Source organism: Streptomyces sp. NPDC043680 (assembly GCF_056436685.1).
The window spans coordinates 510,405-563,142 of sequence record NZ_JBWKCE010000005.1 but is presented as its reverse complement, the minus strand read 5'-3'; the positions used below and the strand labels follow the sequence as shown (position 1 = coordinate 563,142).

Sequence of the window (52,738 nt, the reverse complement as noted above, 5' to 3'; positions counted from 1 at the left end):
CACCCCGGGGCAGCGGTAGGGCGGGGCGGTCCGCAAGGAGACTCGTCACGATCGCCGTCGTCTCCCCAGCCCCAGGTTTCCCTTCCCGAGCCGCTCAAGGGCTTGTCATCTCGCCCCATCAACCCCAGACGGGCCGCGGACGCCAAGCCGAGACCGGCTGTGTAGCGATCTGTCGCGCCTCTGCCGGCTACGGACGGCCGTCGGGCGCCAACGGAGACAGGCCCTGTGGGATCTGTGGCGGCCTATGAGCAACCCCAGACGGTCGTCGGCCGCCAAACCAAGATCAGCTGTGTAGCGATCTGTGGCGGCCTATTCCCAGCCCCAGACAGGCTGCGGACGCTATGCCGAGACCGGCTGTGTAGCGATCTGAGGCGATGGTGGCCCTTCCGGTCCCGGCTGCCCATCTGATTGGCGTCGGCTGCGGCTTGACCCGGCTGGGCTGGGAAAGGGGACCGGTCGACCCCGAATGGGGACATGGCAACTGGAAGCCTGCTCGGGCATCGCTGATGGGCCCGTATGTCTGTCTGTCCCCCCGGCCATCCTTCGGGGGCTTCCCGGCAGTCTGTTGTCTTTCCGGGGCGGGCCGGGCAGTCAAGGGTGGCCGAAGGCCATCGCGAAGCGACGCGACGACGAGGAACGAGGAGGAGCGCCCTTGACGGCCCGGACCGACACGGAAGGACAGTGGACTGACGGGACGCCCCCGGACGTTCTCTGATGCCGGGTGCGGGCATCCCGACCCCCGAAGCCCCCGCCCCGCCCTTCCGGCGCCGCATGCGGGGATCCCGTCCCACCCCCACCCCGCCCCACCCGTCGGTTCAGGCCGTTTCTCGGGGTGGGGACGTGAGGTCGATGAGGCGGCAGACCGTTTCGATGTCGATCTTGACTTGGGCGATGGACGCGCGGCCCGAGAGCCAGGTGATCAGTGCCGAGTGCCAGGTGTGTTCGATCACCCGGACCGCCGAGAGCTGTTCCGCCGTGGGCGGGCCGTCCAGGCCCATGGCGTCCAGGATGATGGCCGTGGTCAGGCGCGACACCGTGTCCACCTCGGGGCTCACGCTGCGGTCCGCGAAGGTCAGGGCGCGGACCATCGCGTCGGCGAGGTGGGGTTCGCGCTGCAGCGCGCGGAACGCGCGCATCAGCGTTTCCGCGACCCGGGCCGCCGGGTCCTCCGCCGCCGGGGGCCGCTTGCGCAGGGTGGTGTGCATGTGCTGGAGCTGGTCCTGCATGGTGGCGACGAGCAGGTGCACCTTGGACGGGAAGTAGCGGTACAGGGTGCCCAGGGCGACGCCGGCCGCCTCGGCGACCTCCCGCATCTGGACGGCGTCGAAACCGCCCCGCCCGGCCAGCTGGGCGCTGGCGTGCAGGATCCGGCGCCGCCGCGCCTCCTGGCGCTCCGTCAGGGGAGGGGACGTCGGCGTGGTGACGGCCTTCGCTTCCGCTGTCATGTGCCCCGTTCCATGCGTTCCGTGTCGTGGCGGTGCTGCTTCCCGGGCCGCTCCGAGCTTGATCCCGGCCCAGCATGGCAGGCGCCGCGGCCGTGGCGCGAATCACCTGCTCCACCTCTTACGGTGTAGTTTCCGGCCGGTAGATTCAATGGTCATCAACGGATCAAGTCTGAAACTTGTTCTACATTATCCGAGCGGTTACGCTCCGGCGAAAAGTGCAGGGAGAAGGGGGCCGAGAGTGACCGCTGAGGCCATGGTGACGAGCCCTTTCGCGGGGGCCGCCACCGACGGCGACCGCCCGCTGCGCATCGCGCTCCTCACGTATAAGGGGAACCCGTTCTGCGGCGGCCAGGGCGTGTACGTCCGGCACCTCTCGCGCGAGCTCGTCCGGCTTGGGCACTCCGTCGAGGTCATCGGTGCGCAGCCGTACCCCGTCCTCGACACCGGCGCCACGCTCACCGAGCTGCCGAGTCTGGACCTCTACCGCCAGCCCGATCCGTTCCGCACCCCGAAGCGCGACGAGTACCGGGACTGGATCGACGCCCTTGAGGTCGCCACGATGTGGACCGGAGGGTTCCCCGAGCCGCTGACCTTCTCGCTGCGGGCCCGCCGGCACCTGGCGGCCCGCGCGGGCCAGTTCGACGTGGTCCACGACAACCAGACCCTCGGCTACGGACTGCTCGCCGACCTGGGCGCCCCGCTGGTCACCACCATCCACCACCCCATCACCGTCGACCGCCGCCTCGACCTCGACGCCGCGAAGGACCGCAAGAAGCGGGCCTCCGTCCGGCGTTGGTACGCCTTCACGCGCATGCAGGGGCGGGTCGCCCGCCGGCTGCCGTCGGTGCTGACGGTCTCCGGGTCCTCCAAGCAGGAGATCGCCGAGCACCTGGGCGTGCGCGACGAGCGCATCCACGTCGTGCACATCGGCGCCGACACGGACCTGTGGTCGCCGGACCCGTCCGTCGCCGAGGTGCCGGGGCGGATCGTGACAACCTCCAGCGCCGACGTCCCGCTGAAGGGGCTCGTGCACCTCGTCGAGGCGCTCGCGAAGCTGCGGACCGAGCAGCCCGACGCCCACCTGGTCGTTGTCGGCAAGCGCGCCGAGGAGGGACCGGTGGCCAAGGCCATCGAGTCGTACGGGCTCCAGGACGCGGTCCGCTTCGTCAAGGGCATCACCGACGCCGAGCTCGTCGACCTCGTGCGCAGCGCCCAGGTCGCCTGTGTGCCCTCGCTGTACGAGGGGTTCTCGCTGCCCGCCGCCGAGGCCATGGCCACCGGTACGCCGCTGGTCGCCACCACCGGCGGCGCCATCCCCGAGGTCTCCGGGCCCGACGGGGAGACCTGCCTCGCGGTGCCGCCGGGCGATGCCGGGGCGCTGGCCGCTGCGCTGGGCCGGATGCTGGGCGACCCGCTGCTGCGGGCCCGCCTGGGCGCCGCCGGGCGGGAGCGGGTGCTGGCCCGCTTCACGTGGGCCAGAGCCGCCGAGGGCACCGCCGCGCACTACCGCGCGGCGATCGCGCAGCAGGCGGCCGCCCGCAGCCGCCGCGTGCGGTGACGCTCCGCTCCGACCACCCCCCCTTTCTTCCACCCCCCGTACTCCCCCTCCACCCCCGCGACTGCGAAGGCAGGACCCCGTGCTGACCGTCGATTTCTCCCGGTTCCCGCTCGCCGCAGGCGACCGCGTACTCGACCTGGGCTGCGGCGCAGGCCGGCACGCCTTCGAGTGCTACCGGCGCGGCGCCCAGGTCGTCGCGGTCGACCGCAACGGCGAGGAGATCCGCGAGGTCGCCAAGTGGTTCGCCGCGATGAAGGAGGCCGGCGAGGCCCCGGCCGGCGCCACCGCCACCGCCATGGAGGGTGACGCGCTGGCCCTGCCCTTCCCCGACGAGTCCTTCGACGTGGTCATCATCTCCGAGGTGATGGAGCACATCCACGACGACAAGGGCGTGCTCGCGGAGATGGTCCGCGTCCTCAAGCCCGGCGGCCGCATCGCGATCACCGTGCCGCGCTACGGCCCGGAGAAGATCTGCTGGGCGCTGAGCGACGCGTACCACGAGGTCGAGGGCGGCCACATCCGCATCTACAAGGCGGACGAGCTGCTCGGCAAGATGAGGGCCGCGGGCCTGCGCCCGTACGGCACGCACCACGCGCACGGGCTGCACTCGCCGTACTGGTGGCTCAAGTGCGCCTTCGGCGTCGACAACGACAAGGCGCTGCCGGTGCGCGCGTACCACAAGCTGCTGGTCTGGGACATCATGAAGAAGCCCCTCGCCACGCGGCTGGCGGAGCAGGCGCTCAACCCGGTCATCGGCAAGAGCTTCGTGGCGTACGCGACCAAGCCGCACCTTCCCGTCGGCGCGGCGCAGTGAGTTCGCCCGGGCGCACGGAACGCCTGATCCTGGACGGCGTCCTGACCGCCGAGGAGGCCGCCGCGACGGTGGCCGGGATCCTCGCGGCGCAGCGTTCCGACGGAGCCATACCGTGGTTCCGGGGCCACCACCTGGACCCGTGGGACCACACCGAGGCCGCGATGGCGCTGGACGCGGCCGGCGAGCACGAGGCGGCGGAGCGGGCGTACGACTGGCTGGCCCGGCACCAGAACCCGGACGGCTCCTGGTACGCGGCGTACGCCGACCGGCCGGAGGGGGTGGACACCGCCGAGCCGCAGGACGCGAGCCGGGAGAGCAACTTCGTCGCGTACATCGCGGTCGGGGTCTGGCACCACTACCTGGCCACCGGTGACGATCCGTTCCTGGACCGCATGTGGCCGACCGTCTACGCGGCGATCGAGTTCGTCCTCGCCCTGCAGCAGCCCGGCGGCGAGATCGGCTGGAAGCGGGAGGCGGACGGCACCGCGGTCACGGACGCCCTGCTGACCGGTTCCTCGTCGATCCACCAGGCCCTGCGGTGTGCGCTGGCGATCGCCGAGCACCGCGAGGAGCCGCAGCCGGACTGGGAGCTGGCGGCGGGCGCGCTGGGGCACGCGATACGGCGGCACCCGGAGCGCTTCCTGGACAAGTCCCGGTACTCGATGGACTGGTACTACCCGGTGCTGGGCGGGGCGCTGTCGGGCGCGGAGGCGAAGGCGCGGATCGACGGGCGGTGGGAGGAGTTCGTGGTTCCCGGGCTCGGGGTGCGGTGCGTGCTGCCGAACCCGTGGGTGACGGGCGGCGAGTCCTGCGAGCTGGCGCTCGCGCTGTGGGCGGTGGGGGAGTCGGACCGGGCGCTGGACGTGCTGCGGTCGATCACGCACCTGCGGGCCGAGAACGGCATGTACTGGACGGGGTACGTCTTCGAGGACAAGGCGGTGTGGCCCGTGGAGCAGACGACGTGGACCGCCGGTTCGCTGCTGCTGGCCGTGGCCGCGCTGGGCGGGGACGAGGCCACCGGGGCGGTGTTCGGGGCGCAGGCCCTGCCGTCCGGGCTGGAGCCGGACTGCTGCGCCGTGCCGGGGGCGTAGGGCCGGCCTTCCGGATCATGCTCGGGCAGGCCGCCGGGGACGGCGGCCTGCCCGCGTTCCGTGGTGGTCAGCGGCGGTGGAGCCAGCCGGCCACCACGTGTCCGACGAACAGGTAGACCACGGCCGCCAGGCCGTAGCCGACGACCACCTGGACCCATTCGGTGCTGAAGGTGAACAGGTCGTAGGACCAGGTCGCCAGCCAGGTCGCGGCGTCGTGGACGAAGTCCACCAGGCCGTTGGACCGGTTGGCGTCCAGCAGGTACAGCACGATCCACAGGACGATCACGAAGGCCAGTACGTCCGCGACCAAGGCGACGCCCCGGGCGGCCTGGCCGCTTCCTCTGGCGTGTACTCGGGTGTGTGTGCGCATGTCACGCGTCTTGCCGCGCCGGTGCCCCGCAAACCCGAACGGGTCCCCCAAGTGGCGCAGTTTCGGGCTGGGGGTGAGGCTGCGATGGACACCTCACTCCCCGGAGGAAACCGTGTCCATACCCAGAACCGTACGTGTCCGTCGCGCCCTCACGGCGCTGCTCCTGTCCACCGCGCTGGTCGCCGGTGCCACCGGCTGCGGCGGCGGCTCCGGCGACCGGAGCAGCCGCGAGGACGTCTCCCGGTCCGTGACCGCGTCCGAGGAGGCCGTTGCCCTCCGGATCGCGGCCGAGGAGGCCGAAGCCCGGGCGGCCGAGCCCACGCCGAGCACGTCCGCCGAGCGGCAGAAGTTCGCCAAGACGCGGTTCGTCGCCAACGCGGGCCTCGCGGCCGGGGCGACGTACCAGTGGATCATCAAGCCGTACAAGGCGGGCAAGTTCAAGAAGGGGGCGAAAGGCCGTACCTTCGCGCTCATCAAGGCGGGCCTCGCAGGGGCCTTCGCCTACAACCGGCTGAAGGCGGCCGCCGCCAACGCCAAGGCCGATCCGCTGCTCTCGAAGGCGGTGGCCCCGCTGACGGCGGGCATCGAATCGCTGAAGGGCCTCGGCAGCAAACTGCGCAAGGGTGACGCGAACGACGCGGACATCACCTCCTTCGACGACGTCATCAGCGGCGTCAAGGACGCGGGCAAGAGCGCGGGCGCCGAGGTGACCGACAAGGTGCCGAGCGCCTCCCAGCTGGGCGGATAGCCCGGGCGGCCTGTTCAATGGTCGCGTGAGCGAGTTCGGAGTCATGTGTGCGGCCGCCGCCTTGGCGGCCGGGGCCGGGTGGTTCGTGCGCCGTCGACACGGGCGGCGCACGGCCACCGGGCCCGTTTCCGGGATCCCGTGCATGGTGCGGCAGCCGGCCGGGGAGGGCCGCTGGCGGGCCGGGCGGGTGCACGAGGGCCCCGGCGGGGCCCGGTGGGTCCCGGGGCGCGGCGCGCCGGTGCCGCTGCCGCAGGGCAGGGCCACGGGGGTGCGGGCGCCGTCGGTGCGGGAGGGGATGTCCATCAATCCCGGCTCGCGGATCGTGACCTGTGTGTACGGGGACGGCGCGAGCATGGAGATCGCGGTCATGCCGCTGGACCTGCGGGAGTTGCTGGCGGCCGTACCGCAGGAGGAGCGGGAAGGCGCCGTAACCCCGTACGACCCGGAGCCCTAGGCGTTGAGCTCCGCCAGGATGCGCAGGGTGTGCGGGTCGGGGGCGGTGACGAGCAGGTCCGTGACCGGGCCCTTGCGCCAGAGCTCCAGGCGTTCGGCGATGCGTTCGCGGGGGCCTACCAGGGAGATCTCGTCGGCGAAGGCGTCCGGGACGGCGAGGACGGCCTCCTCCTTGCGGCCGGCGAGGAACAGTTCCTGGATGCGGCGCGCCTCCTCCTCGTAACCCATGCGGGCCATCAGGTCGGCGTGGAAGTTGCGGGCGGCGTGGCCCATGCCGCCGATGTAGAAGCCGAGCATCGCCTTGACCGGGAGCAGGCCCTCGGCGACGTCGTCGCAGACCTTGGCCCGGGCCATCGGGGCGATCATGAAACCTTCGGGGAGGCCGGTCAGGGCGGCCCGGTAGACGTCGGTGCGCATCGGTGACCAGTACAGGGGGAGCCAGCCGTCGGCGATGCGGGTGGTCTGGGCGATGTTCTTCGGCCCTTCGGCGCCGAGCAGGAGGGGCAGGTCCGCGCGCAGCGGGTGGGTGATGGGCTTGAGCGGTTTGCCGATGCCGGTGCCGTCCTCACCGCGGTAGGGGTGGCTGTGGAAGCGGCCGTCGAGCGTCACGGGGGCTTCGCGGCGCAGTACTTGGCGGATGACGTCGACGTACTCACGGGTGGCGGTGAGCGGGCTCGCGGGGAACGGGCGCCCGTACCAACCCTCCACCACCTGTGGGCCGGACAGCCCGAGGCCCAGCATCATGCGGCCGCCCGAGAGATGGTCGAGGGTGAGGGCGTGCATGGCGGTGGCGGTGGGGGTGCGGGCGGCCATCTGCGCGATGGCGGTGCCCAGGCGGATCCGCGAGGTGTGCGCGGCGATCCAGGTGAGCGGGGTGAAGGCGTCGGAGCCCCAGGCCTCGGCGGTCCACACGGAGTCGTAGCCGAGGCGTTCCGCCTCGGTGGCGAGGTCGAGGTGGCCGGGGTGGGGGCCGCGGCCCCAGTAGCCGAGTGCGAGTCCGAGGCGCATGGGCGGTCCCCTCTGTGATGCCGTGGAGCCGTACCTGACGAGTCGTCAGGTGACTGTAGGGCACCGGCTTCCGTGCGGGAAGGGCGAACGGCGGGGGGAAGGCGAACGGCCCCCGCCTCGCAGGGAGGCGGGGGCCGTGCGGGCGCGGGCGGGGTCAGCCGCGCTGGATGCCCGAGGTGTCGTTCAGGACGCCGCGGCGGCCGTCCTGGGTCTGGGCGATCAGCGTGGACGGACCGCGCTGGTCGACGGCCAGGTACCAGGTGCCCGGGGCGAGTTCGGCGATCGGGGTCGGGGAGCCGTCCTCACCGAAGAGGGGGCGGGCCACCGGCACCGCGAACCAGAACGGGGTGAAGTCCGCCGCCGGGGCGGGCGCTGCGTCCTGCGGGCCCGGAGCCGGGGTGCCGCCGCCGTACGGCGGGGTCGGCTGCGGGGTGGTGCCGTACGGCTGGGGCTGCTGGCCGCCCGGGTAGCCGTAGCCGGTGCCGGGCTGGCCCCCGTACGGCGTGGCGGCGGGCTTCGGCTCGGGCACCAGCTGGCCGGCGAGCGCCGGGACCTTCGCGCCGGCGACGGCCACCCCGGCCAGCGCGAGGGTGGCGAGGAACGCGAGGATGCAGCCGGCGCCGAGGTCGGCGCCGCTCGGGCTGGTGATCATCGACCACAGCGCCGACCAGGCGGCCGCCACCGCGAGCACCGTCCCCCACGCCGACAGCGGCAGCCCCGCGAGTTTGGGGCCCTCCGGCTTGAACCGGGCCGCGATCAGCAGACCGGCAGCGATGAAGCCGAGCAGGAAGATCGTGGGAAGCGCCAGACGGTAGACGTCGGTGTCCCACGCGCTCGGCATGTCGATGCCGGTCGCGGAGTAGAAATCGAGGAACGAGGCGATGAACAGCAGCGCCGCTGCTCCGATCACCACGCCGTCGCCTCGAGTGAGGGAGCGGATGTTCACGTCTCAGGTGTCCTTCTCGGTCTCGGTCGTCTCGTGGTGCCGCGGTCGCACGTGCAGGAGCGGGGCGGGCGGGACCATGGTACGGAGGTTCCCCGCGGCCGAGATGATCGGGGCGGCAGGCTGTCCCAGGGGGACTACCCGCCCAAGAAGCCTACGATGCCGTCCGCGATGCCCTGGGCCGCCTTCTGCCTCCACTCCGGACTCGTCAGCAGCGCCGCGTCCTTGGAGTCACGCATGTTGCCGCATTCGACGAACACCTTGGGCCGGGTCGAGAGATTGAGTCCGCCGAGGTCGTCGCGGACGACCAATCCGGTACCGCCGCCGAGGTAGTTGGCGGGTGAGGTTCCGGTGGTCCGGGCGAAGTTCGCGGCGATCCGCTCGCCGAGCACCCGGGACGGTCCGACGATCTCCGCGGTGTCCGCGGCGCCGGCCTTGACCTTGGCGGGGAGGATGACGTGGTAGCCGCGGCTGCCCTCGGAGACCCCGTCCGCGTGGACGGAGACCACGGCATCGGCCTTCGCCTCGTTGCCGATGCGGGCCCGTTCGGTGATGCAGGGGCCCCAGGGGCGCTCGCCGTCGTGGGTGAACACCACCTTGAGGCCCTTGGCCTCCAGGACGGTGCGCAGCCTGCGCGACACGTCGAGGGTGAACTCGGCTTCTTTGTAGCCGGCGTTGGTGGTGGTGCCGGTGGCGTCGCACTCCTTGCGGTTGGTGCCGATGTCCACCAGCTGGTTGATTTCCTTGCTGTGCTGGAAGTTGCCGGTGTTGTGGCCGGGATCGATGACCACGGTCCGGCCGGCGAGCTGGTTCTTGGCGGAGGAGCTCGGCATGGTGCTCGGGCCGTCCGTGGGGGTGGCGGCGGGCATCACGATCCGGGGCGGCCGCGCGTCGTCCGCGCCCGCTCCGGTGGTGACCTGGACGAGGACCCAGCCTGCGAGCAGGGTCGGAGCGAGCACGGCGGTCCCGACGGCGAACGCGGAGCGGCGTGCGAACCATCGCCGATCCGGGCTGGCCGGGGCGGCGGGCGCGGGCGGTGGGGGGCTGTCGTCGTAGCGCACGCCGCGATGCTATGCCGAGTGCTCCGCGCGGGCGCGGACAGTGGGCCATCCGGGGGCGTGGTGTGCTAATCCGCCCATACGCCCGCCCCAACGCGGCTAGAGCCCCGGGCCGGTGCGGCGCAGGACCCGCAGCGAGTCGGTCACGGAGACCTCCTCGAAGGCCCCGGAGGCCAGCGCGCGCAGGTAGATGCGGTACGGGGCCTGCCCGCCGTCGGCCGGGTCGGGGAACACGTCGTGGATGACGAGCGTGCCGCCCTCGGCGAGGTGCGGGACCCAGCCCTCGTAGTCGCCGGTGGCGTGCTCGTCGGTGTGGCCGCCGTCGATGAAGACGAAGCCGAGCGCGCCGCCCCAGGCCGCGGCGACCTGCGGGGAGCGGCCCACGATCGCGATGACGTGCTCCTCCAGCCCCGCCTTGTGCAGGGTGCGGCGGAAGGTGGGCAGGGTGTCCATAAGGCCGACCTCGGGGTCCACGACGGACGGGTCGTGGTACTCCCAGCCGGGCTGCTGCTCCTCGCTGCCCCGGTGGTGGTCGACGGTGAGCGCGGCGACCCCGGCCTCGCGGGCGGCGTCGGCCAGCAGGAGCGTGGAGCGCCCGCAGTACGTGCCGACCTCCAGCAGCGGCAGCCCGAGGCGCCCCGCCCCGGCGGCGGCCTCGTACAGCGCGAGCCCCTCGCGTACGGGCATGAACCCCTTGGCGGCCTCGAAGGCGGCGAGTGTCTCCGGCTTGGGGGTGGCCATGGTGCCTCCGGCATGCAGGTGGGGTGGGTGGGCGTGCGGTGTGGGGTGCGCCGCGTGCGGCCATGCTGCCTTACCGGCTGGTACGGCCCGTGCCCGGGGTGGCAGCGGACGCGCCGGCGTCCGACCGGGTCGGGCGGCGGCGACCCCGGGCATGGCGCCCCCGATGATCCCCGCACCGTGTCGCGTAGCCCGTTAGGAGATTCGGGTCACCGGACCGCGGCGGTGTGCCTACGCTCGGCAACGGACCAAACGGACGCCGTACGGCTCGGACTTGGGGTGATCGTTCGTGGGCACCATCCGTGATCTCGATCCCAGCGCCTCCCCGCTGGACTACTACGGCTCGGAGCTGCGCCGCCTTCGGGAGGACGCCGGGCTGAAACAGGCAGAGCTCGGGAAGATCGTCTTCTGTACGGGCTCGCTGATCGGCCAGATCGAGACGACGAGGAGAGTCCCGACCCGGGACTTCTCGGAGCGGGTGGACGCGGCGCTCGGGACGGACGGGACGTTCTCCCGGCTGGTGGGACTGGTGCTGCGCAGCCAGTTGCCGACGTGGTTCCAGGCGTACGCGGAGATGGAGGCGCGGGCCGCGTACATCTCCACGTTCCAGGCGCAGCTGGTGTACGGGCTGCTGCAGACCGAGGCGTACATGCGGGCCGTCCTGGGGGTGCGGACCGAGGGCAAGCTCGATGTGAAGGTGGCCGCCCGGATGGACCGGCAGCGGATACTGGACCGCGAGCACCCGCCCCTGATGTGGGTGGTGATGAGCGAGGCCGTACTGCACCAGGAGGTCGGCGGCCGGGAGGTCATGCGGGAGCAACTCGCCCACTTGCTGGCCCTGCGGAGCCGGCAGTGGGTCCAGGTGCAGATCCTGCCGTTCGAGGCGGGCGCCCATACCGGGCTGATGGGATCGTTCAACCTGCTTCGGTTCGACGACGATCCGGACATCCTCTACACCGAGGACTTCATCCAGGGCCATATGACGGCCAATCCGCAGGCCCTCAGGGAGGGTTCACTCCGTTACGATCACCTCCAGGCCGCCGCCCTCTCCGTGGAGGACTCGGCGGCGCGGATCGCCCGCGTAATGGAGGAGCGTTATGGACACCATCCAGCACATGACGGGCACGGTGTGGCGTAAGTCCTCGTACAGCGGTGACACCGGCGGTGATTGCGTCGAGTGCGCTCCGCTCGGCGCCCTCGCCTGGCGCAAGGCTTCCTACAGCTCCGACACCGGCGGCCAGTGCGTCGAGGTCGCCGCCCAGCCCTGCCTGGTCGCCATGCGGGATTCGAAGAACCCCGACGGGCCCGTCTTCACCGTCAGCCCCGCCGCGTTCTCCGCGTTCGTGAGGACCGTCTAAGGGTGCAGCGCCCAGGGCCCTCCGATCCCGAGCGCGTCGGGCCGTTCAGGACGGTCGGCGTCCTCGGGGAGGGCGGCATGGGCCGCGTGCTGCTGGGGGCCGGGCCGGACGGGCGGCTCGTCGCCGTCAAGCAGGTGCACGAGCAGTTCGCCCACGACGACGGGTTCCGCGCCCGGTTCCGGCGCGAGGTGGAGGCCTCGCGCCGGGTGTCCGGTGCCTACACCGCGGCCGTGATCGACGCGGACGCGGACGCTCCGACACCCTGGCTCGCCTCCGTGTTCGTGGCCGGGCCGTCGCTGGGGGCCGCCGTGGAGACGGTCGGGGTGCTGGACGAGGGGCTCCTGCGCCGCCTCGCGGCGGGGCTCGCCTCGGCGCTGGCGGAGATCCATGGCAGGGGGCTGGTCCACCGGGACCTCAAGCCGGACAACGTGCTGCTCGCCGAGGACGGTGTACGGGTCGTCGACTTCGGCATCGCGCGAGCCGTTGAGGGCCGGGGCAGCACCGGTGTCACCCGGGCCGGTTGGATCGTGGGCTCGCCCGCGTACATGTCCCCGGAGCAGGCCGAGAGCAGGGAGCCCACCCGGGCCGGCGACGTGTTCTCGCTGGGCTCGGTGCTGGTGATGGCGGCGACGGGCCGCAGCCCGTTCGCCGCGGCGTCCACCCTCCAGACCCTGCACGACGTGGTGCGTGCCGAACCCGATCTCGGTGGCGTCCCGGCCGGGCTGCGGCCCCTGGTCGGGCGCTGCCTGGCCAAGGACCCGGCGGCCCGGCCGACCCCCGCACAGGTGCTGGAGCTGCTCGGTCCGCTCCCGCCGACCGGCCGGCCGTGGCCGCGCGGGGTGTACGGGATGATCGCCGCGCAGCGCAGGGACATCGACCGGCTGCTCGGCGGCGAAGCCCCCGCGCCGGAGCCGGAGCCGGAGCCGGAGCGGCCTCGCGAGCCGGGGCCCGAGCCGGGACCGGGGCCCGAGCCGGAGCGGCCTCGCGAGCCGGGCGCGGAGCCGCAGCCGCCGGACCCCGACCCGCCGACGGCCCGGCGCTCGTGGCGTCGGGCCGGGTGGGCTGCCGCGGCCGTGGTGGTGGCCGGGCTCGTGGGCATCACCGCGACTTCGTGGCCCGACGGCGGAGGCGGGTCCCCGTCCGCGAAGGGGCGGGCATCCGGGTCCGCGAGCCCGTCGGCGTCCGCGTCCGCCGCCTTCTACGGGTACACGGGGCTGCGCGGCTGCGGGGAGATGGCGGGGTGGCTGCCGCCCGGGCGGACCGTGGCGGAGGACCGCCACGAGAAGACGGCGTACGACGCACAGACGGTCTGCACCTGGCACGCCTCCGGGCCGTCCGCGCCGCCGTCCGAGGTGGTCCGGTGGGACCTGCTGCTGAGCGGCTGGGGCTTGGAGAACGCGATCGCCGAGCAGCAGCGCCGCTTCCGTGCCGAGTGGGGCGGCAACAGGCGGGAGACCGGGCTGGGTGCCGGCGACGAGGCCTACTGGGTGGACGGCGGATCCTCCACCGCCTGCGCTCTCGCCGTCCGCGACCACAACCTCACCGTCCACGTGAATGTCGCGGCCGACCGGCATCCGGGGGCGTCCTGCGAACAGGACGCCAAGGACCTCGCCCGGACGGCGCTGGCTGCGGCCTGGCAGCGCTGAGCCGTACTCGGCCGCCGTCCTACGCGGAGGCCGGGACCGCCAGGGGGGCCGGCGCCAGGTCCGGGTGGAGGAGCAGCCGGGCCGCGTGGTCGACGAGGTGGTGCAGCGACCGGCGGTACGTGTCGTCGCCGCCGAGCTCGTCGAGGAGGCGGTGGGCCGAGGTGCGGAAGGCGTCGAGGTCGGTGCCGTAGCGGTGGAGGACGTCGGGCGCGAGCAGGAGACGGGCCAGCTCCGACCGGGCCTGTCTGGAATGCCGTGCGGCGGCGCAGCGCCCGAGGAGGTGTTCCCGGCGGCGCGGTGTGGGTGCCTGTTCGAGGGCGCAGCTGAGCAGGTAGGTCACGGTGCCGTTGGCGAGGTCTTCGTTGCGGCCGGTGAGGATGTCCTCCTGGTCGTTGAAGAGCTGCCACAGAATTCCGAAGAGATGTCCGAACTCCCGCCACTGCTCCACGCTTTCCTCGGCCGCTCCGGAAAGGATCGCGGCCATGGCCGTGACCATCGCGTAGGGGCCGCCGGATTTGCCGCGATAGGCGGTGACGACGGTGTCGCGGGTGGCGTGTTCGGCGATCCCGTTGATGTCGTTCAGCTGGCCCTCGGTCCCGACGGCCCAGCCGGTGGCGATCTCGGCGGTCAGCCGGAGGCGTACGGAGTCCGGCACCGGCAGCGCCTGGACGATGCGGATCGGGAGCACGGTTCCGCTGATCACGGAGGCGAGCAGGCCCTCGCTCTGGCTGAAGCCGGGGGAGGCGGCGGTGCCGTGGCCGTCGGCCAGGTCGTCGAGGTAGCAGGCGGAGGTCCACCACAGCAGGTGGACGGCGGACAGCGGGAGGGCCGGTTCGGGGCGCCCCGTCTCGGTGGCGTGCACCAGCATCGGGAGGACCGCCAGCGGGTGCCGCATTTTCTGGTGGTGCAGGAGTTTGGTGACGGCGCTTTCCGTGGCGCCGGGCCCGTGTGTGGTGACGGGGGCGTGTGAGGGTAATGCGCCGAGCTGGGCCAGGGCGGCCCTGACCTCCTTCTCGATGCGTTGGGCGAATTCCTCGTTCACGTCGAGATAGGTCAGACATTTCACGGGTGATTTCCCTTCCGTCGGGGGTGGGGGCGGGGGTGGGGGCGGCGCCCAGATTCGATCATTTGGACTGGAGGGGATCCAGAGCGATTTCCAGCCAGCCCTTGGAGGTTCGGCCTCGGTCCGGTTCGGCGGGGCCGCGCATCTGACCTTCCGTCAGAATGGAACGTGTTCTAGTCTGACCGGCGACCGACCGGACCGGGCGACGAGGCGGCAGGATCCGTATGGGCATCGGAATCACGCAGGAACAGCGGGAGTTGGCCCAGGCCGTGCGCGGCTGGGCGGCGCGGGCCATGCCCCCCGAGGAGGTGCGCAAACTGCTCGACACCCCGCCCCGGACCGGAACGCGGCCCGTGTACTGGGACGGACTGGCCGCCGCCGGGCTGCTCGCCCCCCACCTGGAGGGCGGAAGCCTGCTGGACCTCGCCGTCGTGGCGGAGGAGGCGGCCCGGGCCGGGCTGCCCGGGCCGTTCCTGCCCAGCGCGCTCGCCTCCGTCCTGCTCCACCGGGCCGGGGCCGGGGACCTGGCCGCCGCACTGGCCGAGGGCGCCCGCATCGGGGCCGTCGCGCTCGGGCCCGGGGACCTGACGGCCGTCGCCGTCGAGGGCGGCGGGTACCTGCTCGACGGAACCGCGCCGCCGGTGCTCGGCGCCGGGGAGGCCGACCTCGTGCTGCTCGCCGCCGAGGCCGCGCACGGCACGTACTGGTTCGCCGTGGACGCCGCCGCGCTGGGGATCCGTACGCACGAGAGCGCCGACCCGACCCGGCCCACCGCCGAGGTACGGGCGCGCGGGACCGCCGTCGCGCCCGGCCGGCTCCTCGACCTGGACGCGGCCCTGGTCCGGGACCTGGCCTGCGCGCTGTTCGCCGCCGATGCCTGCGGCACCGCCGCCTGGGCGCTGCACACCGCCACCGAGTACGCGAAGGTGCGCGAGCAGTTCGGCCGGCCCATCGGGCAGTTCCAGGCGGTCAAGCACCTGTGCGCCGACATGCTGCTCCGCCTGGAACAGGCAAGGGCCCTGACCTGGGACGCCGCCCAGGCGATGGAGGAGCCCGCGCCGGTGCGCTCGCTGACGGCCGCACTGGCCGCCGCCACCGCGCTCGACGCCGCCTACTCGTGCGCCAAGGACTGCATCCAGGTGCTCGGCGGGATCGGCTTCACCTGGGAGCACGACGCCCACCGCTACCTGCGCCGGGCGCTCGTCGCCCGGCAGCTGCTCGGCCCCGGCGACGCGCACCGCTCCCGGGCCGTGCGGCTCGCGGCGGCCGGAGCCCGGCGGGAGCTGCGGCTCGAACTGCCCGCGGAGGCCGAGACGTACCGGGCCGGGGCCCGCGCCGCCGTGGCGGAGGCCCGCGGTCTCGACCCGGCCGCCGCCCGGCGGCTCCTCGCGCCCACCGGCTACGCCGCGCCGTACCTTCCGGCACCCTACGGGCTCGGCGCCGGGCCCGTGGAGCAGCTCGTCGTCCAGCAGGAGCTGGCGGCGGCCGGGGTCAGGCTCGCCGACCTCGGGATCGCCACCTGGGTGGTGCCCTCGCTCCTCGTCTACGGGACGGCGGAGCAGAAGGAGCGCTACCTGCTGCCGACCCTGCGCGGGGACACGACCTGGTGCCAGCTCTTCTCGGAGCCGGACGCGGGCTCGGACCTGGCCTCGCTGCGGACCAGGGCCGCGCGGACCGGCGAGGACGGGTCCTGGCGGATCAACGGGCAGAAGGTCTGGACGAGTTCCGCGCAGAGCGCCGACTTCGGGATCCTGCTCGCCCGCACGGACCCCGACGCCCCCAAGCACAAGGGGCTCGGGTACTTCGTCGTCGACATGCGGACCCCCGGGATCGAGGTCCGGCCGCTGAAGGAGATCACCGGCGAGGCCCTCTTCAACGAGGTGTACCTCGACGACGTGCTGCTGCCGGCGGGCGCCCTGGTCGGCGCCGCCGACGGCGGCTGGAAGGTGGCCCGCAACACCCTCGGGAACGAACGCGTCCACATGGCCGACCAGATGAGCTTCAGCACCGGACTGGAGGCGCTGATCACGCGGTCCGCGGAGCTCGACGGCGCCTACCGGGCGCGCATCGGGGCGCTCGCCGCCGAGGCGCACGCCCTCGCCTGCATCGGACTGCGCACCACGCTCCAGCAGGTGTCCGGGCTGGAACCGGGCGCCGGGGCCTCCGTACGCAAGCTCGTCCAGACCCCGCACCAGCAGCGCACCGCCGAGCTCGCCCTCGAACTGCTGGGCCCGGCGGGCGCGGTACGGGAGGGGGCGGGGGAGCAGGCGGTACACGGATTGCTCATGTCCCGCTGCCTGACCATCGCCGGAGGCACCACGCAGGTGCAGCTCAACGTCGTCGCCGAGCGGATCCTCGGCCTTCCCAGGGACTGACCGACCGGAGGAGCAGGAGTTGTCTCGCATGAAGTCGTACATCGTGGGCGTCGGCATGACGAAGTTCGAGAAGCCGGAATCGAGGGACTGGCAGTACTGGGACATGGCCGAGGAGGCCGGGGCCGCGGCGCTCGCGGACGCGGGCGTGGGCTACGACCTGGTCGAGCAGGTGCCGGTGGGGTACTGCTTCCAGGCCTCCACCGCCGGGCAGCGGGCGGTGTACGAGCTGGGGCTGAGCGGGGTCCCCGTCTACAACGTGAACAACAACTGCGCGACCGGGTCGACGGCGCTGATGCTGGCGCGGCAGTTCGTCGAGGGCGGGATCAGCGACTGCGTGCTCGCGCTGGGCTTCGAGAAGATGAAGCGCGGCGCGCTGGGCGGCGGGGCGGACGCGGGCGCGGACTTCAAGACCTCGCCGGTGGCCCGGCACTACGGGATCATGGCGGCGCGGCACGGCTTCGAGATGTCCCCGCCGACCGCGCAGATCTTCGGGAACGCGGCGCGCGAGCACATGGAGCGGTACGGGACCACCGCCGCGCAGCTCGCGGCGGTGGGGGCCAAGAACCACCGGCACTCGGCGAACAACCCGAACGCGCAGTTCCAGGACGTGTACGGGGTCGAGGAGGTCCTCGCCGCGAAGACCATCCACGACCCGCTGACGAAGCTCCAGTGCTCGCCGACGTCGGACGGCGCGGCGGCGGCGGTGGTGGTCTCGGAGCGGTTCCTCGTCCGGCACGGGCTGCACGCGAAGGCGGTCGAGATCGTGGCCCAGGCGATGACCACGGACACGGAGGCGTCGTTCGCGTCGGGGTCCTGCATCGACGTGGTCGGCAAGCCGATGACGGCGGCGGCGGCGCGGACCGTGTACGAGGCGTCGGGGCTCGGCATCGAGGACGTGGACGTCATCGAGCTGCACGACTGCTTCTCCATCAACGAGCTGCTGACGTACGAGGCGCTCGGCATGTGCGGGGAGGGCTCCGCCGGGAAGCTGGTGGAGAGCGGGGCGACGACGTACGGGGGGCGGTGGGTGGTCAACCCGTCCGGCGGACTGATCTCGAAGGGGCACCCGCTGGGGGCGACGGGGCTGGCGCAGGCCGCGGAGCTGGTGTGGCAGCTGCGGGGCGAGGCGGGGCCTCGCCAGGTGCCGGGGGCGGGGGTGGGCCTCGCCCACAACATCGGGCTGGGCGGGGCGGCGGTGGTGACGCTCCTGCGGCGGTGACGGTGCCCGGCTTCCGGCGGCCGGCCGCCGGGGCGCTGCCGCGCGGGGGGCTCGGCCCGGGGGCGGGGCTTCGCCGGGGTGGTCCCGTTCCGCGGGACTGGCCTCGGGGGCCGGGGCGGGCTTCGGCGGGCTGTGGTGTCGTTGCGCGGAGTCTCGGGGGCTGGGGCGGGCTCGCCGACCGTGGTGTCGCTGCGCTGGAGCGTGTGTGGCGGGGCGGGCTTCGCGGGCTGTGGTGTCGTTGCTCGGGAGCGTGTGGTGGTGGGGCGGTGCCACTCCGGAAGTTCGTCTCGGCTCGCGGACTCGGCGGTGACCGCTCATCCTCGACTCACCACCGCAGTGTCCCCACCCCACCCGCCGATGCCAGGGCCAAGCCACTGCCCCCACCCCTTTGAGGCACCGGCCTGCAAAATCCAGCCTCGCCGGCGTTTGAGGCGCGGGGGTTCGGGGGCTGGCCACCGCAACGGCGCCGCGCAGGCGATCGGACCTCCCCGCCCCCGGCGTCGGCCGGCGGTGGGTCAGGTGAGGGAGGGGTCGATGACCGTTTCGCCTCGGGAGGCTCGGCGGATGGCGTCGGCCAGGTCTTCCAGGGGGCCGTCCCGCAGGACCAACCCCGCCGCGCCGGCGGCGAGCACCGCGTCCCGCAGCCCCGGGTGCGCCGAACCCGTCAGCACCAGCACCCTGCACTCCGGATCGTCCGCCAGGAGGCCCGGCACCGACCCGGGGTCCTCCACCAGGGCCACCGCCGGGCGGGCCAGTGCCGAGGCCACCACCTCGATGTCGGGCTGGAGCCCCAGCCGGAGCGCCAGCGCCGCGTTCGGCGGGGACAGCAGCACCCGCAGGGACCTGGCGGGGCGGTGGTACACGGGCATTTCGTCCACTCCACCAGCCTAGGCCCGGCGCGTCGAGGAGGCGCTCTGACGCGCAGTCAGGAGTCTTCCCAAGTACCGGGGGGTGCGTTATACATGGCCTCACCGGTTCTAGAACGCGTTCTAGAACCGGCCCGTATGCGACCTCGGTGCGGCCGACGGTGCGGACGGCCGCGCCGAGGTCTTCCACGAACAAGGAGCAGCATCTTCATGCCGATCGATGCCGCCAAGGCCCTCGCCGCCGACCCCCGCCGGGGGGACATCGCCTGGGACCACAAGGACATCCAGCTCTACCACCTCGGCCTCGGCGCAGGCCGTCCCGCCACCGACCCCGACGAGCTGCGCTACACCCTGGAGTCCAAGCTCCACGTGCTCCCCAGCTTCGCGACCGTCGCCGGAGCCGGCATGGCCATGCTGGGCGGCCTCTCCGCACCCGGGATCGACGTGAACCTCGCCGCCGTCCTGCACGGCGGCCACTCCATCGAGCTGCACCGGCCCATCCCCGTCAAGGGGCGGGCCACCACCACATCCAAGGTCGCCGCCGTCTACGACAAGGGCAAGGCGGCGGTGATCGTCCTCCGCTCGGAGGTCGAGGACGCCGACGGCCCGCTCTGGACCAGCGACGCGCAGATCTTCGTACGGGGAGAAGGCGGCTTCGGCGGCGACCGGGGGCCCTCCGAGCGGATGGGGCTGCCCGAGCGGGCCCCCGACCGGACCGAGGACCGGCCCATCCGCGAGGAGCAGGCGCTGCTGTACCGGCTCTCGGGGGACTGGAACCCGCTGCACGCCGACCCCGAGTTCGCCAAGCTGGCCGGCTTCGACCGGCCCATCCTGCACGGCCTGTGCTCGTACGGGATGACCCTCAAGGCCGTCGTCGACACCGTCCTGGACGGTGACGTCTCCCGGGTCCGCGCCTACCGCACGCGCTTCGCCGGGATCGTCTTCCCCGGGGAGACCCTGCGGATCCGGATGTGGCAGGAGCCCGGCCGCGTACAGGTCTCGGTGACCGCCGTCGAACGCCACGAGGCGCCGGTCCTCGCCGACACCGTCGTCGAACACGCGTAACACGACCTCAAGGAGCCGCACCGTGCGCGCAGCACTGCAGAGCGAGATCGGCCAGGACAAGCTGGAAGTCGTCGACGACATGGAGACCGCGGGCTTCGGCCCCGGCAAGGTCCGGATCCGCATCAGGGCGACGGGCCTGTGCCACTCCGACCTGTCCGCGATGAACGGCGTGCTGCCGCAGCCCGCCCCGTTCATCCCCGGCCACGAGGGGGCGGGCGAGATCACCGACGTCGGCGACGGGGTCACCGGACACGCGATCGGCGACCGGGTCCTCGTCTGCTGGCTGCCGCCCTGCGGGCACTGCCCCGCCTGCAAGCGCGGGCAGGGGCACCTGTGCCTGGAGTCCTTCGGCAACGTGGCCACGCCCAACTTCCGGCGCGCGGGCGGCGACATCTTCGGCTTCGCCGGCACCGGCACGTTCTCGGAGGAGATGGTGGTGCCCGCCGCGTGCGCCATCCCGATCCCCGACGACCTGCCGTACGACATCGCCGCGCTGATCGGCTGCGGAGTGACCACCGGCCTCGGCGCGGCGATCAACACCGCCAAGGTGGAGGCCGGGTCCTCGGTGGCGGTCATCGGCTGCGGCGGCGTCGGGATCTCCGTCATCCAGGGTGCGAAGGTGCAGGGCGCGGCGCAGATCATCGCCGTGGACCCGGTGGCCTCGCGGCGCGAGGCGGCGCTGCGGTTCGGGGCGACGGAGGCGGTGGCCCCCGAGGCCTTTTCCGACGCCAAGAACCGGATCACGGCCGGGGAGGGCTTCGACTACGTCTTCGAGGTCGTCGGCAAGTCCTCGACGACGCAGACCGCGTACGAGATGACCCGGCGCGGCGGCTCGGTCGTCGTGGTCGGCGCGGGGGCGCTCGACGACACCTACTCGGTCAACATGTTCTCGCTGTTCTTCGACGAGAAGAAGATCCTGCCGTCGATGTACGGGGGCGGGGACGTGCTGCGCTCGTACGAGCGCACCATCGCGCTGTGGCGGGCCGGCCGGGTGGACCTGGCGGGCCTGATCACCCACCGCGTGCAGCTCGCCGAGATCAACGACGCCCTCGACCAGATGCGCACGGGTGTCGCCCTGCGCACCTGCATCGAACTCTGAGAGGAATCCGGTAGATGTCACTGCCACTTGAGGGTCTCAGCGCCATCGTCACCGGCGCGGGCCGGGGACTCGGCCGGGCCGAGGCGATCGAGCTGGCGCGGCTCGGCGCGAGCGTCGTCGTCAACGACTTCGGCCAGAGCGGCCGCGACGGCTCCGGCGAGGCGTCGGCCGCCCCGGCGGAGGAGGTGGCCGCGGAGATCCGCGCGGCGGGCGGGCGGGCGGTGGCGCACCTCGGGGACGTCGCCGACTTCGAGCAGGCACGCGAGCTGGTCGAGCTGGCGGTGGGCAGCTTCGGGAAGCTCGACGTCCTGGTCAACAATGCGGGCATCCTGCGGGACCGGATGATCTTCTCGATGTCGGAGGAGGAATGGGACTCGGTGATACGGGTCCACCTCAAGGGCCACTTCAACACCACCCACTTCGCCTCCGCGCACTGGCGCGAGCGGTCGAAGGCGGCGGGCGGCCCCGTCTACGGCCGGATCATCAACACCTCCTCCGAGGCCTTCCTCGGCGGCAGTGCCGGCCAGCCGAACTACGCCGCCGCCAAGGGCGGCATCGTGGGGCTGACGACCTCGACGGCGCTGGCCCTGGCCAAGTACGGGGTGACGGCCAACGCCATCTGCCCGCGCGCCCGGACCCGCATGACGGAGGACGTCTTCGCCGGCTTCCAGGTCCCGGAGGAGGGCAAGCTCGACCCGCTGGCACCCGAGCACGTCTCGCCGCTCGTCGGCTACCTGGCCTCACCGGCCTCGGCGAGGGCCAACGGGCAGCTGTTCGTCGTGCACGGCGGGATCGTGGTCGTGATGGAACGCCCCAAGGTGGCGGCGAAGTTCGACACCTCGAAGGAGGCCTTCTCCTACGAGGAGCTGGACGAGCTCCTCACCCCGCACTACGCCGCCCGCCCGGCGAACGAGACCTTCGCGGCGGCCGAGGTCCTCGGCCTCAAGCACGACTGACCCACCCTGCGGCAGACCTGCGGACCCGGCCCGGCACCGCAAGCACCGGGCCGGATCCGCGGACTCAGGCGCTCAGCAGCGACCCGAGCGGTCCGTGCAGATCGGCGGGGCCCCGGTAGTGCACCCCGGTCATCCCCAGCGCGACGGCGGCCTCGACGTTCTCCGCCCGGTCGTCCACGAACAGGCACCGCCCCGCCGGCGCGCCCGCACGCGCCGCCGCGATCTCGTAGATCTCCCGGTCCGGCTTGGCCACCCCCACCCGGGCGCTGCTGACGACGTGGTCCGCCAGGTCCGCGAGCCCGAGCGAGGCCAGGTCGTCCTCCAGCTCCAGCGTCGCGTTCGTCACCAGGACCAGGGCGACCCCCGCTGCCCGGACCCGGCGCAGCAGCGAGACCACCTCCTCGTCCGCCGAGAACGGGCAGTCGGCGAACGCCGTCGCCAACTCCCGGGCCTGCTGCGCCGGCAGCCCCGCCTCGGCGTGCAGTCCCGCCGCGATGGAGTCCGTCCACTGCCCGCGGGTGATCCGGCCCAGCAGCAGCGGTCCGTCCCGCTCCGGGGCGAACGCCAGCCGGGTGGTGGTGCCTTCCGGTACTCCTGCTTCGCGTTCCAGCGCGGTGAGCGCCGTCGCGTCGTAGAAGCGGATCACGTTGTCGAGGTCGCACAGCACGGCATCGAAGCACCGCCGGGTGCCCGTACGGGTGGAAGTCGTCACCCGACCGAGCATGGCACGGTGAGAGTGGGGCCGTGATCAGCAGTGACGAGGCGGGTGGGCTGCCCTGGAATCCGCAGCGGCAGCGCAGCGCCAACGAGCGGCTGCTGTGGGAGCGGCTGCGCGTCGGCGGGGCCGCCTCTCGCGGGCGCAGCTCGCGCGGGACACCGGGCTCTCCAAGCCGACCGTCTCCAGCGCCCTCGCCACCCTCGAACAGGCGGGCCTGGTCCGGGAGGCCGGTACGCACGCCCCCAGCGGGGCCGGGCCGCAGTGCTCTACGCCCCCGACCCGACGGCCGGCTACGCCCTCGGGGTCGACATCGGCCGCAGCCGGCTGCGGGTGGCGCTCGCCGACCTCGACGGCACCGTCGTGGCCCGCTCCGACGTACGCAACCAGGCCCGCACCGCCAACAGCATGGCCGACCTCGCCGTGACCGCCGCGCGCCGGCTCGTCGCCGACTCCGCGCTCGACCCGCGCAAGGTCACCCGGGCGGTGGTCGGCACCCCCGGCGTCTACGACCCGGAGGCCCGCCGAGTGCGCCACGCCCGGCAGTTGCCCGGCTGGAGCCGTCCCGGGCTGTTCGACCGGATCGGCGACGGGCTCGGGGTGGCCGTCGCCACGCGGTCGCGGCCGGCGCGGTCGTCCGGGCCGCCCGTGCCCACGGGATGACCGGGCCGCTGACCGCCAAGGACGTCTTCGACGCCGCCCGCACCGGCGACCCGGCCGCCACCCGGGCCGTCGAGATCGAGGTCGAGCGCCTCGCCCACGCCATCGCCACGGTGTCCGCCCTCCTCGACCCCGACCTCGTCGTCCTCGGCGGCGGCGTCGGCCACAGCGCCGACCTGCTGCTGCCCACCGTCCGCCGGACGCTGCGCACCCTCGGCCCGCTGCGGCCGAAGGTGGTGCCCGGCGGGCTCGGGGAGGACGCGGTGCTGCTCGGCGCGGTCACGACGGCGCTGGACGCGGCCCGCGACCTCGCCTGCGAACGCCGCTGACGGAGCCTTGCCCCGGCCGCTGCCGGCTACGACACCCCTACAGCGGCGCCTGCTGCAGCGGCACCGGCCGGGGCGCGGCCGGCGGCGGATCCAGCCGCACCGGCGGCGTGGCCACCGGCAGCGTCAGCCCGGTGATCCCGCAGGGCACCTCCGCCGTGGCGTACGGGAGGTGCAGGCGGCCCTGCGTGCTCCACAGGCCGGTGCCGAGCCAGCCGGCGGGCGCGCCGAGGCGGAACAGGTGCCGGTCGGCGGGGCGCCACAGCCCGATCCCGCCGTCCTCCAGCCGGAGCGCGACCCCGCAGGTCTCCGGCATCAGGGCCTGCCCGGGCTGGACCGCGAACGGTGTCCCCGCCTCCCCCCGCAAGCACTCCGGGAACCGGACCGGCAGCGAGCTCCCCAACACGCCCCAGCCCAGCCGCGGTTCGCCCGCGGCCGGAGCGTCCGAGCGGATCAGCAGCAGCCCGCTGTCGGGGTCGGCCAGCAGCAGCCGGTCCTCGCTGCCCTCCGCGATCTGGAGCAGCGGGGAGACCTCGCCGCCGCGCCCCAGGTCCACCGCCACGGCCTTGGCGGTGCCGTCCAGGCTGCGGTCCAGGGCCAGCATCCGCCCGGTGCGGTCCAGCCAGACGCCGCCCGAGCACCGGCCGGGCACGCGGGCGACCGGCCCGAAGGCGCCCCCGGCCACCTGCCAGACCGTGCTCTCCGTGTCGGACGCGGCCAGGGCGAAGGCGCCGTACCCGTCGGGGGAGGGCGGTAGCAGGGACACCCGTACGCCCTCCGCGCCGTCCGCGCCCGATCGGGGGTTCACCGCGCCCAGCACCAGCTCCCCGGTCCGCGGCCCCGCGCCCGGGCCGCCCGTCGGGTAGAGCAGGGCGAACGCGTGCCGCTCGGCGACCCGCCGGTGGATCAGCACCCGTCCGTCGACCAGCGCCAGCACCTCGCTGTCCGCCTCCTCCGGCTGCGCGAGCGGCAGCGGCACCGCATACGGCTCGGGCCCGGCCAAGGTCCAGCGCTCCGGGTAGCGCGCCTCGCCGTCCCCGGCCAGCCGGGCCGCGTAGGACCCGTCCGCGGCGATGGTGAACGGGGCCCTCGTCGTGATCTCGATGGCACAGACAGTCATCCGTGCGTCACCTCCGGTGAGGAAGCTAGTTTTCGCACTTCCACCCGAACAACACGACCACCTGCGCTTCACACGTACGGGTGGCCGCCGCGTGGTTCTCCGGTGTCGGCGAGGGCGGTTGTGCTGCGCGGTGCCCGCGCGGCGCGAGGGGGCGCACGGTCCGGTGGGCGCCCGGCCGGGGCGGATCCGGCGGGGACCCTCGTGCTCCCGTACGGACGGTAGCCTTGGCCTGTGCCCCGTCTCTCTGAAGTCATCGCCGCGCTGGACGCTCTCTGGCCCCCCTCGCGGGCCGAGGAGTGGGACGCGGTCGGAACGGTCTGCGGCGACCCCGACGCCGAGGTCTCCCGCGTCCTGTTCGCCGTCGACCCCGTGCAGGAGATCGTCGACGAGGCGGTGAAGCTGGGCGCCGACCTCGTCGTCACCCACCACCCCCTCTATCTGCGCGGCACCACCACCGTCGAGGCCGGCACCTTCAAGGGCCGTGTCGTGCACACGCTGATCAAGAACGACATCGCGCTGCACGTCGCCCACACCAACGCCGACACCGCCGACCCCGGCGTCTCCGACGCCCTCGCCGGCGCCCTGGACCTGCGGGTCACCGGCCCGCTCGTGCCCGACCCCACCGACCCCGAGGGCCGCCGCGGCCTCGGCCGGATCTGCGAGCTCGACCACCCCGAGACCCTGCGGGAGTTCGCTGCCCGCGCCGCCGCCCGGCTGCCGCGGACCGCGCAGGGCATCCGCGCCGCAGGCGACCCCGAGGCCACCATCCGCCGCGTCGCCGTCAGCGGCGGCTCCGGTGACAGCCTCTTCGCGCAGGTCAGGGCCGCGGGCGTGGACGCCTTCCTGACCGCCGACCTGCGCCACCACCCGGTGTCCGAGGCCCGCGAGCAGAGCCCGCTCGCCCTCGTCGACGCCGCCCACTGGGCCACCGAGTGGCCCTGGTGCGAGCAGGCCGCGGCCCAGCTCGACGCCGTCTCCGAGCGCCACGGCTGGGGTCTGCGGACCCACGTGTCGCGCACGGTCACCGACCCCTGGACGGCGCACGCGCCCTCCGAACCGTCCCCTTCTACCGATGGAGCCCCCAACTGAACGCCGAGCCCGCCGACCAGATCCGACTCCTCGATGTCCAGGCCCTGGACGTCCGGCTGTCTCAGCTCGCCCACAAGCGCAAGTCGCTGCCCGAGCACGCCGAGGTCGACTCCCTGACCAAGGACCTGACGCAGCAGCGCGACCTGCTCGTGGCGGCCCAGACGCAGGCGAGCGACGCCGCCCGCGAGCAGACCAAGGCGGAGCAGGACGTCGACCAGGTCCGCCAGCGCGCGGCGCGCGACCAGCAGAGGCTGGACTCCGGCGCGGGCATCTCGGCCCGGGACCTGGCGAACCTGCAGAGCGAGGTCGTCTCCCTCGCCAAGCGCCAGAGCGACCTGGAGGACGTCGTCCTGGAGGTCATGGAGCGCCTGGAGGCCGCGCAGGGGCGGGTCACCGAGCTCACCGGGCGGGTCTCCGGCCTCGAAGCCGAGCTGACCGACGCCACCGCGCGCCGCGACGCGGCCACCGGAGAGCTCGACGCCGAGGCCGCCAAGGTCACCAAGGACCGCGAGGTCATCGTCGCCTCCATGCCGGCGGACCTGATGGCCCTGTACGAGAAGATCCGCGTCAAGCAGGGCGGTGTGGGCGCCGCGCGCCTGTACCAGCGCCGCTGCGAGGGCTGCCGCCTGGAGCTGGACATGGCCGAGGTCAACGAGATCAAGGCAGCGGCCCCGAACCAGGTCGTCCGCCACGACAACTGCGGCCGCATCCTGGTCCGTACGGCCGACTCGGGCATCTGATGCCGCGGTTCGTCGTGGAGGCCGACGGCGGTTCCCGGGGCAACCCGGGGCCCGCCGGCTACGGCGCGGTCGTCCTCGACCCGGCCACCGGCGAGACGTTGGCCGAGCGCGCCGAGTTCATCGGTGTCGCGACGAACAACGTGGCGGAGTACAAGGGCCTGATCGCGGGCTTGACGGCCGCGCGCGAGCTGGACCCGGACGCGCGGGTCGAGGTCCGGATGGACTCCAAGCTCGTCGTCGAGCAGATGTCGGGCCGCTGGAAGATCAAGCACCCGGACATGAAGCCCCTCGCGGCGCGGGCCGCGACGATCCTGCCGCCCGCGCACGTGACGTACCAGTGGATCCCGCGCGAGCAGAACAAGCATGCGGACCGGCTGGCCAACGAGGCGATGGACGCGGGACGGCTCGGCAGGCAGTGGGAGCCCTCGGCCTCGACGGCGGCCCTGGACACATCGGCGGCGCGGGCCCTGGCCGCCCCGCCCCCGGCGGGCCCGCCCGGAGACGCCGCGGCGGGCGCTGCGGCCGTCCGCGCGGCCCTCGCCTCCGCGTCCGGTACGCAGGCCCCCGCACCGGCGGTCCAGCCGGCGGCCGCCACCCTGCCCGCGGAGGCGGGCCCCGGCGGTCCCGGACGCATCCCCTCCCCGGCACCCGGCACCGGGCAGACCCCGCTCTCCACGCCGGGCTGGGGCCCCGACATGGGGGCGCCGGCGACCTTCGTGTTGCTGCGTCACGGCGAGACGGCCCTGACCCCGCAGAAGCGCTTCTCCGGCAGCGGTGGCAGCGACCCGGAGCTGTCCCCGGCCGGCCGGCGCCAGGCCGCGGCGGTGGCCGAAGCCCTCGCCGCGCGCGGCACCGTCCAGACGGTGATCAGCTCCCCGCTGCGGCGCTGCCGGGAGACCGCACAGGCCGTCGCCGACCGCCTCGGGCTGGCGGTGACCGTCGAGCAGGGGCTGCGCGAGGTGGACTTCGGCGCGTGGGAGGGCCTGACCTTCGCCGAGGTGCAGGAGCGCTTCCCCGACGACCTCCAGGCATGGCTGGACTCCCCGAAGGCGGCCCCCACGGGCGGCGGCGAGAGCTTCGCGGCGGCGACCCGGCGGATCTCGGCCACCCGCGACCGGCTGCTCGCCGCGCACGCGGGCCGTACGGTGCTGCTGGTCACGCACGTGACACCGGTCAAGATCATGGTCCGCCTGGCGCTGGGCGCCCCGCCGGAGTCGCTGTTCCGCATGGAGCTGTCGGCGGCCTCGCTGTCGGCGGTGGCGTACTACGCGGACGGCAACGCGTCGGTGCGGCTGCTGAACGACACCTCGCACCTGCGCTGACCGCGGGCCGCGCACGCGGACACGGACACGGCGAAGGGCCCGCACCCCGGTGGGTGCGGGCCCTTCCCGTACGTCGAGTGCAGAACAACCGGAGCTGTACGCCGGGTTCTGTCGCCCGGTGACCTCGCGGTCGCCGGGGAGACGGCCATCCATCTAGGACCGGTGTTGCCACCGGCCTCGTGCGGTCTACCCGCGGACTCGGGCGGGCAGCCCTCGATCGTCCGCGCAGGGCCCGCCGTCCGAAAACGGCCGACCCCTCTTGACCTTGCTCCAGGTGGGGTTTACCTAGCCGCCTGAGTCACCCCAGGCGCTGGTGGTCTCTTACACCACCGTTTCACCCTTACCGGGGACCGAAGCCCCCGGCGGTCTGTTTTCTGTGGCACTGTCCCGCGGGTCACCCCGGGTGGGCGTTACCCACCACCCTGCCCTGTGGAGCCCGGACGTTCCTCGGCGGGATCCGGGGACCCCGTCGCGGCCGTCCGCTCCGGTTGTTCTGCAAGGAACCATGCTACCCGCGCCGACTGCCGCCCTTCACCCCGGGCGCGGCGGCAGGCCTTCCCCGCGGGACGGGCATGGCCGCGCTGCGGCGGTCCGTCCCCCCCGTGACGGGTTGCCGCAGCGCGGCGGCTGGGGGAGGGGGTCAGAGCCAGCCGCGTTGGGCTGCGCGCAGGCCCGCCTCGAAGCGGCTGCGGGCGCCGAGCCGTTCCATCAGGGCGGCCATGGACCGGCGGACCGTGCTCAGCGAGACGCCCAGCTGGTGGCCCGCGGCCTCGTCGGTCAGGCCCTGGCTGAGCAGCCTCAGCAGCTCCCGCTCCGGCGGGGTCAGGCCGGTGCACGCGTCGCGCGGCCGGTCACAGCCGAGCGGGAGCGCGGCCTCCCACACCTGCTCGAAGAGCGCGGTCAGGGCGGCCACCGCTCCGGCGAGCCGCAGGACGACGGCCCCGGCGCGGGTGTCGGCGGGGTCGAGCGGCACCAGCGCGTGGGCACGGTCCACCAGGATCATGCGCAGCGGGAGGGTGGGTACGGTCCGTACGCCGCCGCCGTTGTCGGTGAGCCAGCGGGCGTAGCCGAGGGTCGGCCGGTTGCCGCGGACGCTGTCGAGGCAGACCGTGCGCACGTCGACTCCGCGGGCCAGCAGCCGGGCGTCGTTCTCCCGGGCCGCGTCGATGGCGGCCTGCGACTGGCCGCCGCCCGGCATGAAGGTGCAGATCTCCGCTTCGGCCTGCTCGGCGATGAGTTCGAGGCGGGCTTGGACGGCGTCGATGCCCACGAGCCGTTCACCGCCGGCCGCGAGGCCGCCGGCGGTGTCCGGGGCGGCCCCGGAGTCGGGAGTCGGTCCCTGGCGCAGCTCGGAGATCATCCGGGAGACGGCCGCGTGGCTTTCGGTGATCTCCCGTTGGCGCCGGTCGAGTTCCTCCTGGTGGCGGCGGAGCATGAGCTGTACGCCCAGCTCCGGGCTGACCGCCCGCCAGGTGCCGGGAACGGCCCGCGACCGGCGCAGCAGCGAGGCCTGCGCGAGCCGGTCCAGGGCCTCCCGTACGCGGGATTCCTCGCAGCCGAGATGGGTGGCGATCTGCTCTACGCCCCAGCCTTCCGGCCGGGTGGCCATGAGCCGGTAGACGGCCTCGGTGGCCGGATCGAGCCCGAGGGTCGCGAACAAGGCGGATCCTCCGTGGGTGACGAGTGGTGCGCAGAAGCGTGGCAAGCCCACGCACCCGTGTCTTGTCAAAAACGGCACACCCCTGGGCCGTTTCCTTCGGATCACCTCGTTGACCATTCGGCCCTGTTCTGGTCGGCCTTGGCCTTCTGGGCCTTGATCGCCGCCTGGTCCGGGGGGCTGTGCGGCTTCCAACTCGTGGAGTTTGCGCTCGGCGTCGTCCAGGGCCTTCCGCCCGCGACGTGTCTCCTCTTTGGCCTTTGCGAGGCCGGCCTTGGCCTCGTCGCAGATCGGCGGCAGTGAGCTCGCGGGACCGTGGTGCGGCGGCCTTCCGGGAGCGGTCGGTCCGGTAGCGGTGGCCCGCCGGAGTCGGGGGTCCGCTCCGAGCCGTCTTCATCTCGTCGGCCGGACGATCCGAAGGAACGGCCCTAGCCCGACAGCACCACGCTGGTGATCCGGCCCGGCATCCGGTCCAGGGCCGAGCCGGGCGGCAGTCCGCCGCGCAGTTTCACGAACCGTGACGGCGGCAGTCCGGTCATCGCCTTCACCTCACGGCTCAGGTGCGCCTGGTCGTGGTAGCCGCAGGCGGCCGCCACCCGAGCCGGGGCCACCCCGGAGGACAGCAGCCGCAAGGCGTGCTGGAGCCGGAACACCCGTGCCACGGCCTTCGGTGACAGGCCCACCTGGTCGCGGAACCGGGCGCGCAGGGTGCGGGCGCTCCATCCGGTCTCCTCGGCGATCCGGGCCAGGGAGCCGCTGCCCGCCCACAGCCGGGACAGCGCCCCGCGGACCTCGGGCGCGGCGGCCGGGCCCCCGTCCAGGCGGGCGCAGAACACCTCGTCGAGGAGGGTGAAACGATCCTCCCAGGAGCCGAGCGCCTGCAGCCGGTCGGTCAGGTGCCGGCCCGCCGGACCGATCACCTCCGTCAGGTCCACGTGCGCGTCCTCGAAGTGCGCCATGGGGATGCCGAAGAGCCGGTAGGCGCCGAGCGGGCTCATGTTCACTTCCAGCCCGCTCACCGACCCCGCGTGCACCCCGATCGTCGGAACGGTGCGTGGTCCGCTGATCATGGCCCGGGAGGCGGCCCGCAGCCGGGTCGGTGCCAGCACCTCCGTACGGGTCACCCACAGGCCCTCCGTGAAGACGAACACCACCGTCACGTAGCCGGTGGGCAGTTCCAGGCGGCGCCGTGGCGCGCTGAACTCCGTGTGGAAGCCGGTGTAGTTGATGATGAAGGGCCGCAGTGCCGCGGCCGGCCGGCGGCGTGCCGAGCGGGGTCCCACCGCCGGCGCAGCCTGTGCGTGAACATCGACGGACCCCATCCCCGGGCCCTCCCCCTGCTGTTGCGCGGCCGGTCGTGCCGCGGTGCGCAGATGATGACAGGCCCGCCGCCGAGGTGACCAGGGCCGCCCGCCGTGACACCAAGCACTCAGGACCACTTGCTCTCACCCGGAAGTCCTTCCGGGCGGGGCCGACCGCCCGCGATGCTTCTGCTGCAGCCGGAGAACAGCGGCTGAAACCGACTCGCACCGACAGGGAGGGCCGCCTCGTGTTCTTCGGTTTCTTCGGCCTCATCTGGGACTGACCGCGACCATGCACCTCGCGATGGCGGCGGTGGAACTGACGGCAGGTCCGCTCGCCCCGCACCGGCATCTCGACCGGCACGTACTGGTCGACGTGCTGTGGGCGTGCACCGAACCGGCCGACCAGCCGCAGCACGTGAGCGTGCTGACCTCTCCGGGACGGGCCGACCTCGTCCTCTACGCCCTCGCCGACTCGGCGGCGGCAGCCCGGTCGGCGGCGCTGCGCAGCGCCCGGCGCGCCCTGGCCACCTCCCCGCTGCTGTCCGGATGGACGGCGCGGGAGATCCGTCTCGACCTCCTCGACCCCTTCGGCACACCCGACTTGGAGAAACCAGAGTGAAGGGCATACCCGCCGCCACCCGCCGGAGCCTGCGCCTGCCGGCCGCGGCCGCCGGCCTGCTCACGGCCGTACTGCTCGTACCGGCCCTGAGTACCTCCCAGGCGTACGCCGTCGATTCGGTGCGCTGGGAGCAGACCAACCTGGCCGGTCTCGGCTACCTCCCCGCGAGCGGGATCGACGGCGTCCAGGGCCCCGCCACCCGGGCGGCGCTCAAGGAGTTCCAGCAGGACAACGGCCTCGCCGAGGACGGTGCCTACGGGGACCGCAGCGAACTCGCCCTGCACCGGCAGGTCGAGGCGGTGCAGCGGAAGGCCGGGGTCGCGGCGGACGGTCTCTACGGGGACGGCACCAAGGCCGCGGTCAAACGCTGGCAGGGCGGCCACGGAAAGGGCGCCGACGGGATGGCCGGCCCGGCCACCATGGCGGCCATGGGGGTCTCGCGCACCGTCCACCAGGTCGCACAGAGCCAGTTCGGGGCGCACGGCTGGACGGTGTCCGCACAGTTCGGCTGCCTCAAGAGCCTGTGGACCGGCGAAAGCAACTGGAAGGTGTACGCCACCAACCCGAGCAGCGGCGCGTACGGGATCCCGCAGTCCCTGCCCGGCAACAAGATGGCCGCCGCGGGCTCGGACTGGGCCAACAATCCGGTCACCCAGATCAAGTGGGGCCTGGGGTACATCGACGACCGGTACGGCACGCCGTGCAAGGCGTACGAGACCTGGAAGTCCCGTTCACCGCACTGGTACTAGACCCCGCTCCACCCTTCAAGCGTTTTATCCCCATAAGGAAGGACACCGTCATGCGCACCACGCTGCGTCGCACCACCCTCGCCGCCGGATCCCTGGCCGCGGCCGCGGTGATCGCCCTGCCCGGCAACGCCTTCGCCGTCTCGAAGCTGTCCCAGTCCGCGGCCGCCTCGGCGCTGCGGGGCGCCGGAGTCACCTGGTCCTCCAGCGGCAACTGCACCACCCGCTCGAACAGCAGGTGCACCTCCTTCGAGCAGATCAACCAGGCGACGGTGGACGGGCTGAGGACGCTGAAGAGCGCCAGCGGCTGCGCGATCAACGTCACCGGCGGCACGGAGGTCGGCCACGCCCCGGGCACCTACAGCCACTACAACGGCTACAAGGCGGACATCAACCCGAACACCTGCATCACGAACTACATCCACTCCAGTTTCACGAAGATCGCCCCGCGCGGCGACGGGGCGCAGCGCTGGCGCTCCTCGGCGGGCAACGTCTACGCCCGCGAGAGCAACCACTTCGACATCACCTACTGCGGCGGCTCCCAGGCCTGCACGAACGCGGCCAGCTCCTGACGCCGACAGACGCCGACAAGACGCCGCACCGCCCCGGCCGCGCGCGGCCGCGTTCCGCTCGCCCTTCCGTTCCCTTGCCTTCCCGAAAGGACCCATGCCATGAAGCCCTCCCTGCACAGGAAGCTGTCCGTCGCCCTCGGCGCGCTGGCCATCGCCGCCGCCGGCCTGGTCGCCGCCCCGGCCGCCCAGGCCGACGAGCTGGGCTGCGGCGTCAACGCCGTCTGCTTCTACAAGGGCTACTCCACCCGGACCGGCGAGTACCACGACGTCACCTCCGGCTACCAGACGCTCGGCGCCAGCAAGGGCGCCGACAAGGCGTGGAGCACCCGCAGGAGCGGTGGCACGCGGCTCCACTTCACCAACGGAAAGACCATTTGCCTCAAGGCGGGCCAGCTGCGGGAGGACCTCAAGAGCGTCGGCACCGTGGACAAGATCCGCATCACTACGTCCGCCAACTGCTGAGGGAGCGCACCGATGAAGCACCGCATCGCGGCGGCGCTCGGTACCGGGGCCCTGCTCGTCGCCGGAGTCCTGCAGGCCCCCGCCGCCTTCGCCGCCCCCGCCGCGGCGAGCTGCCTCGGGGTGTCCTGCAACGGGCTCAACCCGGCGAACACCACCTGCCAGAGCGATGCCCGCACCGTGAAGACCGGCCCGTTCATCGGTATGGAGCTGCGGTACAGCCCCTCCTGCCGGGCGGCCTGGGGACGCTTCCCCCACGCCCCGAAGAACTCCCGCATCGACGTGCGGAACAGCCAGGGCAAGAAGTACACGACCTACGGCCCCTCCGGCGGCGGCACGTACTTCAGCGTGATGGTGAACGACAAGGACGTGAAGGCCTGGGCCTGCGGGGTCTTCGACAACGGCGACCAGACCGAATGCACGGGCTCGTACTGACTCCCCCGTCCCTCTCACAGGAAGCCCTCGCGACCATGCGAATCCTCCACGGCACGCCGTGCAAGGCCCTCGTCACGGGCGCCGCCCTCGCCGGTGCGCTCGTCCTGGCCACCGGACCGGCGTACGCGTCCTCCTCCAACGTGTCCGGCAAGGTCGGCGGGAGCTACACGTACTACCCGACCGGGCGGACCGTCACGGCCAACGGTTCGAACGTGTACCTCAAGATCAACAACCCGGGGACCGCGATCAAGGCCATGTGGTACAAGTGCGGCAGCCCCTCCGTGCACGGCGCGGGCGTGGAGCTCGGCGACGGCCGCCGTCACCGGATCGGCTCGAACTTCAAGTCCGGCACCGTCTTCTGCCTGGCCGTGGCGGCGGACGTCAGCGAGATCAAGATCGCCTGGAGCGGCACCCTCGACTGGAACGTCACCTCCTGACCACCCGGGTGGCGCGCGGCCGGAACCCCGTCGGCGGGGCTCCGGCCCGCGCGCGTTCCACGCCGGGCGGTCCCCCGCTGCGCGCCGGGGCGATCCGCGGTTCACACCGCGGCGAACAGCACCTTCGTCCGGCCCGGGTCCGCCTGCGTCAGCCGGACCCGGATGCGGTCGCCGAGCGGCAGCCGCGCCGACGACGACTCGACCCGGCCGACCACCGCCGGCTCCTCCAGGTGGACGGTGCCCACCAGCGGCTCGTGCTCCTTGATGTCGATCACGGTGGCGTCGAAGGTCTCGCCGATCCGGCCCCGGAGCACGGCCGCCTCCACCAGGTCCACGCACTCCCGCTCGGCCGTGTTGGCCAGCCGCATCCCCTCCGCCATCCGCTGCGGGAGCGGGTCCAGTCCCGCCACCGCCCACGCGGGCGGCTCGGCCCCGGCGACCGCCGCCACGCACAGCTCACCGGTGTAGCGGTCCACGAGCCGCCGCAGCGGGGCGGTGCAGTGCGCGTACGGGGCCGCCACCGCGGCGTGCAGCACCGGATCGGGGACGTGCCCGCCGGTGAAGACGGTGTAGCCGGCGCCGCGCAGCAGGGTGGTGCATTCCTGGAGGAACGCGGCGTGGGCCGGGTCGTGCGGATCGAGGGAGCGGACGAGCTCGGCGTACGGCACGTGGTGCGGCCAGTCGATCCGCAGGGCCTTCGCCGCCCGCCGCAGCCGCCCGACCGCGCCGTCGGGGGCGGTCGGCAGGGTGCGCAGGATGCCCGTCCCGGCGGCCAGCATCAGCTCGGCGGCGGCCATGCCGGTCATCAGGGAGATCTGGGCGTTCCAGCCGTCCGCGGGGAGCGGGGCCCGGTAGGCCAGGGTGTACGAGCCGTCCTGGACGACGACCTCCTGCTCGGGCACGTTGAGCGAGATGCCGCCGCGCTGCTGTTCGAGGGCTTCGCGAAGCCGCCCGATCTCCGCGAGCAGGGCGAGGGCCTCGCCGCCGGTCCCGGAGTCGATGGCGTGCTGGACGCCGTCGTAGTCGAGCTTGGCCCGGCTGCGGACGAGGGCCCGGCGGACGTCGGTGGTCTCCACGCGCCCGGTGGCGTCCAGGTCGAGGCGCCACAGCAGCGCCGGGCAGGTCTGCCCGGGCAGCAGGCTGGCCGCGCCCTCCGAGAGCAGCGGCGGATGCAGCGGAACCCTGCCGTCGGGGAAGTACAGGGTGCTCACCCTGCGGTGGGCCTCGGCGTCGAGCGCGCCGCCGGGCGTGACGAACGCGGCGACGTCGGCGATGGCGTAGTGCACGCGGTAGCCGCCGCCGGGCCGCCTCTCCAGGTGCATGGCCTGGTCGAGGTCGCGGGAGGGGGGCGGATCGATGGTGAACAGGGGAAGGTCGGTGGCGTCGGTGTCGGGCAGCCGCGGAGCCCGGACCGCCTGCTCCGCCTCGGCGAGCACCTCGGGCGGGAATTCCCCGGGCACGTCCAGCTTCGTCCGCAGTTCCCGCAGCGCGGCCCGCAGGGCAGTCCCGTCTGCGCCGGCCATGTGCATGTGACGGCGTGGCATGGATCGAGCGTAGGCCGGGCGGGCGGTCGGGGCACGGCGAGCCGTCTACCCTGGCTCGGGGGCCGCACCCCCTGCGCCGTGTCGTACTGAAGGAGATCCACCGTGCTCGTGCTGCTGCCGCCGTCCGAAGGAAAGGCCGCCGGCGGCTCCGGCGCGCCCCTGGAGCCGGAGACGCTGTCGCTGCCGGGGCTGGCTCCGGCGCGGGCGGCGGTGTTGGAGGAGCTGGTCGAGCTGTGCGCGGGCGACGAGCTGAAGGCGCGCGAGGTGCTCGGCCTGAGCGAGGGGCTGCGCGGCGAGGTCGCGAAGAACGCCGGCCTGCGGTCGGCGCCGGCCCGGCCGGCGGGGGAGGTCTACACCGGCGTGCTGTACGACGCGCTGGGCCTGGCGGAGCTCCCGGCCGAGGCGCGGGCGCGGGCGGAGCGGTCGCTGCTGGTCTTCTCCGGTCTGTGGGGCGCGGTGCGGATCTCCGACCGGATCCCGTCCTACCGCTGCTCGATGGGCGTGAAACTGCCCGCGCTGGGAGCGCTCGGCGCGTACTGGCGCGGGCCCATGGCCGAGGTGCTCCCGGAGGCGGCGGGGCAGGGGCTGGTGCTGGACCTGCGGTCCGCCGCGTACGCCGCTGCCTGGAAGCCGAAGGGCGAGGTCGCGGGGCGCACGGCGACGGTACGGGTGCTGCACGCGCAGATGGTGGACGGGGTGGAGAAGCGCTCCGTGGTGAGCCACTTCAACAAGGCCACCAAGGGCCGGCTGGTCCGGGACCTGCTGGTGGCGGGCGCGGCGCCGGGCTCCCCGGCGGAGCTGGTCACGGCGCTGCGGGACCTCGGCTACGTGGTCGAGGCCGAAGCCCCCGCGAAGCCGGCCAAGGCCTGGTCCCTGGACGTGGTGGTCAGCCAGATCCACTGAGGGGCGGCCGGCGCCCGCCCGGCCGGCGGGGGCGGGTGGCCCGGGCCGGCGCGGCCGCGGCCCGGCGGGCGGGAGCCCGGGGTCAGCGGCCGAGGGGCCAGGCCACCGTGGCGGGGGTCTGGTCCGCCGCGCCCGCGTACGCCGCGCAGGCGTCCGTCAGGGTTTCGAGCAGCGTGAGCGGGTCGGGGAGCGGGTGCTCCATGCCCCGGATCCAGGTGACGGCCAGGTCACCGGGCAGCGCGGCCGGCGGCACCAGCACGTAGCTGCCCCGGCAGTGCCAGCGCAGGCCCGGGTGCTCGTCCATCGTCTCGGGGTGGCAGTCCAGCTCGCAGGGCCACCACTCGTCCTCGTCCTCGGGGGTGCCGCGGGTGGCCGTGAAGAAGAGCATCCGGGCCTGGTCGCCGGTGCCGCCCGACTCCGCGACCGGCCCGACCTCCACGCCGGCCTCCAGCAGCCGGGCGAGGGCCACGGCGCCGGCCTCCAGGGGGACGTCCAACACGTCGTGGACCATGCCCGTCGCGGTGACGAAATTGGCCTGCGGCTGGTTGCGCGCCCAGCGTTCGATCTGCGCCCGGTCGGTGGTCGACTGCGTCTGCCAGGCGAAGGAGAGCGGGTGCCGCGCGGGGGTGGGACAGCCGATCCGGTCGCACGAACACCGGTATCCGGCCGGGTGGGCGGCAGGGGCGAGCGGCAGGCCCGCCGCGGCGACGGACAGCAGAAGGGCCTCGCGTGCGCGGCCGGGATCCTCGGGGACGGGCTTCTGGCGGCGGCGCAGCCACTGGGAAATCCTGCTCTGCTCGCCGCGTTTGACGCGGCCGGACTCGGACCCCATCTATCCCCTCACCTCACGGTTGCCCTGGCAGACCGTCCCATGGTCCCACCATCCGGCGGCCCGTGTGACCGCACTGCCCGACCGGGGGCGGGGCGCAGGGGGTGAAGGCGCCCGGACAGCGGCCGGAATGAATCGGTCCGGTGGCGGGAAAGCGCCCACATGCCCCTAAAATTCCGCGACTTGTTCCCGGCCGTCGGTCGGCCGTCCGCCCGCCGGTGACCTTCGCCACGCTTGCTGTCGCGCCGTCAGCCCCGGACGCCGTCCAGCACCCGGTCCACCAGCGCGTCCGTGAACGCGTGCGTCAGCGGGCCGGTCCCCATCAGCCAGCGGTAGGTGAGCGGGCCGACCAGCATCTCCACGGTGAGGCGCAGGTCCGCGTCCTTCCGCAGCTGCCCGGTGTCCCGCGCCGCCCGCAACCGGGCCTCGTACAGGGCGAGCTGCGGCTCCAGCAGCTGCTCGGTGAAGCGGGCCGCCAGCTCCGGGTCGGTCGCCCCCGCCGCGGTCAGGGCGCGCGTGGGGGCCGCGTACTTCTCGTCGTTGAACTGGTCCACCGTGGCCCGCAGCACGTACTTCAGGTCGGCGGCGAGGTCCCCCGTGTCCGGGAAGCCGCTCCAGTCGCCCTCCGCCCCGGCGTCCTCCGCGAGCGCCAGGGAGGCGTCCAGCAGCACCGTGGCCTTCGAGGGCCACCACCGGTAGATCGTCTGCTTGCCGACGCCCGCGCGGGCGGCGATGGCCTCGATGGTGAGCCTGTTGTAACCGACCTCTGCGACCAGGGCGAGGGCGGCATCGAGGATGGCCCGCCGGGAGCGGTCGCTGCGGCGGCTCGCGTCGGGAGTCTTCGGGGCGGGGGGCCGGCTGCTCATGGCGGCCAACATACCAATCGAGACGTCTCGTCTCAGGGCGGTCCCGGTCCCTCCGGCGGAGCGCACCGGGGCCGTGCCGTCCGGGGCCCCGCGGTGGCGGCCGGGTCCGGCGGCGGGCGGGGTCCCGCGGCGGGGCCGTGCGGCGGGGTCCCCCGGCGGGCACGCCTGCTGCACCGTGCCGGTCCTTTGGTGTCCTTTCCGTAAACCACCCCGTCGGTGCACTGCGCGGTTCGCGGTGAGGAGAGACGATTCTCTTCACATCTCCGTGAGTCGTGAGGAGCCTTCTTTGCGCAGAGACGCCACACCCCGGCGCTACCTGATGTGCCCACCCGCACACTTCAAGGTCACGTACTCCATCAACCCGTGGATGGACCCCGCGAAACCGGTGGACCTGGCCCTGGCACAGGCCCAGTGGGAGGACCTCCGGGACCGCTACCGCGCCCTCGGCCACACCGTCGAGACGCTCGTACCGGATCCCGCGCTGCCCGACATGGTCTTCGCGGCGAACGGCGCCCTCGTCGTGGACGGCCGGGTGCTCGGTGCCCGGTTCGCCTATCCGGAACGCGCCGCCGAGGCGGAGATCCACCTCGACTGGTTCCGGTCCCACGGCTTCCAGGACGTCCACGAGCCGTCCCATGTCAACGAGGGGGAGGGCGACTTCGCCGTCACCGCGACCTACATCCTGGCCGGCCGCGGCTTCCGCTCCAGCCCGCTCTCGCACGACGAGGCCCAGGAGTTCTTCGGCCGTCCGGTCATCGGCCTCGACCTGGTGGACCCGCGCTACTACCACCTGGACACGGCGCTGTGCGTCCTCGACGGCGACGAGGTCATGTACTACCCGCCGGCCTTCTCGCCCGGCAGCCGGTCCGTGCTCAAGCGGCTGTTCCCGGACGCGTTGATCGCGGACGGGGAGAGCGCGGCGGCCCTCGGCCTGAACGCCGTCTGTGACGGCAGGAACGTCCTGCTGCCGCAGGCGGCGACGGGACTGTTCGCCCCGCTGCGCGAGCGCGGGTTCGAGCCGGTCCCGATGGACCTGGGCGAGCTGCTCAAGGGCGGCGGCAGCGTCAAGTGCTGCACCCAGGAGCTGCGGATGTGACGCGGGCGCCGGGTCAGCTGCCCGGCGGCCACTCCCGGCCCCAGTCGGCGTCCCGCGCCGCCTTGTAGAGGTCACCGTGGCGCTTGGTCACGGTGGCCCGGGTCAGCCCCGCCGAAGGACCCTCCGAGGGACCGCACAGGTCCAGCAGGACGAGCCCCTTCCGGATCTGCGGCTTCCGCGTGATCCGGAAGGGAGCCGGCTCCACCGGGAAGCGGGTCGCCGCCACATAGCTGAACTTCTCGTCCTCGTACGGGAGGGAGCCGCCCTTGACCTGGCGGTGCAGCGAGGACCGGCTCACCCGCGCCGAGAAATGGCACCAGTCCCGCCCGACCTCGATCGGGCAGGTGCCGTCGTGCGGGCAGGGCGCCGCGACCCGCAGCCCGGCCCCGATCAGCTGCTCCCGGGCCTCCCGTATGCGCAGGTACCCCTCGGGCGTGCCCGGCTCGATCAGGACCACCGCCTGTCCGGCGCGGGCCGCCTCCGCGACCACCGCCCGGCGCGCCTCGGGGGTCAGCTCGCCCAGCACGTACGAGACGGTGACGAGGTCCGCCTCGGGAAGCGCCAACCCGGCTCCGATGACGGCCCGGCGCCACTCGGCGCCGCGCAGCACCGCCGAGGGAGAGGAGGCGGCCAGCTCCCGGCCGAGCGCGAGCGCGGGTTCGGCCCAGTCCAGCACCGCGGTGGTCCGCGGGCCGTCCCAGGTGGCGTCCACCGCCCAGGTCGCCGCGCCGGTACCGCCGCCCACGTCGACGTGGGAGCCCGGCACCCAGCCCGGAGCGGCCTCGGCGAGCCCGTCCAGGGCGGCCCGTACCGCCTCGAAGGTGGCGGGCATCCGGTACGCCGCGTACGCCGCCACGTCCGAGCGGTCCCGCAGGACGGGGGCGTCGGTGGGGGTCTGGCCGCGGTAATTGGCGATCAGCCGCTCGACGGCGGCCGCGGCCTGCTTCGGCGGGAGCCCGTCGAGCAGTCCGCCCAGCGCGGAGCGGAGGGTGTCGGCGGTGGTGGGGGCAGAGGCCGAGGCGGAGGTGTTCACCACCGAAGTTTACGGCGCGGGGGACGCCCGGTTCACGCCTGCGCCGGGCCGGCCGCCGTGGCCGCGGACCCGCGGTGCCGCCAGGGGCGGCACATCCCCGCGAAGCAGCCCGCCGCCAGCAGAGAGCACACCAGCTGCACCACCGCCATCGGCACGGCCGTCCCCTCGCCCGCGATGCCGACCAGCGGCGAGGCCACGGCCCCGATCAGGAAGGAGGAGGTGCCGAGCAGGGCCGAGGCCGAGCCCGCCGCGTGCGGGGTGCGCATCAGGGCCAGCGCGTTGGTGTTCGGCAGGACCACGCCCATCGCCGACATCAGCACGAAGAGCCCGGCCGCGATCGGGACCAGCCCCACCTTCCCGAACACCCCGGACGCCATCAGCAGCAGGCCCACCGAGGCGGCCGTGATCACCGCGAGTCCGCCGGCCAGCACCTTGTCGAGGCTGACCCGGCCGACCAGCAGCTTGCCGTTGACCTGCCCGGCGGCGATCAAGCCGACCGAGTTCAGGCCGAACAGCAGACTGAAGGCCTGCGGCGAGGCTCCGTAGATCTCCTGCACCACGAACGGCGAGGCGGAGATGTACGAGAACAGCGCCGCGAAGGCGAAGCCGCCGGCCAGGGTGTACCCGGCGAAGACCCGGTCGGCGAGCAGGCCCCGCATGGTCCGCAGCGCGGAGCCCACGCCTCCGGTGTGCCGGCGCCCGGGCGGCAGGGTCTCGCCGAGGCTGCGCCCCACCACGAGGGTCAGGACGAGCCCGACGGCGGTGAGGACGACGAACACCCCGCGCCAGTCTGCGAACCGCAGGACCTGGCCGCCGATGAGCGGGGCGATGATCGGGGCCGCGCCGGAGATCAGCATGAGGGTGGAGAAGAAACGGGCCATCTCGACGCCGTCGTACAGATCGCGGACGACGGCCCGGGCGATGACGATGGCGGCCGATCCGGCCAGGCCCTGGAGCAGCCGGAAGGCGATCAGCAGCTCGGCGGTCGGGGCGAGGGCGCAGATGGCGGTGGCGAGGACGTAGACGGCCATGCCGGTCAGCAGCGGTCTGCGCCGGCCCCACTTGTCGCTCATGGGGCCGATGACGAGCTGGCCCACCGCCATGCCGGCGAGGCAGGCGGTGAGGGTGAGCTGGATGGTGGCGGCCGGGCTGTGCAGCGCGTTGGTGACCTGCGGCAGGGCCGGCAGGTACATGTCCATCGACAGGGGTGGCAGGGCGCTGAGCCCGCCCAGTATGAAGGTGACGAGCAGTCCGGTGCGGCGCGCCGTGGTCGCGGAGGCGGAAGCGGTGTCCGGAGCGGAGGACGTCCCGGAGGGTGTCTCGGGGGACGGCTCGTGCGAGGGGGCCGTCGAAGGGCCTCTCTCCGACATGGGACTCCTGTCTGTTCGTCAGGCATTTCGTCGTCTTTTCGTACCCCGGCCGACCCATGCTCTCAGCTATCGGAACGTCCGTGGGCGAATGGCGGAGGTGACGTACTCTGCGGCCCCATGAACGCACCTGGGAAGAAGACCGCCGTCGTGACCGGGGCCGGATCGGGCATCGGCCGCTCCGTGGCCCTCACCCTCGCGGGGGCCGGCTGGTCGGTGGCCGTGGCCGGCCGCCGCATCGAACCGCTGGAGGAGACGGCCCGGGCGGCCGGGCCCGACGCGGACGTCTTCTGCGTACGGGCGGACGTGAGCGACCCGGACGACGTGGACGCCCTCTTCGCCGCGGTCCGCGAGCGCCACGGCCGTCTCGACCTCCTCTTCAACAACGCCGGCACCTTCGGCCCGTCCGGAGTCCCGCTGGAGGACCTCGGCTACGAGGCATGGCGCTCGGTGGTCGACGTCAACCTGACCGGGGCGTTCCTGTGCGCGCAGGCGGCCTTCCGGCAGATGAAGGAGCAGGACCCGCAGGGCGGCCGCATCATCAACAACGGCTCGATCTCCGCGCACGTGCCGCGGCCGAACTCGATCGCCTACACGGCCACCAAGCACGCCGTGACGGGCCTGACGAAGTCCCTGTCGCTGGACGGGCGGCCGTACCGGATCGCGTGCGGCCAGATCGACATCGGCAACGCGGCCACCGAGATGACCGAGCGGATGCAGACCGGGATCCTCCAGGCCAACGGGCAGCTCGCGGTGGAACCGGTGATGGACGCGGCCGACGTGGCGCGGACGGTGCTGCACATGGCGGAGCTGCCGCTGGAGGCGAACGTGCAGTTCGCCACCGTGATGGCCACGGCCATGCCGTACATCGGGCGCGGCTGAGGGAATGGCGCGGGGCAGGGCGCAGTTGAGCCGATCATGACGACTGAGGCGACGGCCGCTCTGACGGCCGAGGTACTGCGCTACACCGCGTTCTCCGGCGACCCCTCGGGCGGCAACCCCGCCGGGGTCGTGCTCGACGCGAGCGGACTGGACGACAGCCGGATGCTGGAGATCGCCGCGGAGCTCGGCTACAGCGAGACGGCGTTCCTGACCGCCCCGCCCGCGACCGGGGGCCTCGGCGGGGCCCCGGGCCGGGCCTTCACGCTGCGCTTCTTCAGCCCCAAGGCCGAGGTGTCCTTCTGCGGGCACGCCACCGTGGCCACCGCCGTCGCGCTGGCGGAGCGGCTCGGCCCCGGGGAGTTCGTCTTCGCGACCCCCGCGGGCACGGTCCCCGTCTCGGTGACCGCCTCCGAGGAGGGCCTGCGGGCCGTGCTGACCAGCGTCGAGCCGCACACCGAGGACATCGACCCGGCGGACCTGGCCGAGGCGCTGGCCGCCCTCGACTGGCCGGCGGCCGACCTGGACCCGCGGTTCCCGCCCCGGATCGCCTACGCCGGGGCCCGCCACCTGGTGCTCGGCGCCGGCAGCCGGGCCCGGCTCGCCGACCTCGCGTACGACTTCGCCCGGCTGGAGGCGCTGATGCGGCGCCTGGACCTGACCACGGTCCAGCTCGTGCACCGGGCGGGCCCGGCCCTCTTCGACGTACGCGACCCCTTCCCGGTCGGAGGGGTCGTCGAGGACCCCGCCACGGGGGCGGCCGCCGCCGCGTTCGGGGCGTACGCCCGGGAGCTGGGCCTGGTGCCCGAGGAAGCGGTGCTCACCCTGCACCAGGGCGAGGACATGGGCCGGCCCGGGGTGCTCACGGTGGAACTGCGGGCCGGTGACCCGCGGGTGCGGGTGGGCGGCCGGGCCGTTCGCATCGGATGAGCCGCGGCGGGACGCCGCCGGGGACCGCGGTGCTCGCCTACGAGGAGGCCGCGCTGCCGCCGCCGCTGGCCGCGCAGATCGCCGCCCTGGAGGCGAAGGCCTGGCCCGGCGCCACCCCCGGCCACGACCCTGCGCTCGCCCCGCGGGCCATGGTGCTGCTGGACGGGGCCGGGGCGGTGGCGGCCTCGCTGGCGCTGCTGTTCAAAGAGATCCGGCACGCGGGGCGGACCTACCGGGCGGCCGGGCTGAGCGCGGTGGTGACCCGGGACGACGCGCGCGGCCGGGGGTACGGGGGCGTCCTGGTGGCTGCCGCGCGGACGGCGCTGGCCGCCGATCCGGCCGTCGACCTGGTGCTGTTCAGCTGCGACCGGCCGCTGGTCCCCTTCTACGAGGCGGCCGGGTTCGTCCCGCTGCCGGGGGCCGTGCTGGTGGGCGGGACGCCCGAGGAGCCGCTGGCCACCGACGCCCCCGGCTTCGACAAGCAGGTCATGGCCGATCTGCGGGACGGCGAGGTGTCCGCCTTCGCGGGGGCACGGATCGCGCTGTATCCGGGCCTGGTCGACCGCTTGTGGTGACGGGTGATGGTCGACCGCCTGTGGTGACGGCCTGGAACGCCCGCGGGGCCCGGACCGGGGGGATCGGTCCGGGCCCCGCGGCGTGGAGCGCTGCGGCTGGTGCTCAGGCCTTGGGCTCGGCCTCCGCCGGTACGCCCGCCGCCGTGGCCGGCGCGGGGGCCTTGCCGGCGAACCGCTGCAGGCCGAGGAAGAGCAGCACGGTCGGGACGAGGTAGAGCGCCCACACCGCGACCTGGAGCCAGGTCGGATCCGGCTGGAAGTTGAAGGTGCCCTTCAGCAGGGTCCCGTACCAGCTGTCCGGCGGGATCGCCGCGCTGACGTCGAAGGCCTTGTTCATGAGGCCGGGCAGGAACTCGGCCTCCTGGAGGTCGTGGACCCCGTACGCGAGCACGCCCGCGGCCACCACGATCAGCATTCCGCCGGTCCAGGTGAAGAACTTCGACAGGTTGATCTTCAGCGCGCCGCGGTAGAACAGCCAGCCCAGCAGGATCGACGAGCCGATGCCCAGCAGCACGCCCACCAGCGGCCCCGCACCGTCACCGGCGGCGTGCACCGACCGCCACACGAACAGCGAGGTCTCCAGGCCCTCCCGGCCGACGGCGAGGAACGCCGTGGTCACCAGGGCGCCCGTGCCCATGGCGAGCGCCGCGTCGAGCTTGCCGTGCAGCTCGCTCTTCAGATGGCGCGCGGTGCGCTTCATCCAGAAGACCATCCACGTCACCAGGCCGACCGACACGATCGACAGGCTGCCGCCGATCGCCTCCTGGGCCTGGAACGTCAGCTCCGAGGTGCCGAATTCGAGCGCCGCGCCGAAGGCGAGGCTGAGCGCGGCCGCGAGGCCGACGCCGAGCCACAGCGGCGCCAGCTTGTCCTTGTTGCCGGTCTTCACCAGGTACGCGATGAGGATGCAGACGACCAGGCTGGCCTCCAGCCCCTCGCGCAGGCCGATCAGATAATTGCTGAACACGTCGGTTCCCTCCTTCGTCCTGCGGAACTACGCGAACAGCGCCCGGCCCCACCAGTCGTCCTTGTCGCGGACGCCCGGCGGAACGGCGAAGACGGCCGAACCCACGTGCTGGATGTACTCGTTGAGCACGTCGCTCTTGGCCAGGTTGCGCTGGATCGGGATGAAGCCCTTGCGGACGTCCCGCTGGTAGGCCAGGAAGAACAGGCCCGCGTCGAGCCGGCCCAGTCCGTCCGTGCCGTCGGTGAAGGAGTAGCCGCGGCGCAGGATCGTCGCGCCGTTGTTGCTGTCCGGGTGTGCGAGGCGGACGTGCGCCTCCGGCTTCATCGCCTTCAGGAACGGCTCGTCGCGCTCCTTGGACTTGCCGACCGGCGCGCCCTCGGCCTTGTCCCGGCCGAAGATGTCCTCCTGCTCCTGGAGCGGAGTGCGGTCCCAGATCTCGATGTTCATCCGGATCCGGCGGGCGACCAGGTAGGAGCCGCCGGCCATCCAGGCCGAGCCGCCCTTGGCCTCGTCGGACACCCACACGTGCTTGTCGAGCGCGGCGGTGTCGGTGCCGGAGATGTTCCGGGTGCCGTCCTTGAACCCCATCATGTTGCGCGGGGTCTGCTCGTCCGGGGTGGTCGAGGAGGTCTTGCCGAAGCCGAGCTGCGACCAGCGCACCGCCGTCTTGCCGAAGCCGATGCGGGCGAGCTGGCGGATCGCGTGCACCGCGACCTGCGGGTCGTCCGCGCAGGCCTGCACGCAGAGGTCGCCGCCGCTGCGCGCCGGGTCCAGGTTGTCGCCGGGGAACAGCTCCAGGTCGACCAGGGCCTCCGGGCGCCGGTCCTCCAGGCCGAAGCGGTCCTTGGCGAAGAGCGAGGGGCCGAAGCCGATCGTCAGGGTCAGCCGGGACGCCTTGAGGCCGAGCGCCTCGCCGGTGTCGTCCGGCGGGGCCTCGGGGAGGCCGCCGACGGCGCCCTCGCCGACCGGCAGGCCCGCGGTCATCCGCTCGGCGGCCCGGGTCCAGTCCTTGAGGAGCTGTACGAGCTCGGCCCGGTCCTTGGTCTTCACGTCGAACGCGGCGAAGTGCAGCCGGTCCTGGACGGCCGAGGCGATACCGGCCTGGTGGACGCCGTGGAAGGGCACCGCGGCGCCGCTGAGCGCGGCCGGCACCGGGTCCGTGGCGGAGGTGAGCGCGGCGACCGTGCCGCCCGCCGCGGCGGCGCCGAGGGCGAGCCCGGCGCCTCCCCAGCCGAGCAGGGACCGGCGGGAGGGCCCGGCGGCGGCCCCCGCCTCGGCGGCGGGCGCGGACGCGGCCTCGGTGGTCGTGCTGGTGTCTTCGGACATGGCGGGTACCCCTGCTACGCGATGCGTTACTTGGCGACGGCGGCGGCGAGCTTGGACAGCGGCTCACCGAGGGCGCTGACGGCGTCGGACAGCTCCTTGCGCTGGTCCTGGCCGACGGTCTCGTACGACGCGAACTCGTAGGTGTTCTTGTCGGCGCGGTACTTGTCGAGCAGCGTGTTCATCGCGGCGAACTGCTTGTCGAGCTCGGTGGCCAGCGCCGGGTCGTTCTTGGTGGTGACGGGCTTCAGCAGCTCGTACGCCTTCTGCGCGCCCTCGACGTTGGCCTTGAAGTCGACGAGGTCGGTGTGGCTGTAGCGCTCTTCCTCGCCGGTCACCTTGCCGCTGGCGACCTCGTCCAGGAGCTCCTTGGCGCCGTTCGCCATGGAGGTCGGGGTGATCTCCGCCGTACCGATCTTCTTCTGCCACTCGGTGACGTCGGTCATCAGCTGGTCGGCGAGCTTCTTCTCCTCGTCGCCGATCTTGTTCTCGGCCCACAGCGCCTTCTCCAGGCGGTGCCAGCCGGTCCAGTCCTTCGCCGGGTCCTGGCCGGCCTCCAGGCCGTCCTCGCGGACGTCGATCTTCGGGTCGATGTCGCCGAAGGACTCGGCGACCGGCTCGGTGCGCTCCCAGCCGATGCGCGAGGGGGCGTAGGCCCTCTTCGCGGCCTCGACGTCACCGGCCTTGACCGCGTCGACGAACGCCTTGGTCACGGGCAGCGACTCGTCGGCCTGCGCCTGCACGTACTTGCGGTACTCGGCGACGGCCGCGTCCAGCTCGGGGCTGCGCTTCTCGGTGCCGCCGCTGCCGGTCGCCTTGACCTTCTGGCGTATGCCGTCGCCCTTCATGCCGGGCTTGCAGGCGATCTCGTACTCGCCCGCCTTGATCTCGGCGGTGATGGAGGCCTTGGTGCCGGGGCCGATGTTCTCGCGCTCGGCGACGATCCGGTCGTCCGGGAAGAGGACGTAGACCTCGGTGACCTTCGCGCCCTTGTTCTCGACGTCGATGGTGACCTTGCCCGCGGGGAATTCCGTCTTGGAGACCTCGCACGCGCTGTCCGAGGCGGCGACCTTGACGGCTTCGCTGCCCGCACCGCTCTTCTCGGCGCATCCGGTGACGGCGGTGAGCGCGGCCACCGCGGCGGCCGCGGTGAGGACGGTGAGGCGGGCGGGGCGCATGTGGGCTCCTGGCGGGTCTGGCGTTCGGCAGACGACCGCCCCGATCAGGAGGGGCGGTCGGTGAGGCGGACCTAACTTAACCGAGGCTTACCTGACCCATGCCCGCGCGTCCAGTGATTCAGCACACACCTACGACCGGCGGACACGGGCCCGTCACGGCCCCTCCAGGTCCACCCCATGGAAAGGTAAAGCACTGGTCAAGTCCGGGGGCCGTGCTTGAATGCCCGGGTGAACGATCTCGATGTGCTCAAGGTCTTCTGCGCGGGTGACGGCAGCCACGGCAACCTGCTCGGCGTCGTGCGCGACGGCCGGACCTGCCCCGGCGACGAGGCCCGCCAGGCCCTCGCCGCGGAGCTCGGCTACAGCGAGACGGTGTTCGTTGACGATCCCGAGCGCGGGATCGTGGACATCCGCACCCCCGGTACGCGCATGTCCTTCGCGGGCCACCCCCTGGTCGGGCTCGCCTGGCTGCTGGACATCGAGGAGCTCCAGCCGCCCGCCGGCTCCGTATGGGCGCGCGACGACGGGGAGTTCACCTGGATCACCGCCCGCGCCGAATGGGTCGAGGGCAAGCGCACCGAGCAGTACGCGAGCCCCGCCGAGGTCGAGGCGCTGCCGGCGCCGCCGCCCGGCGAGGGCTGGCTGTACGCCTGGGCCTGGGAGGACGAGGCGGCGGGCCGGATCCGCGCCCGCGGCTTCCCGCGCCGCGCGGACGGGATCGTCGCCGAGGACGAGGCCACCGGCTCGGCGGCCATCCTGCTGACGGCCCAGCTGAACCGCGCCCTGAACATCACCCAGGGCGCGGGCTCCCAGATCCTCACCGCCCCCGGCCCGGACGGCACGGTCGAGATCGGCGGGCGGGTGCGGTTCGCCTCCCTGCCGCAGGCCCGGACGGACGTCGGGGCGGGGACCGGGGACGGCTCCGCCCGGAGCTGACCGTGTACGCGCGGGCGCGGTCGATCGTTTGCACGGGTACCCGGTTGACCGTGGACGCACGGGACGCGGCCCCCGCCGGCCGGCCGGGGCTGCTCAGGCGCTGAGCGGGAACTCCCGGCCCAGCTCGCGGAAGACGGCGCCGTTGTACTCGAAGGCGCGCTTGCACTCCTCGATGATGCGCTGCTTCTCCAGGTCGTCGGCGGCGATGGCGTCCAGCAGCTCCCGGTAGGACCGCTTGAAGGCCGCCGGGTTCGCGATGTCCGCGAAGACGTAGAACCGGACGCCGTCGCCCTTGCGCGCGAAGCCCCAGGTCCGCTCCGCCTTGTCCCGGATGATCTGGCCGCCGGAGAGGTCGCCCAGGTAGCGGGTGTAGTGGTGCGCCACGTACCCGCCCGGCCAGGTCGCGGCGCACTGCGCGACCCGGGCCGCGTACGCCCCGGTCGCGGGCAGCGCCGTCAGGCCCTGGCGCCAGCCCGGCCCGCGCAGGTGCGCGAGATCGCGCTCGATCTCGGCGAGGCGCATCAGCTCGGGCCGTATGAAGGGGCCCGCGACCGGGTCGTCGCGCAGGGAGTCGGCCCCGTCCTCCAGCGCCCGGTACACGAACCAGAGCTGCTCGGTGTAGCGCGCGTACGCAGCGACCCCGAGCCGGCCGCCGAGCAGGTCGCTCATGAACGTCGAGGTCTCGGCCTCGGTGTGCTGCTCGTGCGAGGCGACACGGATGGCCGTGGAAAAGGCGTCCAAGGCGAACCTCCGGGAGCACATGGGCTTGGGCCCTCAGCCCATGTGTTCCCGACAGGCTGTCGGCAAAACGCGTGCGGGGCGACTTCTCGTCGCCGGGCGGCGCTAGGGCAGGGTGAGGATCTCGGCGCCCGTGTCCGTGACCACCAGGGTGTGCTCGAACTGCGCGGTGCGCTTGCGGTCCTTCGTGACGACCGTCCAGCCGTCCGCCCACATGTCGTACTCGTGCGTGCCCAGCGTCAGCATCGGCTCGATCGTGAAGGTCATCCCCGGCTCGATCACCGTGGTGGCGTGCGGGCTGTCGTAGTGCGGGATGATCAGGCCGGAGTGGAAGGACGAGTTGATCCCGTGCCCGGTGAAGTCCCGGACCACCCCGTAGCCGAAGCGCTTGGCGTACGACTCGATGACCCGGCCGATGACGTTGATCTGGCGGCCCGGCTTGACGGCCTTGACGGCCCGGTTCAGGGCCTCGCGGGTGCGCTCCACCAGCAGGCGCGACTCCTCGTCCACGTCCCCGCACAGGTAGGTGGCGTTGTTGTCGCCGTGCACGCCGCCGATGTATGCGGTGACGTCGAGGTTCACGATGTCACCGTCGCGCAGGACGGTGGAGTCGGGGATGCCGTGGCAGATGACCTCGTTCACCGAGGAGCACAGCGACTTCGGGAAGCCCCGGTAGCCCAGCGTCGACGGGTAGGCGCCGTGGTCGCACATGTACTCGTGCGCGACCCGGTCCAGCTCGTCGGTGGTCACCCCGGGGGCGATCAGCTTGGCGGCCTCCTCCATCGCCTGGGCGGCAATGCGGCCGGCGATGCGCATGGCCTCGATCGTCTCGGCCGACTGCACCTCCGGTCCGGTGTACGGAGTGGGCGCGGGCTTGCCCACGTACTCGGGCCGGCGGATGTTTCCGGGGACGGAACGGGCGGGAGAGAGCTCGCCTGGTACGAGCAGCGACTGGCCAGACATGCAAGCGAGTGTATCCAGCGGCGATGGGGCAGGCTGGCGGCAGAGAGCGCAGCGAGCGGCACTGAGAGGAGCCTGACGGCGATGGCCCTGTTCAAGAAGCGTCAGACCGGCAAACCGGGCGAGTGGTACTACTGCCTGGTGCACCAGAAGGTCGAAGAAGGCCCCGAGTGCCCGGCGAAGGACCGTTTCGGCCCGTACTCCACGCCCGCGGAGGCCGCCCACGCCATGGAGACCGCCCAGGAGCGCAACCTCGAATGGCAGAACGACCCCAAGTGGAACGACGCGTCCCGCGAGGAGGACGAGGGCACGAGCGCCCCGTAGCCGTAGCCCTGGTAGGCGCCGTAGCCCTGGTAGGCGGAGGGGGAGCCGCCGGTCACCAGCGGTTGGGCGGCGGGGCGGTCAGCTGGTCGGCCAGCCGCGCCAGCCGGTCCCGCAGCCTCCGCGGCCCCCGCTGCACCGGCAGGCTGTTCTCCCCGGCCGCCGCGCTGACCAGGTGCTGCACCGTGTCCAGGTCCAGCTCCGCGACGCCGGCCGGCACCGACAGACCCTCGTGCGCCAGCGCGGCCAGATCCGGATCACCGCCGTCCAGGGACAGTACGGTCGCCCCGGCGCGGCGGGCGTCGTGCACCCGCTCCAGCAGCCCGGCCCCCGGCTGCTCCGGAGCCACCACCAGCAGCGCGTGCCCGCGCCGGGCCGCCGCCAGCCGGCTCAGCCCCACCGAGAGGTGCGGCGGCTCCCCGGGCCGCACGTGATGGCGTACGAGCGTGGGCGCCAGCTCCGGCAGCCCGCACCAGGCGGCCTCGTCCACCAGGTGCGCCGCCAGGTGCCACGGCTCGTACTGCTCGGTCCCCACCAGCAGCAGCTTCCCGCCGGCCGGAACGACGGAGCGCCGCAACGCCCCGGCGAACCGCCGCGCCGCTCCCGGCCACTGCGTACCGGCGAGCACCTCGCGCAGCAGCGCGACCCTGACGGCATCCATACCGGCATCCTGCACCAGGCAACGGACATACAGGAGCGGTTCCGTCCTCTTGGACTGTTCGACTCGCGGCGTCCCGGCATTACCCTCGCCCCCATGACCTCCACAGACAGCACTCAGAAGCCCGCCGCCAAGGACCCGTGGGACCTGCCGGACGTCTCCGGGCTCGTCGTCGGCGTCCTCGGCGGCACCGGTGACCAGGGACGGGGCCTGGCCTACCGGCTCGCCCGGGCCGGCCAGAAGGTGATCATCGGCTCCCGAGCCGCCGAGCGCGCCCGCACCGCCGCCGACGAACTGGGACTCGGCGTGGAGGGCGCGGACAACGCCGAGTGCGCGCGGCGCAGCGACATCGTGATCATCGCGGTGCCGTGGGAGGGCCACGCCAAGACCCTCGAAGCCCTCCGCGAGGACCTCGCGGGCAAGCTCGTGGTGGACTGCGTCAACCCGCTGGGCTTCGACAAGCAGGGTGCGTACGCCCTCCAGGTCGAGGAGGGCAGCGCCGCTCAGCAGGCCGCGGCCCTGCTCCCGGACTCCCGCGTGACGGCGGCCTTCCACCACCTCTCGGCGGTCCTCCTCCAGGACGAGTCGGTGGAGGAGATCGACACCGACGTGATGGTCCTCGGCGAATCCCGCGCCGACACGGACATCGTCCAGGCCCTGGCGGCCCGTATCCCGGGCATGCGCGGCGTCTTCGCGGGCCGCCTCCGCAACGCCCACCAGGTGGAGGCCCTGGTGGCCAACCTGATCTCCACCAACCGCCGCTACAAGGCCCACTCGGGCCTCCGCATCACGGACGTCTGACCCACCGGCCGGCCCCCGGCGACCCCGCCCCGCCCGCCCCGCCCTGCCCGGCCCCCCGAAGCCCGCCGTGCAGGGCGCCGGCGTCCGGCCTTTACGGGGGCACGGCGGGGGATGGGAGACACTGGAGGGGCTTGACCCCGTTCCGTGTCGCCGAGGAGCTGTGCCCCATGCCCCGCCTTGCCGTGTTCGCCCTGGTCGCCTGTGCCCTGTCCGTGGCCGCCGCCGTCGTCGCTTTCGTGGAGGGCAGCTTCCTGGGCATCGTGTGGGTGCTGATGGCCGGGGTCACGTCCAACATGGCCTGGTACTACATCCGCAAGGCGAAGGCCCGGAAGGCGGCCGGCTCCGCGCGCACGTCGTAGCCGCGGCCCTTACAGCCGTCGCAGGTTGCGGTCGAGGACGGCGCGTACCCGGTCCACGTCGGACGGGTCCTGCGCGCCGCGCTTGGGCAGTGCGAAGTACATGCGGGTGCGCCGGGTCGTGAGGACGAAGAGCTCCTCCGTCTCGAAGTACCACGGGAACGCGTGCCATTCGATGCTGCTGGACAGCTCCCCGCCCGTGGTGGTCAGACCGTCGTCGCCGACCACCGTGCGGCAGGTCCCGTACCCCTGCGTGTCCTCGTACTGCTGCCGACCGAGGCGGGCCAGGGTGCGGGGGATGACCACCAGCGAGGCAAGGGTGACGGAGACGAGCACGAAGCCCGTCGCGAGGGGCGCGAAGCCCTTGAACTCCGAGACGGCCGGCCCGAGTGCCGGGCCCACGG

General features: G+C 73.3%; 55 protein-coding genes, 1 other RNA gene and 1 pseudogene (1 of these 57 running past the window's edge). 32 read left to right on the top strand and 25 right to left on the bottom strand.

Annotated elements, in window-relative coordinates; all coding sequences use genetic code 11:
• Window positions 1-815 precede the first annotated feature (815 nt).
• Entirely contained in the window at window positions 816-1,445 is a 630-nt protein-coding gene (locus tag AC0666_RS14905) for a TetR family transcriptional regulator (RefSeq protein WP_468967520.1), read from the bottom strand.
• Window positions 1,446-1,683: 238 nt separating this feature from the next.
• Here AC0666_RS14905 and AC0666_RS14900 point away from each other — a divergent pair, with 238 nt between their 5' ends.
• From AC0666_RS14900 to AC0666_RS14890, 3 genes are all read left to right on the top strand, one after another.
• A complete protein-coding gene (locus AC0666_RS14900) occupies window positions 1,684-3,003 on the top strand; it encodes a glycosyltransferase family 4 protein (RefSeq protein ID WP_468967517.1) in 1,320 nt (439 codons plus the stop codon).
• 79 nt (window positions 3,004-3,082) lie between these two features.
• Window positions 3,083-3,817, top strand: a complete 735-nt coding sequence (locus AC0666_RS14895; RefSeq protein ID WP_468584382.1) for a class I SAM-dependent methyltransferase — start codon at window positions 3,083-3,085, stop codon at window positions 3,815-3,817.
• Window positions 3,814-4,908: a prenyltransferase/squalene oxidase repeat-containing protein gene (locus AC0666_RS14890; protein WP_468967513.1), complete on the top strand. Its 1,095-nt coding sequence runs from the start codon at window positions 3,814-3,816 to the stop codon at window positions 4,906-4,908. The genes AC0666_RS14895 and AC0666_RS14890 overlap by 4 nt, the downstream gene beginning before the upstream one ends.
• Before the next feature lie 67 nt (window positions 4,909-4,975).
• Here the strand turns inward: AC0666_RS14890 and AC0666_RS14885 are convergent, their stop codons facing one another.
• The gene (locus AC0666_RS14885) at window positions 4,976-5,278 is read right to left on the bottom strand and encodes a hypothetical protein (protein ID WP_468584378.1); all 303 of its coding nucleotides are present in this window, start codon (window positions 5,276-5,278) and stop codon (window positions 4,976-4,978) included.
• A 118-nt stretch (window positions 5,279-5,396) separates the two neighbouring features.
• Here AC0666_RS14885 and AC0666_RS14880 point away from each other — a divergent pair, with 118 nt between their 5' ends.
• Together AC0666_RS14880 and AC0666_RS14875 are read left to right on the top strand one after the other, a co-directional pair.
• Window positions 5,397-6,026 carry a hypothetical protein gene (locus AC0666_RS14880; protein WP_468584526.1) on the top strand — a complete coding sequence of 210 codons (630 nt, stop codon included), beginning with the start codon at window positions 5,397-5,399 and terminating at the stop codon, window positions 6,024-6,026.
• Window positions 6,027-6,051: 25 nt separating this feature from the next.
• Window positions 6,052-6,480, top strand: a complete 429-nt coding sequence (locus tag AC0666_RS14875; RefSeq protein WP_468967510.1) for a hypothetical protein — start codon at window positions 6,052-6,054, stop codon at window positions 6,478-6,480.
• On the opposite strand, the gene AC0666_RS14870 is transcribed toward AC0666_RS14875, so the two are convergent.
• The 4 genes from AC0666_RS14870 to AC0666_RS14855 all read right to left on the bottom strand — a co-directional run bounded on the left by AC0666_RS14870 (window position 6,477) and on the right by AC0666_RS14855 (window position 10,229).
• Window positions 6,477-7,487, bottom strand: a complete 1,011-nt coding sequence (locus AC0666_RS14870; RefSeq protein ID WP_468967507.1) for an LLM class F420-dependent oxidoreductase — start codon at window positions 7,485-7,487, stop codon at window positions 6,477-6,479. The two genes, AC0666_RS14875 and AC0666_RS14870, sit on opposite strands and share 4 nt — an antisense overlap.
• A 154-nt stretch (window positions 7,488-7,641) precedes the next feature.
• The gene (locus AC0666_RS14865; RefSeq protein ID WP_361718427.1) at window positions 7,642-8,433 is read right to left on the bottom strand and encodes a hypothetical protein; all 792 of its coding nucleotides are present in this window, start codon (window positions 8,431-8,433) and stop codon (window positions 7,642-7,644) included.
• Between the two features lie 134 nt (window positions 8,434-8,567).
• Window positions 8,568-9,491 carry an N-acetylmuramoyl-L-alanine amidase gene (locus AC0666_RS14860; protein WP_478707695.1) on the bottom strand — a complete coding sequence of 308 codons (924 nt, stop codon included), beginning with the start codon at window positions 9,489-9,491 and terminating at the stop codon, window positions 8,568-8,570.
• A 96-nt stretch (window positions 9,492-9,587) separates the two neighbouring features.
• Window positions 9,588-10,229 (bottom strand): class I SAM-dependent methyltransferase, encoded by a 642-nt coding sequence (locus AC0666_RS14855; protein ID WP_478707694.1) that lies wholly within the window; start codon window positions 10,227-10,229, stop codon window positions 9,588-9,590.
• Window positions 10,230-10,515: 286 nt separating this feature from the next.
• Between AC0666_RS14855 and AC0666_RS14850 the strand changes: the two genes are divergently transcribed.
• The 3 genes from AC0666_RS14850 to AC0666_RS14840 are packed head-to-tail and all read left to right on the top strand — an operon-like array spanning window position 10,516 to window position 13,230.
• Window positions 10,516-11,364 (top strand): helix-turn-helix domain-containing protein, encoded by an 849-nt coding sequence (locus AC0666_RS14850; protein WP_468967498.1) that lies wholly within the window; start codon window positions 10,516-10,518, stop codon window positions 11,362-11,364.
• Complete coding sequence (locus AC0666_RS14845) at window positions 11,342-11,584, top strand: DUF397 domain-containing protein (RefSeq protein WP_478707693.1); 243 nt, start codon at window positions 11,342-11,344, stop codon at window positions 11,582-11,584. The genes AC0666_RS14850 and AC0666_RS14845 overlap by 23 nt, the downstream gene beginning before the upstream one ends.
• A 2-nt stretch (window positions 11,585-11,586) precedes the next feature.
• Complete coding sequence (locus AC0666_RS14840) at window positions 11,587-13,230, top strand: serine/threonine-protein kinase (RefSeq protein WP_478707692.1); 1,644 nt, start codon at window positions 11,587-11,589, stop codon at window positions 13,228-13,230.
• 19 nt (window positions 13,231-13,249) lie between these two features.
• On the opposite strand, the gene AC0666_RS14835 is transcribed toward AC0666_RS14840, so the two are convergent.
• Window positions 13,250-14,296, bottom strand: coding sequence for a polyprenyl synthetase family protein (locus AC0666_RS14835; protein ID WP_468967490.1), 1,047 nt, complete (start codon window positions 14,294-14,296; stop codon window positions 13,250-13,252).
• 221 nt (window positions 14,297-14,517) lie between these two features.
• Between AC0666_RS14835 and AC0666_RS14830 the strand changes: the two genes are divergently transcribed.
• Together AC0666_RS14830 and AC0666_RS14825 are read left to right on the top strand one after the other, a co-directional pair.
• Window positions 14,518-16,668, top strand: a complete 2,151-nt coding sequence (locus tag AC0666_RS14830) for an acyl-CoA dehydrogenase (protein ID WP_468967487.1) — start codon at window positions 14,518-14,520, stop codon at window positions 16,666-16,668.
• Between the two features lie 28 nt (window positions 16,669-16,696).
• Window positions 16,697-17,887 (top strand): lipid-transfer protein, encoded by a 1,191-nt coding sequence (locus AC0666_RS14825; RefSeq protein ID WP_468967485.1) that lies wholly within the window; start codon window positions 16,697-16,699, stop codon window positions 17,885-17,887.
• 515 nt (window positions 17,888-18,402) lie between these two features.
• Here the strand turns inward: AC0666_RS14825 and AC0666_RS14820 are convergent.
• Window positions 18,403-18,756, bottom strand: coding sequence for a response regulator (locus tag AC0666_RS14820; protein ID WP_468967608.1), 354 nt, complete (start codon window positions 18,754-18,756; stop codon window positions 18,403-18,405).
• 207 nt (window positions 18,757-18,963) lie between these two features.
• Between AC0666_RS14820 and AC0666_RS14815 the strand changes: the two genes are divergently transcribed.
• From AC0666_RS14815 to AC0666_RS14805, 3 genes are read left to right on the top strand one after another with little or no spacing between them, the layout of a single operon-like run.
• Window positions 18,964-19,818, top strand: coding sequence for a MaoC/PaaZ C-terminal domain-containing protein (locus AC0666_RS14815; RefSeq protein WP_478707691.1), 855 nt, complete (start codon window positions 18,964-18,966; stop codon window positions 19,816-19,818).
• 22 nt (window positions 19,819-19,840) lie between these two features.
• Window positions 19,841-20,917, top strand: coding sequence for a Zn-dependent alcohol dehydrogenase (locus AC0666_RS14810; protein WP_478707690.1), 1,077 nt, complete (start codon window positions 19,841-19,843; stop codon window positions 20,915-20,917).
• A 14-nt stretch (window positions 20,918-20,931) separates the two neighbouring features.
• The gene (locus AC0666_RS14805; RefSeq protein ID WP_478707689.1) at window positions 20,932-21,873 is read left to right on the top strand and encodes a 3-oxoacyl-ACP reductase; all 942 of its coding nucleotides are present in this window, start codon (window positions 20,932-20,934) and stop codon (window positions 21,871-21,873) included.
• A 64-nt stretch (window positions 21,874-21,937) separates the two neighbouring features.
• Here AC0666_RS14805 and AC0666_RS14800 read toward each other — a convergent pair whose 3' ends face one another.
• Window positions 21,938-22,585: an HAD family hydrolase gene (locus tag AC0666_RS14800; protein WP_478707688.1), complete on the bottom strand. Its 648-nt coding sequence runs from the start codon at window positions 22,583-22,585 to the stop codon at window positions 21,938-21,940.
• Between the two features lie 32 nt (window positions 22,586-22,617).
• Between AC0666_RS14800 and AC0666_RS14795 the strand changes: the two are divergent.
• Window positions 22,618-23,577 (top strand): annotated as a pseudogene (locus AC0666_RS14795) (ROK family transcriptional regulator).
• A 37-nt stretch (window positions 23,578-23,614) separates the two neighbouring features.
• Here AC0666_RS14795 and AC0666_RS14790 read toward each other — a convergent pair.
• A complete protein-coding gene (locus tag AC0666_RS14790; RefSeq protein ID WP_468967471.1) occupies window positions 23,615-24,694 on the bottom strand; it encodes a hypothetical protein in 1,080 nt (359 codons plus the stop codon).
• A gap of 231 nt (window positions 24,695-24,925) precedes the next feature.
• Here AC0666_RS14790 and AC0666_RS14785 point away from each other — a divergent pair, with 231 nt between their 5' ends.
• The 3 genes from AC0666_RS14785 to AC0666_RS14775 are packed head-to-tail and all read left to right on the top strand — an operon-like array spanning window position 24,926 to window position 27,845.
• Window positions 24,926-25,783: a Nif3-like dinuclear metal center hexameric protein gene (locus tag AC0666_RS14785; RefSeq protein ID WP_468967468.1), complete on the top strand. Its 858-nt coding sequence runs from the start codon at window positions 24,926-24,928 to the stop codon at window positions 25,781-25,783.
• Window positions 25,780-26,523, top strand: a complete 744-nt coding sequence (locus AC0666_RS14780; protein WP_468967605.1) for a zinc ribbon domain-containing protein — start codon at window positions 25,780-25,782, stop codon at window positions 26,521-26,523. The genes AC0666_RS14785 and AC0666_RS14780 overlap by 4 nt, the downstream gene beginning before the upstream one ends.
• Window positions 26,523-27,845 (top strand): bifunctional RNase H/acid phosphatase, encoded by a 1,323-nt coding sequence (locus tag AC0666_RS14775; protein WP_468967465.1) that lies wholly within the window; start codon window positions 26,523-26,525, stop codon window positions 27,843-27,845. Before AC0666_RS14780 ends, AC0666_RS14775 begins: the two co-directional genes overlap by 1 nt.
• Before the next feature lie 81 nt (window positions 27,846-27,926).
• Here AC0666_RS14775 and rnpB read toward each other — a convergent pair.
• From rnpB to AC0666_RS14760, 3 genes are all read right to left on the bottom strand, one after another.
• Window positions 27,927-28,336: RNase P RNA component class A (gene rnpB, locus AC0666_RS14770), an RNA gene on the bottom strand.
• 149 nt (window positions 28,337-28,485) lie between these two features.
• Complete coding sequence (locus AC0666_RS14765; RefSeq protein ID WP_468967462.1) at window positions 28,486-29,505, bottom strand: helix-turn-helix transcriptional regulator; 1,020 nt, start codon at window positions 29,503-29,505, stop codon at window positions 28,486-28,488.
• Window positions 29,506-29,930: 425 nt separating this feature from the next.
• Entirely contained in the window at window positions 29,931-30,785 is an 855-nt protein-coding gene (locus AC0666_RS14760; RefSeq protein WP_468967459.1) for a helix-turn-helix transcriptional regulator, read from the bottom strand.
• A 310-nt stretch (window positions 30,786-31,095) separates the two neighbouring features.
• On the opposite strand from AC0666_RS14760, the gene AC0666_RS14755 reads away from it, so the two are divergent.
• The 6 genes from AC0666_RS14755 (at window position 31,096) to AC0666_RS14730 (ending at window position 34,074) form a co-directional block, all read left to right on the top strand.
• Window positions 31,096-31,425 carry a hypothetical protein gene (locus AC0666_RS14755; protein ID WP_361718484.1) on the top strand — a complete coding sequence of 110 codons (330 nt, stop codon included), beginning with the start codon at window positions 31,096-31,098 and terminating at the stop codon, window positions 31,423-31,425.
• The gene (locus AC0666_RS14750) at window positions 31,422-32,174 is read left to right on the top strand and encodes a peptidoglycan-binding domain-containing protein (RefSeq protein WP_468967456.1); all 753 of its coding nucleotides are present in this window, start codon (window positions 31,422-31,424) and stop codon (window positions 32,172-32,174) included. Before AC0666_RS14755 ends, AC0666_RS14750 begins: the two co-directional genes overlap by 4 nt.
• Before the next feature lie 50 nt (window positions 32,175-32,224).
• Window positions 32,225-32,743 carry a hypothetical protein gene (locus tag AC0666_RS14745; RefSeq protein WP_468967454.1) on the top strand — a complete coding sequence of 173 codons (519 nt, stop codon included), beginning with the start codon at window positions 32,225-32,227 and terminating at the stop codon, window positions 32,741-32,743.
• A gap of 99 nt (window positions 32,744-32,842) precedes the next feature.
• A complete protein-coding gene (locus AC0666_RS14740) occupies window positions 32,843-33,205 on the top strand; it encodes a hypothetical protein (RefSeq protein ID WP_468584331.1) in 363 nt (120 codons plus the stop codon).
• Between the two features lie 12 nt (window positions 33,206-33,217).
• Entirely contained in the window at window positions 33,218-33,637 is a 420-nt protein-coding gene (locus tag AC0666_RS14735; protein WP_478707687.1) for a DUF2690 domain-containing protein, read from the top strand.
• A 35-nt stretch (window positions 33,638-33,672) separates the two neighbouring features.
• Entirely contained in the window at window positions 33,673-34,074 is a 402-nt protein-coding gene (locus tag AC0666_RS14730) for a hypothetical protein (protein WP_468967448.1), read from the top strand.
• A 101-nt stretch (window positions 34,075-34,175) separates the two neighbouring features.
• Here the strand turns inward: AC0666_RS14730 and AC0666_RS14725 are convergent, their stop codons facing one another.
• Window positions 34,176-35,618, bottom strand: a complete 1,443-nt coding sequence (locus tag AC0666_RS14725) for an RNB domain-containing ribonuclease (RefSeq protein ID WP_468967446.1) — start codon at window positions 35,616-35,618, stop codon at window positions 34,176-34,178.
• Between the two features lie 102 nt (window positions 35,619-35,720).
• Here AC0666_RS14725 and yaaA point away from each other — a divergent pair, with 102 nt between their 5' ends.
• The gene (yaaA, locus tag AC0666_RS14720) at window positions 35,721-36,521 is read left to right on the top strand and encodes a peroxide stress protein YaaA (RefSeq protein WP_468967444.1); all 801 of its coding nucleotides are present in this window, start codon (window positions 35,721-35,723) and stop codon (window positions 36,519-36,521) included.
• A gap of 82 nt (window positions 36,522-36,603) precedes the next feature.
• Here yaaA and AC0666_RS14715 read toward each other — a convergent pair whose 3' ends face one another.
• Both AC0666_RS14715 and AC0666_RS14710 read right to left on the bottom strand, forming a co-directional pair.
• Complete coding sequence (locus tag AC0666_RS14715; RefSeq protein ID WP_468967442.1) at window positions 36,604-37,353, bottom strand: bifunctional DNA primase/polymerase; 750 nt, start codon at window positions 37,351-37,353, stop codon at window positions 36,604-36,606.
• Window positions 37,354-37,598: 245 nt separating this feature from the next.
• Window positions 37,599-38,216, bottom strand: a complete 618-nt coding sequence (locus tag AC0666_RS14710) for a TetR/AcrR family transcriptional regulator (RefSeq protein ID WP_478707686.1) — start codon at window positions 38,214-38,216, stop codon at window positions 37,599-37,601.
• 286 nt (window positions 38,217-38,502) lie between these two features.
• Here AC0666_RS14710 and ddaH point away from each other — a divergent pair, with 286 nt between their 5' ends.
• Window positions 38,503-39,312: a dimethylargininase gene (ddaH, locus tag AC0666_RS14705; RefSeq protein ID WP_468967436.1), complete on the top strand. Its 810-nt coding sequence runs from the start codon at window positions 38,503-38,505 to the stop codon at window positions 39,310-39,312.
• A gap of 13 nt (window positions 39,313-39,325) precedes the next feature.
• Here the strand turns inward: ddaH and AC0666_RS14700 are convergent, their stop codons facing one another.
• Complete coding sequence (locus AC0666_RS14700; protein WP_478707685.1) at window positions 39,326-40,345, bottom strand: small ribosomal subunit Rsm22 family protein; 1,020 nt, start codon at window positions 40,343-40,345, stop codon at window positions 39,326-39,328.
• Between the two features lie 32 nt (window positions 40,346-40,377).
• Window positions 40,378-41,715: a multidrug effflux MFS transporter gene (locus AC0666_RS14695; protein ID WP_468967433.1), complete on the bottom strand. Its 1,338-nt coding sequence runs from the start codon at window positions 41,713-41,715 to the stop codon at window positions 40,378-40,380.
• A 117-nt stretch (window positions 41,716-41,832) separates the two neighbouring features.
• Between AC0666_RS14695 and AC0666_RS14690 the strand changes: the two genes are divergently transcribed.
• Genes AC0666_RS14690 through AC0666_RS14680 form a run of 3 tightly spaced genes read left to right on the top strand, consistent with a single transcriptional unit; the run spans window position 41,833 to window position 44,096 of the window.
• Window positions 41,833-42,594, top strand: a complete 762-nt coding sequence (locus AC0666_RS14690; protein ID WP_468967430.1) for an SDR family oxidoreductase — start codon at window positions 41,833-41,835, stop codon at window positions 42,592-42,594.
• A 36-nt stretch (window positions 42,595-42,630) separates the two neighbouring features.
• Window positions 42,631-43,521 carry a PhzF family phenazine biosynthesis protein gene (locus tag AC0666_RS14685; RefSeq protein WP_478707684.1) on the top strand — a complete coding sequence of 297 codons (891 nt, stop codon included), beginning with the start codon at window positions 42,631-42,633 and terminating at the stop codon, window positions 43,519-43,521.
• A complete protein-coding gene (locus AC0666_RS14680; RefSeq protein WP_478707683.1) occupies window positions 43,518-44,096 on the top strand; it encodes a GNAT family N-acetyltransferase in 579 nt (192 codons plus the stop codon). The genes AC0666_RS14685 and AC0666_RS14680 overlap by 4 nt, the downstream gene beginning before the upstream one ends.
• 103 nt (window positions 44,097-44,199) lie before the next feature.
• Here the strand turns inward: AC0666_RS14680 and efeU are convergent, their stop codons facing one another.
• The 3 genes from efeU to efeO are packed head-to-tail and all read right to left on the bottom strand — an operon-like array spanning window position 44,200 to window position 47,564.
• Window positions 44,200-45,063, bottom strand: a complete 864-nt coding sequence (efeU, locus tag AC0666_RS14675; protein WP_478707682.1) for an iron uptake transporter permease EfeU — start codon at window positions 45,061-45,063, stop codon at window positions 44,200-44,202.
• A 27-nt stretch (window positions 45,064-45,090) separates the two neighbouring features.
• Window positions 45,091-46,389 carry an iron uptake transporter deferrochelatase/peroxidase subunit gene (efeB, locus tag AC0666_RS14670; protein WP_478707681.1) on the bottom strand — a complete coding sequence of 433 codons (1,299 nt, stop codon included), beginning with the start codon at window positions 46,387-46,389 and terminating at the stop codon, window positions 45,091-45,093.
• A 26-nt stretch (window positions 46,390-46,415) separates the two neighbouring features.
• A complete protein-coding gene (efeO, locus tag AC0666_RS14665; RefSeq protein ID WP_468967416.1) occupies window positions 46,416-47,564 on the bottom strand; it encodes an iron uptake system protein EfeO in 1,149 nt (382 codons plus the stop codon).
• A gap of 228 nt (window positions 47,565-47,792) precedes the next feature.
• Here efeO and AC0666_RS14660 point away from each other — a divergent pair, with 228 nt between their 5' ends.
• Window positions 47,793-48,500: a PhzF family phenazine biosynthesis protein gene (locus AC0666_RS14660; RefSeq protein ID WP_468967413.1), complete on the top strand. Its 708-nt coding sequence runs from the start codon at window positions 47,793-47,795 to the stop codon at window positions 48,498-48,500.
• 93 nt (window positions 48,501-48,593) lie between these two features.
• On the opposite strand, the gene AC0666_RS14655 is transcribed toward AC0666_RS14660, so the two are convergent.
• Window positions 48,594-49,241: a biliverdin-producing heme oxygenase gene (locus AC0666_RS14655; RefSeq protein WP_468967410.1), complete on the bottom strand. Its 648-nt coding sequence runs from the start codon at window positions 49,239-49,241 to the stop codon at window positions 48,594-48,596.
• Between the two features lie 102 nt (window positions 49,242-49,343).
• A complete protein-coding gene (map, locus tag AC0666_RS14650; RefSeq protein ID WP_356850195.1) occupies window positions 49,344-50,201 on the bottom strand; it encodes a type I methionyl aminopeptidase in 858 nt (285 codons plus the stop codon).
• Window positions 50,202-50,282: 81 nt separating this feature from the next.
• Between map and AC0666_RS14645 the strand changes: the two genes are divergently transcribed.
• On the top strand, window positions 50,283-50,522 hold the full coding sequence (locus tag AC0666_RS14645) for a hypothetical protein (RefSeq protein ID WP_361718544.1): 240 nt from the start codon (window positions 50,283-50,285) through the stop codon (window positions 50,520-50,522).
• A 52-nt stretch (window positions 50,523-50,574) separates the two neighbouring features.
• On the opposite strand, the gene AC0666_RS14640 is transcribed toward AC0666_RS14645, so the two are convergent.
• Window positions 50,575-51,180, bottom strand: coding sequence for a hypothetical protein (locus AC0666_RS14640; RefSeq protein ID WP_468967406.1), 606 nt, complete (start codon window positions 51,178-51,180; stop codon window positions 50,575-50,577).
• Between the two features lie 93 nt (window positions 51,181-51,273).
• Here AC0666_RS14640 and npdG point away from each other — a divergent pair, with 93 nt between their 5' ends.
• Both npdG and AC0666_RS14630 read left to right on the top strand, forming a co-directional pair.
• Complete coding sequence (gene npdG, locus AC0666_RS14635; RefSeq protein WP_468967403.1) at window positions 51,274-51,978, top strand: NADPH-dependent F420 reductase; 705 nt, start codon at window positions 51,274-51,276, stop codon at window positions 51,976-51,978.
• A 167-nt stretch (window positions 51,979-52,145) separates the two neighbouring features.
• Window positions 52,146-52,337: a hypothetical protein gene (locus tag AC0666_RS14630; RefSeq protein WP_356850189.1), complete on the top strand. Its 192-nt coding sequence runs from the start codon at window positions 52,146-52,148 to the stop codon at window positions 52,335-52,337.
• A 9-nt stretch (window positions 52,338-52,346) separates the two neighbouring features.
• Here AC0666_RS14630 and AC0666_RS14625 read toward each other — a convergent pair whose 3' ends face one another.
• Window positions 52,347-52,738 carry the 3' portion of a YcxB family protein gene (locus AC0666_RS14625; RefSeq protein ID WP_468967398.1) on the bottom strand. The gene runs 7 nt beyond the window's last position, so only the last 392 of its 399 coding nucleotides appear in the window; its start codon lies off the right edge, out of view; its stop codon occupies window positions 52,347-52,349.

Coding starts and splice junctions, on each gene's coding strand:
- AC0666_RS14905 (WP_468967520.1), bottom strand. CDS start 1,445: ATGACAGCGGAAGCGAAGGCCGTCACCACGCCGACGTCCCCTCCCCTG.
- AC0666_RS14885 (WP_468584378.1), bottom strand. CDS start 5,278: ATGCGCACACACACCCGAGTACACGCCAGAGGAAGCGGCCAGGCCGCC.
- AC0666_RS14870 (WP_468967507.1), bottom strand. CDS start 7,487: ATGCGCCTCGGACTCGCACTCGGCTACTGGGGCCGCGGCCCCCACCCC.
- AC0666_RS14855 (WP_478707694.1), bottom strand. CDS start 10,229: ATGGCCACCCCCAAGCCGGAGACACTCGCCGCCTTCGAGGCCGCCAAG.
- AC0666_RS14845 (WP_478707693.1), top strand. CDS start 11,342: ATGACGGGCACGGTGTGGCGTAAGTCCTCGTACAGCGGTGACACCGGC.
- AC0666_RS14830 (WP_468967487.1), top strand. CDS start 14,518: ATGGGCATCGGAATCACGCAGGAACAGCGGGAGTTGGCCCAGGCCGTG.
- AC0666_RS14825 (WP_468967485.1), top strand. CDS start 16,697: ATGAAGTCGTACATCGTGGGCGTCGGCATGACGAAGTTCGAGAAGCCG.
- AC0666_RS14820 (WP_468967608.1), bottom strand. CDS start 18,756: ATGCCCGTGTACCACCGCCCCGCCAGGTCCCTGCGGGTGCTGCTGTCC.
- AC0666_RS14815 (WP_478707691.1), top strand. CDS start 18,964: ATGCCGATCGATGCCGCCAAGGCCCTCGCCGCCGACCCCCGCCGGGGG.
- AC0666_RS14805 (WP_478707689.1), top strand. CDS start 20,932: ATGTCACTGCCACTTGAGGGTCTCAGCGCCATCGTCACCGGCGCGGGC.
- AC0666_RS14790 (WP_468967471.1), bottom strand. CDS start 24,694: ATGACTGTCTGTGCCATCGAGATCACGACGAGGGCCCCGTTCACCATC.
- AC0666_RS14775 (WP_468967465.1), top strand. CDS start 26,523: ATGCCGCGGTTCGTCGTGGAGGCCGACGGCGGTTCCCGGGGCAACCCG.
- AC0666_RS14755 (WP_361718484.1), top strand. CDS start 31,096: ATGCACCTCGCGATGGCGGCGGTGGAACTGACGGCAGGTCCGCTCGCC.
- AC0666_RS14745 (WP_468967454.1), top strand. CDS start 32,225: ATGCGCACCACGCTGCGTCGCACCACCCTCGCCGCCGGATCCCTGGCC.
- AC0666_RS14740 (WP_468584331.1), top strand. CDS start 32,843: ATGAAGCCCTCCCTGCACAGGAAGCTGTCCGTCGCCCTCGGCGCGCTG.
- AC0666_RS14735 (WP_478707687.1), top strand. CDS start 33,218: ATGAAGCACCGCATCGCGGCGGCGCTCGGTACCGGGGCCCTGCTCGTC.
- AC0666_RS14730 (WP_468967448.1), top strand. CDS start 33,673: ATGCGAATCCTCCACGGCACGCCGTGCAAGGCCCTCGTCACGGGCGCC.
- AC0666_RS14725 (WP_468967446.1), bottom strand. CDS start 35,618: ATGCCACGCCGTCACATGCACATGGCCGGCGCAGACGGGACTGCCCTG.
- AC0666_RS14715 (WP_468967442.1), bottom strand. CDS start 37,353: ATGGGGTCCGAGTCCGGCCGCGTCAAACGCGGCGAGCAGAGCAGGATT.
- AC0666_RS14710 (WP_478707686.1), bottom strand. CDS start 38,216: ATGAGCAGCCGGCCCCCCGCCCCGAAGACTCCCGACGCGAGCCGCCGC.
- AC0666_RS14695 (WP_468967433.1), bottom strand. CDS start 41,715: ATGTCGGAGAGAGGCCCTTCGACGGCCCCCTCGCACGAGCCGTCCCCC.
- AC0666_RS14690 (WP_468967430.1), top strand. CDS start 41,833: ATGAACGCACCTGGGAAGAAGACCGCCGTCGTGACCGGGGCCGGATCG.
- AC0666_RS14685 (WP_478707684.1), top strand. CDS start 42,631: ATGACGACTGAGGCGACGGCCGCTCTGACGGCCGAGGTACTGCGCTAC.
- AC0666_RS14680 (WP_478707683.1), top strand. CDS start 43,518: ATGAGCCGCGGCGGGACGCCGCCGGGGACCGCGGTGCTCGCCTACGAG.
- efeB (WP_478707681.1), bottom strand. CDS start 46,389: ATGTCCGAAGACACCAGCACGACCACCGAGGCCGCGTCCGCGCCCGCC.
- efeO (WP_468967416.1), bottom strand. CDS start 47,564: ATGCGCCCCGCCCGCCTCACCGTCCTCACCGCGGCCGCCGCGGTGGCC.
- map (WP_356850195.1), bottom strand. CDS start 50,201: ATGTCTGGCCAGTCGCTGCTCGTACCAGGCGAGCTCTCTCCCGCCCGT.
- AC0666_RS14645 (WP_361718544.1), top strand. CDS start 50,283: ATGGCCCTGTTCAAGAAGCGTCAGACCGGCAAACCGGGCGAGTGGTAC.
- AC0666_RS14640 (WP_468967406.1), bottom strand. CDS start 51,180: ATGGATGCCGTCAGGGTCGCGCTGCTGCGCGAGGTGCTCGCCGGTACG.
- npdG (WP_468967403.1), top strand. CDS start 51,274: ATGACCTCCACAGACAGCACTCAGAAGCCCGCCGCCAAGGACCCGTGG.
- AC0666_RS14630 (WP_356850189.1), top strand. CDS start 52,146: ATGCCCCGCCTTGCCGTGTTCGCCCTGGTCGCCTGTGCCCTGTCCGTG.